The following is a 48,523-nucleotide window of genomic DNA, read 5'->3' as shown; positions in this document are numbered from 1 at the left end:
ACGGCGCACGCCGACGTGAATGCGGCGATCAACATCTTGAGGGCAGGGCTTGCCCTTCGCGACGTCGCGCAAGCGGCCTAGCGAGAAGCCGCTCCCTTCAGGGAGCGGAGGAGTCACGTCAGCTCACCGCCCCGGGACCGAGCCGGAACAGCTCGCGCAGCTGGTCGGTGGACAGGTCGGTGATCCAGTCCTCGCCGGTGCCGACCACGCTCTGGGCGAGGGCCTTCTTGCGTTCGATCATCTCGTCGATCCGCTCCTCCAGCGTGTCAAGGCAGATGAACTTTCTGACCTGGACGTTTCTGGTCTGGCCGATCCGGAAGGCCCGGTCGGTCGCCTGGTCTTCGACGGCGGGGTTCCACCAGCGGTCCACGTGGACGACGTGGGTGGCGGCGGTCAGGTTCAGGCCGGTGCCGGCCGCCTTGAGCGACAGCAGGAACAGCATCGGCTCGTCGTCGTTCTGGAAGCGCTCCACCAGCGCGTCGCGTTTGCCCTTGGGCAGCCCGCCGTGCAGCCACAGCACCGGCCGGTCCAGGTGGGCGGCCAGATAGGGCTGCAGCAGGGCGCCGAACGCGGCGTACTGGGTGAAGACCAGGGCCTTGTCGCCCTCCTCGACGATCTCCTCGGCCAGCTCCTCCAGCCGGGCCAGCTTGCCCGACCGGCCCGCCAGCCGTGAGCCGTCCTTCAGCAGCTGGGCCGGGTGGTTGCAGACCTGTTTGAGCTTCGTCATGGTCGCCAGCACGTTGCCACGCCGCTCGATGCCGGTGGAGGCGTCGATCTTTCCCAGCATCTCCCCGGTCACGGCCCTGTACAGCTCCGCCTGCTCCGGGGTGAGCGTGCACCAGACCTTCATCTCCTGCTTGTCCGGCAGGTCGGAGATGATCGAGCGGTCGGTCTTGAGCCGCCGCAGCACGAACGGGCCGGTGGCCCGCTTCAGCGCCGCGGTGGCGTCGGGGTCGCGCCGGGTCTCGATCGGCTCCTGGTAGCGGGTCCTGAACCGTCTGGCCGGGCCGAGCAGTCCGGGGTTGCAGAACTCCATGATCGACCAGAGCTCCGCCAGGTGGTTCTCCACCGGCGTGCCCGTCAGCGCCAGCCGGGTGCGGGCGGGAATGGACCGCACCGCCCTGGACTGCTGCGCCGAGCTGTTCTTGATCGCCTGCGCCTCGTCGCAGACCACCCGCTCCCACCCGAGTCCCGCGAGCGCCCCCAGGTCCCGCAGCGCGGTGCCGTACGTGGTGACGACCAGGTCGGCCTCCCGCACGGCGGCGGCCAGCTCCTCGTCGCGCCTGCGCGTGCCGCCGTGGTGGACGTGGACGCGGAGCGACGGGGCGAACCTGGACGCCTCCTTCTGCCAGTTGCCGATCAGCGACATCGGGCAGACCAGCAGCGTCGGGGCGGGCGTACCGGTCTCGCGCTCGGCCAGCAGGAGCGAGAGGGTCGAGATGGTCTTCCCGAGGCCCATGTCGTCGGCCAGGATGCCCCCCAGGCCGAGCCCGGACAGGAAGCTCAGCCAGGACAGGCCGCGCTCCTGGTAGGGGCGGAGGGATCCGCGCAGCGCCCGGGGCGTGGCGACCGGGGTGAGACGGCGGTCGGCCTCGCCGGAGAGAAGGTCGCCCAGCAGGCCGTCCGCGTCGACCGCGATCAGCCGCAGCCTCTCGTCGCCGCCCTCCACGACCTCGCGGATCACCTCGCTGACGGTCCTCTCTCCGCCGCCGCGCTGCTCGATCACCTTCAGGGCGGCCTTGACCTGCTGGTCGTCCAGCTCGACCCACCGGTCCTTGACCCGCACCAGGGGGATGCGGAGCCCGGCCAGCCCGGCCAGCTCCTCCGCGCCGATCGTGTGGTCGCCGACGGCGACGTCCAGCCGGAAGCTCACCCTCCCGCCGAGGCCGGACCCCCCGCCCCCGCCCCCGCCGTCGCCGGTGAGCGTTCGGGTGGTCAGCTTCAGGCCCAGCCCCTGCCGTCCGGCCCAGGCCGGCAGCCGTACGCCGTATCCCGCCGCTCTGAGCATGGGCGCGCCGTTGCGGAGGAACGAGAACGCCCACGCCGTCTCGACCGTCAGGGCGACCGGGTCGGGGGCGCGCAACGCGACGTAGAGGTCGGGATGAAGGCGTACGGCCCGGCCGAGGTCGGCGCGGATCAGCTCCTCGGGCCGCTCGGGCAGCCACGGCGCCCGCTCGCCGGCCCGGATCCGCTCGGCCGACAGATACCGGGCGGGCCCGCGGTCCGCACGCCCCCGGCCGGTCCCGCCCTCCTCGCCGCTCCCGCCGCCTTCGCGTTCCCGGTCTCCCGGGTGCTTCCCGCCGCTTTCGCCTTCCCGGTCTCCCGGGTGCTCCTCGCCGTTTTCGCATCCCCCGCCGGGGGCGGTGTCCAGGTCATCCGCCGGGGCGAGGCCGAACTCGACCCTCCAGGAGTCGCCGTCGTCGGCGGGTTCGATGAGCCGGAAGCAGACCCTGACCGGCCCGTCCAGCTCGTGTGCCGACGTGAGCCAGCCGGTCAGGGCCTCGCCGAGCTCCGTGACCTCGTCCTGTCGCGCACCGGGAAGCGAGGCGTCCTCGCCGGTCAGCGCGTACAGCCAGCGGTCGGGCAGGGCGGTCTTGAGGCCGGGACGGTTGCCGAGGATCAGGCGGTCGGGCAGCGACAGCCGCGCCGCGCCGTCGACCAGGCCGTCCAGCACCTCGCCCAGCACCTCCCTGGCCGGTCTCTCGCGCACCGCCGCCCTGCACACCGGCGGCATCGCGCCGGCGAGACCGGGCAGCGCGGCCAGGTCGGCGCCGGTCAGCACCGGGCGCCAGCGGGCCGCGTGGACGTCGCCCTCGAAGGCGAGCTGGGGCAGGATCCGGCCGCGCCGGACCAGGCCGCGAGCGTGCTCGGCGACCACCGCGAGGTAGCGCAGCGAGAGGGCGGGCTCCCAGGCGAGATCCTCGGCGCCGCCCGCGCTCCCGGCGGTGAGACCGGCGGGGACGCTGCCGAGGTCCGACAGCGAGCCGAGCAGGCCGAGCGCGCCGGTCGGCCGGAACAGCAGGGCGGGGACCCGCCAGGCGGAGATCCTCGGACTCCGGGCCCGGCTCGCCAGGCCGGACTCGGGAGAGGGCAGCGGGCCCGAGGCCGAACCGGGAAGCAGGACGACCAGCTCCCCCTCGACGGCCGTGGTGTTCATCAGGGTCACAGCGCTCCCGGCGCTCCCGGCGCTCGTGACGCCCGGGATACGCGCGACGGCGGGGACGGCCGTGGCTCCAGAGGTGCCCGTGACGGCCCCCTGGAGGCCCGTCCCGCCCCCGCGGCCCCCGCCCGCGCCCCGGGGGAGGGCCCCACCTGAAACTTCGCTTAGGGGCTCATTCGCGGCTTCTTTTGATAAATCCCCCGAAACGCCACCAAGGGCGGCGGCCAGCGCGGTCGTGGACGCCGCGAAGGGGTGCGGGCGCAGGGCGGCACGGGAGACGGAGGTGGGGGTCTGGGCGGTGTCCTCCGCCCAGACCCCCACGAACCCGTTCACCCACACGCCATGGACCACGAGCACGTGACCACCCCTGGTTCTTCGTCAGCGGGCGTCACCCCCGAGCCCGGCCTGCCGACAGACTAGACGTGGCTGCGGAATGCGCGGATCGCCAGCGGGGCGAAGACCACGGCGAAACCCGCGGCCCAGAGCAGCGAGAAGAAGGTGGCCTGGCCGACGTCGCCGCCGATGAGCAGGCCGCGGATGGCGTCCGCCAGATGCGTGACGGGGTTGATGTCCGACCAGGTCTTCAGCCAGGACGGGAAGGTGGCGGAGGGCACCAGCGCGCTGCTGGTGAAGGTGAGCGGCATCATCGTGGAGAAGGAGATCATCTGCACCTTCTCCGGGCTGGAGGCCTTCAGGCCGATCAGCACCGACATCCAGGACATCGCCAGGGCGACCACGACCAGCAGTGCCAGCGCACCCAGCAGGCCGAAGACGCTGGTGGTCACCCGGAAGCCCAGCACCATGCCGAAACCGATCAGCAGGGCGAACGCCCACACCTGCTTGACGGTGTCGGCGATGATGCGCCCCGACAGGGGCGCGGTGCGGGCGATGGGCAGGCTGCGCAGCCGGTCGAAGACGCCCTTGGTGATGTCGGTGTTGAGGCCGATCGCGGTGGACAGCGTGTAGAACAGGGCGTTCTGCACGAGCAGGCCGGGCAGGGCGAACTGCAGGTAGTCGCCGGTGGATCCGGAGATGGCGCCACCGAAGACGTAGGTGAACAGCAGCAGGAACATGATGGGCTGGATGCTCAGATCCAGCAGCTCCCACGGGTTGTGCTTGATCTGGACGAGGCTGCGCCAGGCCAGTGTCATGGTCTGCTGCAGCGTGGCCAGGGGAGTGACGCGCTTGGCGGCCACCTGCGGGATGGTCGTCGTCAGCGTGGTCATGCGAAGATCTCTTCTTTCTGAGGGGTGCCCTCGTCCTTGGGGTCGCTCTCGTCGTCCGGCAGGCGGCCGGTGAGGGACAGGAAGACCTCGTCCAGGCTGGACTTGCGCAGCGCGAGCTCCGAGGCGATGACGCCCTGGTCGTCGAGGAGGCGCACGATCGCGGGGACGACGGCGGGGTCGTGGACGGGGGCGGTGGCCCTGCCCCCGTCGAGGTCGGGCGCCTCGCCCAGCACGTCGGCCATGATCTTGCCCACCAGGTCGAGGTGCTCGGCCTGCAGGGGGCGCACCTCCAGGACCTGGGCGCCGGTGGTCGCCTTGAGCTGGTCGGAGGTGCCGGAGGCGATGACCTTGCCGTGGTCGAAGACGACGATGTCGTCGGCGAGCTGGTCGGCCTCCTCCAGATACTGGGTGGTGAGCAGCACCGTGACGCCGTCGGCCATCAGTCCGCGCACCACGCTCCACAGGTCGGTGCGGCTGCGCGGGTCGAGCCCGGTGGTGGGCTCGTCAAGGAAGAGCACCTGGGGGCGGCCGACCAGGCTGGCGGCCAGGTCGAGGCGGCGGCGCATGCCGCCGGAGTAGGTCTTGGTGGCACGCCCGCCGGCGTCGGACAGGTCGAAGCGCTTCAGCAGCTCGCTCGCGCGTGCCCGGGAGTCGGCACGGGTCATGCCCAGCAGGCGGCCGATCATCATCAGGTTCTCGACGCCGGTGAGCATCTCGTCGACGGCGGCGTACTGGCCCGTCAGGCCGATCAGCGAGCGCACCTGGTGTGCCTGGCGCGTCACGTCGTAGCCGCCGACGCTGGCGGTTCCGGCGTCGGGACGCAGCAAGGTCGCCAGGATGCGCACCGCGGTGGTCTTGCCCGCCCCGTTGGGGCCCAGCACGCCCAGCAGCCGCCCCTGTGGCACGACAAGATCCACCCCGTCCAGCGCGCGGGTCTCCCCGTAGCGCTTCACCAGGCCCTCGGCCTGGATCGCATAGGTCATCGCTCGCACCTCTCAGTAATCATCGGACCTCCAGCATGCACTGCGGCACCGACACTTTTTGAGCCTCAGCTGGGGCGGAGACGGGGAAACCTTGGTTGATCGCCGAAATGCGGCCGGCGGGGGGCGTCCTGCCGAGGCGCCCGTTTCCGGCCCGCCGCGCCGCTCTCCCCGAGGCCCGGAGGAGTTCCTTCCGTGACGCCGCCGGAACGCCCCGCCGGGACAAGAGCGTTTAGGCTGACAGCGTGAGCGACCGAGCCGATGAGCACAGTGCCGCCTCCGAGGAGGCCCAGGCGGCCGGTCTGCCGGGTGAGCGCCGCGCCGGCGCTCCCGGGCGCACCGGCGTCTCCCTGCGCGCCCCCGCCAACCCGGTCTCCCGCAAGGCCATCCTGCTGTGGCTGCTGGAGGGGCTGTTCTGGTCCGTTCTCCTGGCCGGGGGCTCCTTCTTCCTGGCCGGATGGATCGACGAGGACCCGTGGTCCTGGCTGCCCGGGTGGGTGCTCGACAACATCCGGTGGCTGCCGTGGCTGGTGGTGGTGCTCCTGGTCCCCGGCACGCTCATCGAGCCGTTCTGGCGGTACGCCGTGCACCGGTGGGAGCTCAGCGGAGACGTCGTCTACGCCCGTTCCGGGTGGCTCAGCAGGGAATGGGTGTTCGTCCCCGTCAGCAGGATCCAGACGGTCGACAAGGCGCAGGGCTGGTTCGAGCGCCTGCTGGGCCTGGCCACGGTCGAGATCCGCACCGCCTCCCACGCGGGCTCGTCCACCATCAAGGGTCTTGAGTACGAGGTCGCCGCCGGACTGGCCGAGAGCCTCGCCCGCCGCGCGGAAGAGCTCAGGGACGACGCGACATGACCGAATCCTCCGACTCCGGCCGCCCGCCGGCCGGATCCGACCCGCAGGCCGGGCCGGACGCTCCCGCGGCGGCCGCGTGGGCCGCCCCCGACGGCGGCGCCCCGGGTTCCCCCGGTGGCGGGCCGGGCCACCCGCCCGTCCAGGGTGGCGACGGGCCGGGCCTCCCCCATGTGCCCGGCGGTGACGACGGGCCGGGCCTCCCGCGCGTGCCCGGCGGTGACGTGGCCGGTGCGGGAGCCGTGCCGGAAGGGGTCCCGGTCCCGCCGGGCGCGGAGGGTACGGGAGGCGTGCCGGCGGAGAGGACGCCGACGGAGAGGCCCCTGCGGCTCAGCCCGAAGGTGCTGCTGACCGATCCGATCAGGATGCTGCCCTCGCTCCTCCTGCCGCTGGCCGGTGTCCTGTTCCTCGGCGGTTTCTCCCTCGGGTCGTTCGGGTGGGCGGCGATGGCCGTCGTCGGCTCCGTCGTGTTCGCGGCCGTGCGCTGGGCCACCTTCACCTACCAGATCGTCGGCGACAGGCTGGAGCTCACCCGGTCACTGATCAGCAGATCGGTGCGGACGATCCCGCTGGAGCGGATCCGCGGCGTCGACGTCAGCGCCCCGCCGCTGCACCGCCTGCTCGGCATCGCCGTCCTGCGGATCGACACCGGCGCGGGCGGAGACGAGAAGCAGGAGGGCGAGCTCGACGGGGTCACCGTCGAGGAGGGGGAGCGGCTCAAGGCCGTGCTGCTCTGGCACGCGCGCGCCCGGACGGCGAGACGTGTCCAGGCGCGCGGGGCGGCTTCGGCGGCCGGGGCCGCCTACGGTCCCACCGAGCTCACCGCCGGCGTGCCCGGGACGTCCGACGTGCCCGCCGGGTCGCGGAAGGGAGCCGCCGGATCCTCCGCTCGCCACGAGGTGGGCGACACGACCCCCGACCGGGTGTTCTTCGTGATGCCGCGGAAGTGGCTCGCGTACGGCCCCCTCTCCGGCGCCTACCTGCTGACCCCGTTCGCGCTGGTGGCCGGTGCCGTGGGCCTGGCGTTCCAGTGGGGCAGCGAGTTCAGGATCGACAGGCGGGTCGTGGTGAGTCTGGGGGAGTGGATCTGGCAGCACCCGCCCCTGCTCGTCGTGGCCGCGGTGCTGCTGGTCCTGGCCATGCCGGTGATCGCTGTGATCATGTACGCGGTGTTCAACTGGGACTTCACCCTCCGCGCGAGCGAGGGATACCTGATCGCCGGGCGCGGTCTGGTCACGCGCAGGAGCGTGTCGCTGGAGCGGCGCAGGGTGCGGGGGTTCGAGTTCGTCGAGGGACCGGCCGAGCGCCGGGCGGGGCTCGGCCGCGCGTGGGCGATCGTGACCGGTCTCGGCGACTCGGAGACCCGGGGCCAGCTGATGCCCGTGGCCCCGAGGGACGTCGTGCTCGACGTGGTGGGCGAGGCGGTCGGCCCGATCGCCACCGGGCTGCGGCCGCACCCGCCGGCGGCGCGCAGGCGCAGGCTGTTCCGGGCGATCTTCCCGTGGGCGGTGATCGCCGCCTGCACGGTGCCGGCCGCCCTGCTGTGGTCGGGGCTCTGGTGGGCGCTCGCGGCGCCCGCCCTGCTCCTCGCGCTGCTGGGCGTACCGCTCGGCCTCGACCGGTACCGGTCCCTCGGTCACACGTACGACGGGAGCCGCCTGTCGGTCCGGTCGGGGTCGCTGCGGCGCTCCCAGGCGGTGGTGGAGGAGCGGGCCGTGGTCGGCTGGACCCTGAGCCAGACCTGGTTCCAGCGCCGCGCCGGCCTGCTGACCGTGACCGCGGGCGTGGGGGCGGGCACCGGCGGCTACGCGGCCCTCGACGTCGGCGAGGCCGAGGGGCCCGCCTTCGCCGCCGAGGTGACTCCCGCCTGGCTCACCCCGTTCCTCATCCCGGACGCAGCCGCTCCGGACGCCGCCGCGGGCGGCTGACATACGACGAGGCGGGGACGACCGGTGGCCCGGTCACCCCCGCCTCGCGCGGTGCGGTCAGTCCTGGCGGCGAGCGCCGAACATGATCTCGTCCCAGGTGGGCACGGACGCGCGCCGTCCCCGGGACTTCTTGGCAGGCCGCGCCGGAGCCGGTGCCGGCTTCGGCGGCTCCGCGGGCTTCTCCGCCGCGGGCTTGTCGACCTTGGTCTCCTGCATTGCCCCCGTGTCCCCCTGTGTCTCTTGCCTGCCCGGCTCGGCCTTGGCCCGCTCGTCCACGCTGACGCGCGCCGCCGGTACAGCTATCGAACCCTCCTGGGCCGATCCGGTCTCCGGCGCGGGTTCGGAGGCGGGGGTCTCCTTCGCCGCGACGGTCTTCTCCGCTTTCGCGGAAGCCTGCTCGACGGTCTTTCCGGCAGCGGGGGATCGCTGGTCGGCGGGGCCGGACGGGACGGCGGCCGGAGCGGGTTCGGCCGGCTCGGGCGTGGCCGCCGCGGGGGGCGGCGAGGGCTTCGCGACCTCGGCGACCTCGGGAGTCTTCACGACCTCCGGGGTCTTCGCCACCTCCGGTGCCCGCACGACCTCCGGCGCCTTCGCCGCCGCGGGCTCGGCCACGGTCTCCGGCCCGGCGACCGCTTCCCCGGGAGGAGCGGCCGGTCCGTGCTCGGGAGACGGCTCCCGCGGGATGACCTGCTCCCCCGCGACTTCCCCCGCGGCGGCGGATCCGTGCGCGGCGGGCGCCGGTTCCGGCGCGGTCACCGCGGGAGGTTCGGCCGCCGTCGCGGCGGGCTGCGGCGCTGGGACGGGCCGCGGCGCGACGGGCGCCGGAGGCTCCGGCTCCGGGGCGGTGAGCGGCTCGTACGCGGCCGGTGTGACCGGCTCGTACGCGGCCGGCTCGTACGTGACGGGCTCGTGGGCCGCCGGTGTGACCGGCTCGTACGGGGGCGGGTACGGGGCGAGGGGCTCGGGCAGCACCGGCTCGGGGGGCCTGACCCGCGTGACGGGATCGGCACCCTGGGCCGCGGGGGAGGCGGGCTCGGGGGCCCTTTCCTGCTGGTGTCCGGCCGGGTCGGGAGCGCGCAGCGGCGGCACCGACACCCTCGGCGCCTCGTATCCGGCGGGAAGCGGGGGCATGGGCGGCTGCTGGTAGGCGGCCGGGGACGCCGAGGGCGCCGAGGGCGTCGAGGGCGTCGAGGGCGTCGAGGGCACGGCCGGCGCGGAAGGCGTCGAGGACGCGGGGGGCACCGAGGGCGCCGAGGGCTCGACCTGGGCGTAGGCGGGCCGGGGCTGGACCGGGGCCTCGTGCCGCAGGACCGAGGGGAAGGCCACCGGTGGCTGGTTCAGCGGCTCGGGTGCCAGCGGCGGCACCGGCGCGAGCTTGGCCACGCGCGGAACGAACGGCGTGACCGTGGTGTCCTCGAACGGCTCGACGTCCTCGCCGCTGGACAGCCGCAGCGCCTCGTCGTCGTGGGGCGTGATGTGGCGCCGGCGCGGGTCGAAGAGCCACTCGGCGTTGCGCGTGTGACCGTTCCACACGAAACCGAGCTTGATGCGCCACATGTTGTCGTCCCGCTTGGCGGAGTCCCACTCGATCTCGTCGGCGGGGACGCCACGGCGGGTCAGCCGCTCGGCGACCAGGTCGCCGAGGGTGGGACCGGGAGCGGAGTCGCCGGGCAGGCGTACGGCGCAGCGCTGCGCCTGCTGTGCCATGTACTCACGTTCCTGGAGCACGGGGCCCTCGAACCACCGCACGCGCTCGACCGGGATTCCCGCCGTGTTGGCGATCTCCTCCGCGGTCTCGCCGGCACGGATCCGGGCCTGGATCTCCTTGGGGCGCAACGGACTCTCCACTTCGATCTCGTACTGGCCGAGACGGGAGAAGTTGCCGCGGACGGCAGCACGGAGCCGGTCGTCGACGGGCAGCGTGAACCGGGTTCCCCGGCCGGCTGTCGCCAGCACGAGATAGGTCCCGTCCTCACTCACCGCGACGAGTCGGAGCTCCTGCATGCGAGTCCCTTCGTCGTCGTGCTCAATCTTCCCCCGGACCCTTGAGTCTCTCGCGTGTGCCGGTTGCCTGCCAGCACCGTACCCGGCATGTCCGAACATCGCCTTCCTGGATGGGGCTCGCAGCGATGTGACGCCGGTCACATTTGCTCCATTCATCTAATTACAGGGCACCGGTCTGGAGCAGCAACTTCGGGGTCCTGAAGGGATTCTCACGGATAACACCGGGAACCGCTGCGGACTTCCACCAAGAGCCGGGAGATGGCGGTGAGGCCGGTCCGCCGGTCCAGGGCGGGTATGCCGCGATTGCGGCGATGTGCGGGGGCCGGTCGTCGCGGTCCGTGACGACGGGACGCGGCGGCGGCTGACATGGACGGCGGGAGAAGGTCATCTCCAGTGGACTCCCTCGGGGTCGAGTGGCACGGGCGTCTGCGAATCTGCCCCTCGTGCGCGCCAGGGAACGACGGGACACGCGGACGCGTCGCTCTTCGAGCGAGCCTTTGCGTCACCCTTTACCGAAAGCTGGCGAGAAGCGGCCGATTCGGGGGAACGGGGCGCGGCCCGGGGATCGTGGGACGGGGAGGCGGAGGACGCCGTCCCTCAGCCCAGGACGGTGTCGAGGTGGTCGTTGGCGAAGGCGCGGCCCGGGTCAAGAACATCCCGTACCGCTAGGAAGTCAGCGAAACGGGGATAGACCTGTGCCAGGTAGGCCGCGTCGCGGGTGTGCAGCTTGCCCCAGTGCGGCCGGCCGCCGAGCCTCGTCATGATCTCCTCGACGCCCTCGAAGTAGGCCGGGTTCGGTGTCGGCCGGTAGACGTGGCAGGCGAGATAGGCCGAGTCCCTGCCGTAGGCGGTGGACAGCCAGGCGTCCGAGGCCGGGGTGACCCGCACCTCGATCGGGAAGCTGATCTTCCAGTCCCGCCGTCCCAGCAGGTCGCGGACCTCACGGAGGGCCTGGGAGAGGTGCTCGCGCGGGATGGCGTACTCCATCTCCAAAAAGCGCACCTCCCGCACGCTCGTGAAGACCCGGTGCGAGGCGTCGGTGTGGGCCGAGGCCGACAGCGTCGTGGCCGAGAGCGCGTTGAGCCGGGGGATGGCGCCCGGATAGCGTCCGCCGACCCCGCACAGCGCGCCGAACAGGGTGTTCTCCATGAAGTGGTTGTCGAGCCAGTACCTCAGCGCGGCCGGGGGCCGGGCCGGGCCGGGGCTGCGGTTGTTGCGCTTGGTCAGGCAGGTGTCGGTGTGCGGCAACCAGAAGAAGTCGAGGTGCTCGTTGCCGGCGACGAGCGCGTCGAGGGAGCCGAGGATCGCGGTCAGCGTCATCGGCTCCCGGACGCTGCGCAGCAGGAAGGCGGGTTCCACCCGGAAGGTCACCGCGGTCACCACGCCGAGCGCGCCCAGGCTCACCCTGGCGGCGTCGAACAGGTCCCGCTCGGCCACCCCGCGGATCTTCCCGTCGCCGTCGTCGCGGACCGTGACGATCTCCCCGTCGGCGAGCACCATCTCCAGCGCCAGCACCTGGTCGGCCATCCCGCCGACGTCCCTGCCGGTGCCGTGGGTGCCGGTCTGGATGGCCCCGGCCACGGTCTGGGCGTCGATGTCGCCCATGTTGGCCAGGGCCAGGCCCATCCGGTGCAGCTCCCGGTTGAGCGCGCCGACCGTCGTCCCGGCCTCGGCCGTCACCCAGCCGTCGCCGCTCTCGCGGATCCCGGTCAGCGCGCCGGGACGCAGCAGGAGGCCGTCGGTGAGCGCCACCGGGGTGAACGAGTGGCCGGTGCCGGTCATGCGTACCCGGCGGCCCGCCGCGGCGGCGTCCCGCACGGCCCGCGCGACCTCCTCGGCGGAGGCGGGCGCGCGGACCTCCGCGGGGGTGGCGGACTGGTTCCGGGCCCAGTTGCGGAAGGTCTCGCCCATGGTCACTCCTGCCCCTCGGGCGACACCCGGCCGTCCGGGGACGCCGACGCCCCGCTCGGGGGTCCCGCCCGGGATCAGGTGGGTCGCCGCCGGTTCACGTTCGTGTGGTTCGCCAGCGAATATGAACGATACTCACGATCACTGCTGGGCGACAGGGGTTCGCAGCCAGGCGGAGCCGCCGACGCCGATCGTCACGGCCAGCAGGGCGCAGGCGAAGGAGAACCCGTAGGCGTTGGAGGCGCCGAACGCGTCGGTGAGCCTGCCCCCCACCCCCGCGCCGATCGCCACGCCGAACCCGACCGAGGTCGAGATCCACGCCATGCCCTCGGTGAGCAGGCGGGCCGGGACCAGCCGCTCGGTCAGGCTGTAGCCGGTGATGACGGTCGGGGAGATGGCCAGCCCCGCCAGGAACAGCGCGCCCGCCATGACCCTGATGTCGCCGATGAGCATGATCGGGGTCAGGCCCACCGCGAACATCGCGAGAGAGCGGACGAACCTGCTGCTCAGCGGGATGTTCCACTGCCGCGCGCCGTACCAGAGGCCGGAGACCAGGCTCCCGCCGGCGAACGAGGCGAGCAGCAGCCCGGCCGCGGCCTTGGAGCCCTGCTCCTCGGCGAACGCGACCGTGATCAGGTCGACCGATCCGAACACCGCTCCCATCGCCAGGAAGACGCACGACATCAGGGCGACGCCGGGAATGGTGATCGGGGTGCCCGAGCCGGTCTCCCTGGGGCGGACGGGCGGCTCCGTACCGCGCTGCAGGGCGAAGGCGATGGTGCCCACGATCGTGCAGGTCAGAGCCACGATCAGGCCCGCGTACGGGTTGATCACGGTGGCCAGGGCGGTGACCAGCGCCGGGCCCGCGACGAAGATGACCTCGTCGGCCACCGACTCGAAGGAGAACGCCGTGTGCAGCCTCGCCGACCCGGCCAGCAGGTGCGACCAGCGGGCCCTCACGAGCGAGCCGAGCGAGAGCGCGGTCGCGCCGACCACGACGCCGGTGGCGAAGAGCGTCCAGCGGGGGGCGCCGTACTCGGCGCAGAGCATCAGGCCGGTCAGCGTGGCGCCGTGCGCCAGCGTGAGCGGGATGACTATTCTGGCCTGGCCGAACCTGTCCACCAGGCGTCCCGACAGCGGGGCCGCGACGGCGAAGGAGACGCTGACGGTGGCCGCGACCGCCCCGGCCGTCGCGTAGGAGCCGGTGAGTTCTTTGACGAGCACCATGATGCCGATGCCGAGCATCGACATCGGCATCCGCCCGAAGAACCCCGCGACGACGAAACCCTTGACGCCGGGCGTGCTGAAGAGCCCCCGATACGGCCCGACCACGGATGATCCCCTTGCTGTTCTGCGCGCGTGGAAACAGGCCGACGATTTCGCACAGAGCCACCGATCGACAAGTGATTTTCCGGGCAACGGCTCACGACACGGTCCGTTGGAGCTAACGTGAGCGCGGTGTCACGTCTTCCCGGGTTGCGGTTGTTCGTCCCACTAGTAGTGGTCCTGACCGCCCTCCTCGCCCTCGGCGGCGTCGCGCTCGCGGTGATCAACGCCGGTCGCCCCTCCGCTCCCGCGGCCTCCGCGGCCTCCGGCGGGAGCGCCGTCGTGGAGTCCCGCATCCGGGACCTGTCGGCGATCGCGCCGGTGGCCGGCCCTCCCACGGTCCCGGCGGGCTCGGCGAACCCGAATCCGAACCCCGACCTGAATCCGGACGCTCCGGCCGGAGAGGACCCGGACCCGCGGAACCCGGACCCGGAGAACCCGGACCCGCGGGATTCGGGCTCGCGAGACCCCGCCTCCCCGGGACCGACCCCCGGGCCGGAAGCCGGGCAGACCCCCGTCCCCGAACCGGGGACGACGGGAGCCCCCGGACTCGCCTCCACCCCGCCCAGGCTGCTGGTCATCTCCCCCTCGACGCTGACCGAGCAGACCAAGGAGGACATCTCCCGGCTCAAGTACGTCCAGAAGATCGACTCCTTCGACGGCGGGGCGGTCAAGGTCTCCGGGGTCGGCCTCAACCTCATCGCGGTCGATCCGGCCCGCTTCCGCGCGTGGGCCCCCAGGGCCGTCGCCGAACAGCAGGGGATCTGGAACGCCCTCACCAGGGGGGAGTTCGTCGCCGACAGCGCGGCGGCACGCCGCCTCGGACTGGTCCTCGGCTCGGAGTACCAGGTGGACGGCGGCCCCCGGCTGCGGGCCGCGGCCTCCGCCGGGTTCGGCCTGCCCGGCGTGGACGGCGTCGTGGGGGAGGAGACCGGCCGCAGGCTGGGCCTGCTGCCGGGCGTGGCGCTGCTCGTGCACAGCTCGGAGAAGGCCGCGGGCGTCCTCAGGACACGGGTGGGCAGGCTGCTGGGCCCGGGTTCCCAGGTGGTCGCCGTCGGCGGCGCCCGTACGGTGAAACCCACCCTGAAGCCCACCACCGGCGCGACGACCGGGAGGGCGGGCGCCGGCCGGGTGCGGCGGGTCGCGGTCGGCAGGCCGGGCAGCTACCTGGAGCTCTACCGCAAGGCGGCCGGAGTCTGCCCGGGGCTCTCCTGGACGGTCCTGGCCGCGATCGGCCAGGTGGAGAGCTCACACGGGCGCAACAACGGCCCCTCCTCGGCGGGCGCGCAGGGACCGATGCAGTTCATGCCCGCCACCTGGAAGGCCTACGGGGTGGACGGCGACGGCGACGGCATCGCCGACATCTGGAACCCCTACGACGCGGTCCCCGGCGCGGCCAACTACCTGTGCGCCAACGGGGCGGGCCGGGGTGGCAAGAAGCTGGAGAAGGCCATCTGGTTCTACAACCACTCCTGGTCGTACGTCGCCAAGGTCATGGGCATCTCCCGCGGCTACGCCGCCGCCTACCCCTGAGGCGCCCGCGCCCGTCTCCGGGGCACCCGCGACCGGCCGGCCGCGCCCATGACCGCTCGCGGCCCCGTGACCGCCCAGAACCCCGCCACCGGGTTGAAAGCGCGTGACCACCTGTGGTCGCGCGGTCACCCTCGGCGGCGCGGCGGGGCCGGGCAGCAGGTGGCCGCGCACGCGACGGGCTCGGGCTCGGCGAGCAACTCCCCGACCATGGAGACGAACCGCGGGTGGGTGCCGGCCGTGGACGCCCTGACCAGCGGCAGGCCGATCTTCCTCGCCGTCTCCGCGGCCTCCACGTCGAGGTCGTAGACGACCTCCATGTGGTCGGAGACGAAGCCGATCGGCACCAGCACCACCGCCGGGGCGTCGACCTCCAGCAGGTGGTCGCAGACGTCGGGTTCCAGCCACGGGATGTGCGGGGCGCCGCTCCGGCTCTGCCAGACCAGGTCCCACGCCCTGCCGTCGCCGCCGTCGCCGCCGCTCACCTCGGCGGTGACCAGCGTCGCCGCCCGGCGCAGCTGCGCCTCGTACGCCCCGCCGCCGGGTCCGGCCGTCGCGGCCATCGAGGTCGGGATGCTGTGCGCGGTGAAGACCAGCCGCGCGGAGTCCCGGAGCCCGGCGGGCAGCCGGTCCAGGGCCTCGCGGGTGCGGTCGGCCATCGCCGCGACGAACCCGGGGTGGTCGAAGTAGTGCCGGAGCTTGACGACCTCCGGGGCACCCTCGACCGCGGCCCTGGCGAGCGCGATGTCGTCGATGTACTGGCGGCAGGCCGAGTACGAGCTGTAGGCGGCGGTGACGAAGGCCGCGGCCCTGCGCACGCCGTCGGACGCCATCCGGCGGAGCGTGTCCTCCAGGTAGGGATGCCAGTTGCGGTTGCCCCAGTAGACCGGAAGGCCGATGGTCGGCTCCACGGCCGCGATCAGGTCGCGGCACTGCTGGTTGATCGGGCTGGCCCCGCCGAAGCGCTGGTAGTGCGCCTCGACCTCCAGCAGCCGCTCACGCGGGATCCCCCTGCCCCGGACCACGTTCTCCAGGAACGGCATCACGTCGTCCGGCTTCTCCGGTCCCCCGAACGAGACGACGAGAAGCGCGTCGTAATTCCCCATGGCATTCATCAAACCGCATGCCGGGGTGTCCTCTTGCCTGGTCACCTCGAGTAGTTCGTTATCAACAAGGTTTGTGGATGCATGTTCGGATGCATGTTCGGAGACGATCGCCGAGGTAGGTTCGAAACCGTGACCCCATTTAACGACATCCGCGATTATGTCGGCGTGCCGCGGGTGGCATCCCTGCGGCTATCCCTCGATGGAACGCGCTTGGTCAGCGTGGTGCAGGCGCTCAATCCCGACGGAAAATCCTACGGGACCTCCCTGTGGGAGATCCCTCTCGACGGCCGCCGGCCGTACCGGCTGACCAGATCCGTCAAGGGCGAGGCGGGGGCCGCGTTCACGCAGGACGGCGACCTGCTCTTCGGCTCGCGCCGGCCCGACCCGACCGTCAAGGAGGCCGACGAGGAGGTCCCCGCGCTCTGGCTGCTGCCCGCGGCGGGAGGCGAGGCCCGGCAGGTCGCCTCCAGGCCGGGGGGAGTCACCGGATTCGTGACCGGCGGGAGGACCGTGGTCTTCGGCTCCGACGTGCTCCCCGGCGACGAGGCGGGCGAGGCCGAGCGGCGCAAGACCCGCAAGGACGCGGGGATCAGCGCGATCCTGCACGAGAGCTACCCGGTGCGCTACTGGGATCACGACCTCGGCCCCGGAGAGCCCCGGCTGTTCGCGGGCACCCTGGGCGACGGCGAGCGGCTGACCGAGGTCAGGGACCTCACCCCGCAGCCGGGCAAGGCGCTGTCCGGCCACAGCGCGTGCGACGTGACACCGGACGGCTCCACGGTCGTGACGACCTGGGGCGTGTCGATGCCGCGGGGCGAGCTCCGCTTCGAACTGGTCGCCATCGACACGAACGACGGCGGCGCCCGGCGGATCCTGGCCGCCGCGGACGAGCACGACTTCGACGGGCCGGTCAAGATCTCCCCCGACGGGCGCCTGGTCGCGTGCGTCAGGAACAACCACGCCGACATCGACCGGATCCCCGAGAGCACCCTGTGGATCGTCGACCTGGCCACCGGAGAGGGCCACCCGGCGGGCGGCGCGCTCTGGCCGTCCGACATCGCCTGGGCGCCCGACTCCCGCTCGCTGTTCGTGGCCGCCGACGACCACGGCCGCCGCCCGATCTTCCGGGTCCCGGCCGACGGGTCCGCGCCGGAACGGCTCACCTCCGACGACGCCGCCTACTCCTCGCTCAACGTCGCGCCCGACGGTGCCGTCTACGCGCTGCGCAGCGCCGTGGACGCTCCCGCGGCCCCGGTCAGAGTGGCCCCGGACGGCGTGGTCGGGAAGCTCGCCTCCCCCGCCCCCGAGCCGGAACTGCCCGGCACGCTCACCGAGGTCACCGTGACCGCCGACGACGGCGCGGAGATCAGGGCCTGGCTGGTGCTGCCGGAGGGCGCCTCGGCGGAGAACCCCGCCCCGCTCCTGCTGTGGATCCACGGCGGCCCGCTGTCCAGCTGGAACGACTGGTCCTGGCGCTGGAACCCGTGGATCATGGCCCAGCACGGTTACGCCGTGCTGCTGCCGGATCCGTGCCTGTCCACCGGTTACGGGCCGGACATGATCCGGCGCGGCTGGGCCGACTGGGGCCCGCGCACCCACGCCGACCTGATGGCGATCACCGACGCCGCCCTGGAGCTGCCCCAGGTCGATCCCGCCAGGACCGCCGCCATGGGCGGCTCGTTCGGCGGATACATGGCCAACTGGGTCGCCGGGCACACCGGCAGGTTCAAGGCGATCGTCACCCACGCCTCGCTCTGGAACCTCGACCAGTTCGCCGGCACCACCGACGCGTCCATGTACTGGCAGCGCGAGTTCGGCTCCCCGGGAACCAGCCTGTACGCGAAGCTCTCCCCGCACCTGTCGCTGGAGAACATCTCCACCCCGATGCTGGTCGTCCACGGGGACAAGGACTACCGGGTGCCCATCGGGGAGGCGCTGCGCCTGTGGTGGGACCTGCAGCGCTCGGAGGTGGAGTCGAAGTTCCTGTACTTCCCCGACGAGAACCACTGGGTGCTCAAGCCGGGCAACGCGGTCGTCTGGTACGAGACCGTTCTGGCCTTCCTCGCCCAGCACGTCCTCGGGCGCGAGTGGAAGCGCCCGGAGTCGCTGTCGTGAGCCCGGCGCGGCGAGCGGGGGTCGCCGTGCGGCGGGAGCGGCCACCGAGGACCCGGGGACGGGCGGGACGGGCGGGGAATGCCGTACCCCCGGCTGGGCATATGGGGGCGGCGGGTGCCATCGTGGACCCGTTGGAACGAGTGAGGAGCGGATCGTGGACAGCGCCGTGACCTTCGGCCGGCTGGCGGAGGAGATCGCCAGGGAGGCCGGCGAGATGCTGCTGGCCAAGCGGCCGCCCCGTCCCGAGGTGCTGGCCACCAAGTCCAGCCCGACCGACGTGGTGACCGCCCTCGACCGGGCCTCGGAGGAGCTCATCCGAGACAGGATCAAGGCGGTCAGGCCCGACGACGCGATCCTCGGCGAGGAGGGCGGTCCCACCGGCGAGGGCAGGGTCCGCTGGGTCGTCGACCCGATCGACGGGACGGTCAACTTCCTGTACGGGGTACCGGAGTGGGCGGTCAGCATCGCGGTCGAGGTGGACGGCGAGGTGATCGCGGGAGTGGTCAACGTCGTGCCCCGCGGCGAGGTGTTCACCGCCGTCAGGGGCGGGGGCGCGTGGCTGGCGGGGGAGCGGCTGAGCTGCAACACCGGCGTACCGCTGGAGCGGGCACTGATCGCCACCGGGTTCGGCTACGAGAGCGGGCGGCGCGAGGTGCAGGCGGAGGTGCTCCGCCACGTGCTGCCCAGGGTGCGCGACATCCGCAGGGGCGGCTCGGCCGCCTCCGACCTGTGCGCGGTGGCGGCGGGGCGGGTGGACGGCTACTACGAGCGCGGCCCCCAGTACTGGGACTACGGGGCCGGCGGTCTCATCGCCGCCGAGGCGGGGGCCAGGGTCGGCGGGCTGGAGGGCAGGCCGGCCGGCCCCGGTTTCACCCTGTGCGCGGCACCCGGCCTGTTCGAGGAACTGCACGACCTGTTGCTCCCGCTCGACCCGGAACGCGACGCCTGACCCCTGGGAGGGGGCGCCGGCGGTCCCCGGCTCCGGCCCGTGAGGGCTCCCGGCTCCCGGTCGACGGGGCTCCCGGTCGATGGGGGCGAGGGGAGAAGGGCACGAAAAAGCCCCCCGGCCGGTGGGCCGGGGGGCTCCTTCCCATCAGCGCTGGATGGGGACGCCGTTGTCTGTGGCCAGACGGTGGAGATCCTCGATCTCGGCGGTGAAGGTGTCGGCGAGGTAGTCGTCGCCGGAGGTCCTGGCCTCCTGCAGATTCCTGCGTGCCTGGTCGAGGCGGTGTTCGATTGTGGTGGTGAACTCGCCCATCTCACCTTCTTTCTCACGGGCTCATGGGGACGGAAGGTACCGCGATAGAGACTGGAACCGGCTGTACCCAGGGTGAACCACGAGCTAAACCTGTGTGTTTCCGACATCACACGGAGTGCCCGCTCCTGTGAGGGCCTTACCGTGTGCTTACAGGTGGTGAGGGGAGAATGGGGAGCCGGGCCGGCGGTTGCTCAGGGAATGTGACGGGAGGTGCCATAAGCCGTGCGAGTGCTTGTGGTGGAGGATGAGCGGGTGCTCGCCGACGCGATCGCGACCGGGCTCCGGCGCGAGGCGATGGCCGTGGACGTGGCCTACGACGGCGCCGGGGCGCTGGAGCGGACGGGGTACATCGACTACGACGTCATCGTCCTGGACAGGGACCTGCCCAAGGTTCACGGCGATGAGGTCTGCCGCCGCCTCGTGGCCTCCCGCACCGCGTCCAGGATCCTCATGCTGACCGCCTCCGGCGACGTCGACGACAAGGTCGAGGGGCTGGGGCTGGGTGCCGACGACTACCTGGCCAAGCCCTTCGTGTTCATCGAGCTGGTCGCGCGGGTGCGGGCGCTGGGCCGCCGTTCCGCCCCGGCGCTGCCGCCGGTGCTGGAGCGGTCGGGGGTCCGCCTGGACCCGGGCAAGCGGCTGGTGACCAGGGACGACACGGAGATCGCGCTCACCAAGAAGGAGTTCGCGGTCCTGGAGGAGCTGATGCGCGCCGAGGGCGCGGTCGTCAGCCAGGAGGACCTGCTGGACAAGGCGTGGGACGAGAACATCGACCCGTTCACCAACGTGGTGCGCGTCACCATGATGACGCTGAGGAAGAAACTGGGCGAGCCTCAGGTGATCGAGACGGTGCCCGGGGTCGGGTACAAGTTGTGAGCACTCCGGCAGACGGGGGAGACGAACGCCCGACGTTCGTCCCGGTGGGCGAGAACCGCGAGACGGTGCCGACCCACCCGATGATCAGCCCCCACTCCGAGCGGGGCGCCTGGAAGAGCGAGCGGCTGGAGTCCGGGCCCGCCGAGAGGGAGGGGAGAGCGGCCGAGCGGCCCCCGCCGCCGACAGGCGCGCCCATGTGGGACGGGCCGCCCCCGGTGGACGCCGCCCCGGCCGCGCGGACCCCGCTGGACCGGCTGCGGGCGATCGTGGACCGGCTCAGCATCAGGTGGCGGCTGACCCTCACCTACGCCGTGCTGTTCTTCACGGCCGGTGCCCTGCTGATGGCCGTGATCTACCTGATGGTGGGCTGGGCGCTCTACGGGGCGTGGCCGCCCTTCCCGTACGACGAGCTGAGGCAGGTCGTGGGGCCGGACATAGCGGCCAACTTCAAGCAGGAGTGGTACTGGCAGCAGCACGTCGCGATCACCGGGGCGCAGCGGGAGATGCTGGCCCGCTCGCTGCTCGCCCTGCTGGGAGTCGGCATCCTGGCCGTCATCATCGGCTACATCGTCGCCGACCGGGCGCTCAAGCCCATCCAGCAGATGACCGCCACGGCCCGCAAGCTGTCGGGCTCCACGCTCGCCCACGAGCGGATCGACCTCAAGGGGCCCGACGACGAGCTGAAGGAACTGGCCGACACCTTCGACGCGATGCTGACCAGGCTCAATGTGGCTTTCGACACACAACGAAGATTCGTGGCCAACGCCTCGCACGAGCTCCGCACCCCCCTGACGATCAACCGGACGGTCCTGGAGATCGCCCTGGGTGATCCGGAGGCGTCGGGTGACCTGAAGGCGCTGGGCCGCACGCTCCTGGAGGTCAACGCCCGCAACGAGCGCCTGATCGAGGGCCTGTTGCTGCTGGCCCGCAGCGAGCGCGAGCTGAGCGTGCGCAAGCCGGTGGACATGAAGGACGTGGCCGAGACCGTCGTCGACCAGCTCGCCACGCGGGCCGAGGAGGCCGGGGTCACCGTGGTTCCCGAGCTCCGCAACGCCGAGACCGTCGGCGATCCGGTGCTGCTCGAGCGGTGTGTGGCCAACCTGGTGGAGAACGCGATAAAGCACAATCTTTCCGATTCCGGACGTCTGTGGGTCAGGACGGGAATGGTGGAGGGTGCCTTGGTTGTTCAGGTGGCCAACACGGGGCCGCATGTGCCCGCGTACGAGGTGAACAGCCTTTTCGAGCCGTTCCGGCGGCTCAACGCCGACCGGGTCGACTCGGACAAGGGGGCGGGGCTCGGGCTGTCCATCGTCCGCGCGGTCGTGCGCGCCCACGGGGGCAACGTGACCGCCATACCCAGGGACGGAGGAGGTCTGGTGGTCACCGTGCGACTTCAGTCACGTTGATCCGGCGGGGGGCGTCTCGTTCACGCCGTACATGTGGTTGGATGTGCCGTCGAACACGGTGGTGCATGCCGCCGATGCTGTGGTTTACGCCATATTTGGCTAACCGTGGCCATTGGCAGTACGTCCCTCACGTGTAGGGAGGTTCAGTGACCATTCCGGCGGGGTACCGAAGCAGGAATCTCTCTGGCGGATCGGGCACAAGTCGTGCCTCTCGAACGTTACACACGCGCGAGTGAGCGCAGACAGATAGATGAGGGGGATGGAGCAGACCGATGGCTACCGATTACGACAGCCCACGCAAGACCGACGACGACCTCAGCGAGGACAGTCTTCAGGAACTGCAGGCCCGCCGTACCGACAAGTCCTCGGGCAGCATCGACATCGACGAGACGGATCTCGCCGAGTCGCTCGAACTGCCGGGCGCGGACCTGTCAAATGAGGAGCTCTCGCTCCGGGTGATTCCTCGTCAGGCCGACGAGTTCACCTGCGCGCGCTGCTTCCTGGTGCACCACCGCAGTCAACTCGCCGTTGAAAAGAACGGCCAGCAGATCTGCCGGGAATGCGCGGCTTGAGATGATTCCGATGGCCTGTCCGAGGTGTGCTCTTCCAGGTATGGGTAGGGCCTCAGGACAGCCTTGAGGAGGTTCCGAGACATGACGTCAGAGAACAGGCGGACCGGTGCCGCGCCGGACGACTCCACGGCCGGGGAGTCGGACGGCGCGCCTGATCACAAAGTGGCCGCGGACGGTGGTTCCGATCACGAGGGGGCCGCGGCCGGCGGGTCCGTCCGGAAAGTGCCCGTGGACGACGGTCCCGATCACAGGGGGGCCGCGGACGGCGAATCCGAGCGGGAGGCGGCCGCGGGCGGCCGGTCCGACCAGGAGGTGGCCGAGCTCGTCGGCAGGCTCGCCGAGCCGGGCGACATGGACGGGGCCGAGCGGCGGCGGCTGCTCGGCCGTCTCACGAAATCACTGGCGCGAGGGGCGAAGAGGGCCAAGGAGTCGGGAGAGGGCCGGGGCCGCTGGCTGACCGACGTGTTCATGGCCGTGGCGCCCCGCATCCCCATCCGCGACCTGCACACCCTTTCCGAGCATCATCACGGTCTCACCTCCGAGGCGCTCGCCGACGACCTGGTACGCACCGCGACCAAGGCGACCATGGCGGTCGGGGCCATCGGCGGGGCCGTCGCCGCCGCCGAGTTCGCCGCTCCTCCCCTCCTGCTCTCCGCCCCCGCCCAGCTCGTGGCCGAGACCCTCGTCGTGGCCGCGATCGAGGTGAAGCTCATCGCCGAACTCCACGAGGTGTACGGGATCCAGGTGCCGGGCACCGGCTCCCAGCGGGCCATGGCCTTCGCGATGGCCTGGTCCAAGCAGCGCGGTGTCGACCCCATGGCACCCGGGACGATGACCGTCGCCCTGGGCACCGCGGCCAAGACCGCCCTGCGCAACAGGCTGATGCGCACCCTCGGGCGGCACCTCACCACCTTCGGCCCGTTCCTCACGGGCGCCGTGGCCGGAGGGTTCCTCAACCGCGCCGCCACGAAGAAGCTCGGTGAGGTCGTACGGGCCGATCTGAGGGTCCATCGTGCCCTCCCGCCTGGGAAGTCATAGAAACCTCTCAAACGGGTAGTTAATTCAGTAAGCCCCCGACTACCTGGAGGAATCTGTGCTGGGCCGCAGCGCATTTGTGATCGTCGCCAACCGTCTCCCCGTCGACCGAGTCGGTGAGGACATGTGGCGGCGCAGTCCCGGCGGCCTCGTCACCGCGATCGCCCCCGTCCTGCAGCGCAGGGAGGGGGCCTGGGTCGGCTGGCACGGCGCCCCCGACGAGAACCTCGAACCCTTCGAACACGACGGCATGCAGCTCGTCCCCGTCCCGCTGTCCGAATCCGAGGTCGAGCTCTACTACGAGGGCTTCTCCAACGCCACCCTCTGGCCGCTGTACCACGACGTGGTCGCCGCCCCCGTCTACTCGCGGGTCACCTGGGAGGCCTACCGCACCGTCAACGAGCGCTTCGCCGAGGCCGCGGCCGCGGAGGCCGCGGAGAACGCCGTCGTGTGGATCCAGGACTACCAGCTCCAGCTGGTCCCGGCCATGCTGCGCAAGCTCCGCCCCGATCTGCGCATCGGCTTCTTCCTGCACATTCCCTTCCCGCCGGTCGAACTGTTCTCCCAGCTGCCGTGGCGGCGCGAGATCGTCGAGGGCCTGCTCGGCGCGGACATGGTGGGGTTCCAGCGCCCCGGTGGCGCTTCCAACTTCATCCGGCTCTGCCGCCGCCTGCTCGGTCTCCAGCACCACAAGCACGAGATCTACGTGGAGGACCGGGTGGTGCGTGCCGGGGCGTTCCCCATCTCCGTGGACTTCGGCGAGCTCGACTCCCTGGTCAGGGAGCCGCACATCATCGCCAGGGCCAGGGAGATCCGCGCGGAGCTGGGCGACCCCGAGTGCCTGCTGCTCGGCGTCGACAGGCTCGACTACACCAAGGGCATCGGCCAGCGCCTGAAGGCGTTCGGCGAGCTGCTCTCCGAGGGGGCGATCAAGCCGGGTGAGGCGGCGTTCGTACAGATCGCCACCCCGAGCAGGGAACGCGTCGAGGAGTACATGCGGCTGCGCGACTCGATCGAGCTCCAGGTCGGCCGGATCAACGGCGAGCAGGGGGAGCTCGGGCAGCAGCCCGTGCAGTACATGCACCAGTCGTACGGCCGGGACGAGCTCGCCGCGCTCTACCTCGCGGCGGACGTGATGGTGGTGACGCCGCTGCGCGACGGGATGAACCTGGTCGCCAAGGAGTACATCGCCTGCCGCAACGACCTGCGCGGCGCCTTGGTGCTCAGCGAGTTCGCCGGGGCGGCCGACGAGCTGCGCCAGGCGTTCATGGTCAACCCCTACGACGTCGACGGCCTCAAGCGGGCGATGCTGACCGCGATGCGGGCCACCCCGCACGACCTGTCACGCCGGATGCGGTCACTGCGCCGGAGGGTCTCCACCTACGACGTGGATCGCTGGGCGCAGGAGTTCCTCACCTCGCTGGAGTCCTCGGGGTCCACGGCGTCCACGGGTTCCCAGCTGTCCCCGGAGGCCCTGGAGTCATCGGAGACCCCGGAACCCTCCTGACCTCTCGCCGGGAACACCGGGAACACCGGGAGACACCGGGAGACACCGGGAGACACCGGGTGACACCGGGTGACGCGGCGTCGCCGCGGGGGGCACGGCCCCCGCGGTGTGGTCGCCGTCAGGTGGTGACGTCCCTGGCCGCGTCCTTCACGGCCTTCCACGCGTCGTAGCGCTTCCTGGCGGTGCGGGCGACCACGATCTGCGTCACCTGCATGCCGACCCCCATCACCACGGCGTAGCCGATCGCCTCGCCGAGGCTGATCTCCAGGGACTCGTTGTCGACGGGCGGCTTCCTGCCGGTGGCCTTCTCCCAGGCGAACCCGATGGCCTTCTTCGCCCCCCACGCGGTGGCGAGGCCCAGGAGGCCGCCGATGGCCCTCCACGCCATGTCCTGCTTCTCGGTCTTGTCGGCCATGTGGTCCTCCCGTTTGCGGTTCGCCCCAAGAACACTAGTCTCCCCGAGCGCCGCATCGCGTGAAGCCATACCATAGGGAGGCATGACACAACAGCGACCGCGCTCTGCGCCCATGCCCGAGAAACCGACTCTCGATGGCCTGGAAACCGTATGGGCGGGCCGCTGGGAGACCGAGGGAACCTACCGTTTCGACAGGTCGCGCACGCGCGGGGAGATCTACTCGATCGACACCCCGCCGCCGACCGTCTCCGGCTCCCTCCACGTCGGCCACGTCTTCTCCTACACCCACACCGACACCATCGCCCGCTTCCAGCGCATGCGCGGGCGCGAGGTCTTCTACCCCATGGGCTGGGACGACAACGGCCTGCCCACCGAGCGCCGGGTGCAGAACCACTTCGGCGTGCGCTGCGACCCCTCCATCGCCTACGACCCCTCGTTCGAGCCCCCGGCCAGACCCGACCCCAAGCGGCAGATCCCGATCTCGCGCGGAAACTTCATCGAGCTGTGCGAGCGGCTCACCGTCGAGGACGAGAAGGTGTTCGAGGAGCTCTGGCGCCGCCTGGGCCTGTCGGTCGACTGGTCGCTGACGTACGCCACCATCGGCGACGCCGCCCGCACCGCCTCCCAGCGCGCCTTCCTGCGCAACCTGGCCAGGGGGGAGGCGTACGTGGCCCAGGCGCCCACGCTGTGGGACGTCACCTTCCGCACCGCCGTCGCCCAGGCCGAGCTGGAGGACCGCGAGTGGCCCGGAGCCTTCCACCGGCTGGGCTTCGGCCTGTCGGAGGAGCAGCGGGCCAGGGGGTTCGGCGACCGGGTCTGGATCGAGACGACCCGCCCCGAGCTGCTGCCCGCCTGCGTCGCGCTCGTCGCCCACCCGGACGACGAACGCTACCGGCCCCTGTTCGGCACCACGGTCAGGACGCCGCTGTTCGGCGTCGAGGTGCCGGTCCTCGCCCACCACCTGGCCGAGCCGGACAAGGGCACGGGCATCGCGATGATCTGCACCTTCGGCGACGTCACCGACGTCGTCTGGTGGCGCGAGCTCGACCTGCCCACCCGCGCCGTCATCGGCTGGGACGGCAGGCTGCTGCCGGACGCGCCCGAGGGTGTGCCGCGGGAGCCGTACGCGGAGCTGGCGGGCAGGACCGTGCACGGCGCCCGCGAGCGGATCGTGGAGCTGCTGCGCGCGTCGGGCGACATGGAGGGCGAGCCGCGCGCCGTGAGGCGCGCGGTGAAGTTCTACGAGAAGGGCGACCGGCCCCTGGAGATCGTCACCACCCGCCAGTGGTACATCCGCAACGGCGGGCGCGACCTCGCCCTGCGCGACGCGCTCCTGACGCGCGGCGCGGAGCTGTCCTGGCACCCGCCGCACATGCGGGTCCGCTACGACAGCTGGGTGCAGGGGCTGGCGGGCGACTGGCTGATCTCCCGGCAGCGGTTCTTCGGGGTGCCCATCCCGGTGTGGTACCCCCTGGACGACGAGGGCGAGCCCGACCGTTCCGCGCCGATCGCGCCGCCCGAGTCCGCGCTGCCGATCGACCCGTCCACCGACGTCCCGCCCGGCTACACCGAGGACCAGCGTGGCAAGGCGGGCGGTTTCATCGCGGACCCGGACGTCATGGACACCTGGGCCACCTCCTCGCTGACGCCGCAGATCGCCGGAGGCTGGGAGCGCGACCGGGACCTGTTCGAGCGGGTCTTCCCGATGGACCTGCGCCCGCAGGCCCACGAGATCATCCGGACCTGGCTGTTCTCCACCGTGGTCCGCGCCCACCTGGAGCAGGGCACCCTGCCCTGGAGCCACGTCGCGATCTCCGGGTGGATCCTCGACCCCGACCGCAAGAAGATGTCCAAGTCCCGGGGCAACGTGGTCACCCCGCTCGGCCTGCTGGAGCAGTACGGCTCCGACGCGGTCCGCTACTGGGCGGCCGGCGGCCGTCCGGGCACCGACACGGCGTTCGACACCGGTCAGATCAAGGTCGGCCGCCGGCTGGCCATCAAGATCCTGAACGCCTCCAGGTTCGTCCTGGGCCTGGGCGAGGGAGGCGGGGAGGTCACCGAGCCGATCGACCTGTCGATGCTGGCCCGGCTGTCGGAGGTGGTCCACGAGGCCACCGAGGCCTTCGAGGGCTACGACTACACCCGCGCGCTGGAGCGCACCGAGCGGTTCTTCTGGGAGTTCTGCGACGACTACCTGGAGCTGGTCAAGGCCAGGGCCTACGACGACGCCCCCGGCGAGGGCGGCGCGAGGGACGCGAGCGCGGCGGCGCGTTCGGCGCACGCGGCGTTGCGCGAGGCGCTCGACGTCATGCTCCGGCTGTTCGCCCCGTTCCTGCCCTTCGTCACCGAGGAGGTGTGGTCCTGGTGGCGTGAGGGCTCGGTGCACCGGGCCGCCTGGCCCCAGGCGCGCGGGAGGGCAGGCGATCCCGAGCTGCTGCCCGCGGTGGCCGCCGTCCTCGGCCGGGTCCGCAAGGCCAAGTCCGACGCCCGCCTCTCCATGCGCGCGGAGGTCGCCCGGCTGACCGTCACCGGCGCGCGGGTCGACCTCGTGCGCCGGGCGCAGGACGACCTGTGCGGCGCGGGCGTCATCGACGAGTTCGTGCTCCAGGAGGGCGAGGGGGACCTGCTGGTGGAGGTCACCCTCACCTGACCGGCGGGCGCGCACGTGAATCTGTCCTCCCCGTCGGGGAATCCTGCCGTACGGTCGAGGCAGGACAGGTGAGAGGAGGACAGGCATGCCGCCAGGATGTGGCAACTGCAGCTGCTACCTCGAAGACAGGGTGATCTCCCGCCCGCCGGATGAGCGCTGACCTCGGCCGGGTGAGCGCCCGCCCTTGACCGGGCGGGCGCTCACCCCGGTCGTCCGGGCGGCCGCCTTCGCCGGTGGGCGCGTTCCCGACGGGCGTCGCGCGGCCGGCCGCCGGGCAACAGCGGCGCAGGCCCGCGTATAGCCGCAGGTCCGGGCCGGCTGGAATCCCCCGGGCCCATCCGTGGGCGCGCTTCGAAACCCTCGCGCATTTCCCTTCCCGGCGTGACAGTCTGGAATACGTGATCTCCGATCGGGAACGCCTGACCAGCCTGGTGCCTCGCACGTTGCTGCGCATCGCGATGTGGAGCCTCTGCCTGATCATCATCGGCTGGGCGGTCTTCTACTTCGCGCAGTTCATCGCGACGTTGCGCATCGTGGTGCTGCCGGTGGCCATCGCGCTCCTGCTGACCGCGCTGCTGTTCCCGCTCACCAGGCGGTTCGGCGCGATGGGCATGCGGCCCATCTACGCGACCTGGCTCACGATGATCATCGCGCTCACCGTGCTCGGCGGCACCGGCTGGATCATCGGGGTGCGCGCCAACGACGAGTTCCCCGGCCTCGTCGACCAGGTGCGCCAGACGGCCAAGACCGTGGAGAACTGGCTCTACACCGGGCCACTGCACCTGCAGCCGACCCAGATCACCAGCTGGGTCGACGAGATCGGCAAGCAGATCACCACCCAGCGCAACCAGATCACCCAGACGGTCCTCACCGGCGCCACGGTGGCGCTGGAGGTGCTGGCCTCCATCGTGCTGCTGCTGTTCGTGACGTTCTTCCTGCTCAAGGACGGCGACCGGATCTGGTCGTGGTTCCTGAAGGGCTTCGGTGACGTCGCGCCCCGCGTCGACATGGCCGGCCGGGCCGCCTGGGTGACGCTCTCGCACTACGTGCAGGGCACGGTCGCGGTGGCCGCCGTGCACGGCGTGATCATGGGTATCGTGCTCGCGGGGATGGGCGTGCCGCTCTGGGCGCCGCTCGCGGTGATGATCTTTCTGGCCAGTTTCATCCCCATCGTCGGCATCTTCTTCGCCGGTGCCGTGGCCACCCTGGTCACCCTCGGCGCCAAGGGCCCGATCTACGCCCTGATCTTCCTCGGCATCCTGCTCGTGGAGCAGCAGCTGGAGAACCACGTGCTCCAGCCGCTGATCGTCGGCAGGGTGCTCCACTTCCACCCGTTGGCGATCATCCTGGTGCTGGCGGTGGGCGGCATCCTGGCGGGCATCGCCGGGGCCGCCGTGGCGGTGCCGGTGGCCGCCGTGATCTACCGGGCGCTGCCCGAGCTCATGGGCGGTTCCCATCTGGCGCTGCCACCGGCCCCGCCACATCCCGATCCCGGTGGCCCCGATCCCGGTGGCCCCGATCCCGGTGGCCCCGATTCCGGTGGCCCCGATTCCGGTGATCCGGGTGATCCCGGCGGCCCGGCACCGTCGGGTGCGGCGGGAAAACCGGTGAATGAGGAATCACCGCAGCCCAGGGGGTAACGTTCTGCCCCGTGACCCGTTCCGCCCTGACCACCCCCCCGCCGGACGCGACCCGCCCGAGGCCGCTTCCCGGCGCGCCCGCTCCCGGCACCCCGCTCGGCCCCCACTACAGCCGCTGCTTCGGCTGCGGCGCCGGGCACCCGAACGGCCTGCACCTGACCGCCCTCACCCCTGACGGGGTCACGGTGGTCGCCGAGTTCACCGTGGAGGAGACCCACCAGGGCGCGCCCGGCCTGGCGCACGGCGGCGTGCTCGCCGCGGCGATGGACGAGGTCATCGGCATGTCCGTGTGGCTCTTCCAGCGCCCCTACGTCACCGGCCGGCTGGAGACCGACTATCTCGCGCCGGTTCCGGTCGGCACCGTCCTGCATCTTCGCGCCTGGTGCAACGGCATGTCCGGCCGGAAGGCGTACCTTGAGGCTGAGGGCCGGATCGGTTCCCCGGACGGCCCGGTCGCCGTGCGGGCCGCGGCGCTCTTCATCGAGGTGGCCATGGAACATTTCGCCAAGCACGGCGACATCCAGACGATCGCCGACGAGCACCACGAGTACGAGGTGAACCCGTGACCCACACCGTCGAGGTGTTGATCCACCGGCTCGACGCCGACCTGCCGCCGCCCTCGTACGCCCACCCGGGCGACGCGGGCGCCGATCTTCACGCCGCCGAGGACGTCGAGCTCCTCCCCGGAGAGCGGGCCGTGGTCGGCACCGGGCTGGCGATCGCCCTGCCCGACGGGTACGCCGCGTTCGTCCACCCGCGCTCGGGCCTGGCCTCCAGGCACGGCGTGACGCTCGTCAACGCGCCCGGCACCGTCGACGCGGGATACCGGGGCGAGATCAGGGTGACGCTGATCAACACCGACGCCAAGAACGCCGTACGGCTGCGCAGGGGAGACCGCGTCGCGCAACTGGTGATCCAGAAGGTGGAGAAGGCGGTGTTCCACGAGGTGGACCGGTTGCCGGGATCGGCGCGAGGCGCCGGCGGGTTCGGGTCCACCGGCCGCTGACAGGAGCGAACCCGGTGAGGTGGGCGGAGTGGCCGGTGGTGATCGGGGACCGGAGCGCGCCTCCGGCCCGCGGGGCCGCCCGCCGCCGTGCCCGGCGGGGGACGAGTGACCAGTGAATCTTCAAGGAGCGTGAGGAAAGTGTTCGGACGTAACCGCCGTGAGAAGTCCCCGGCCGCCAAGGCCGCCAAGGCCGTGGTGGAGGAGGTCGAGCAGGTCCCTTCGCGGGAGTCGGGGCCGTGGGACGCCGACGAGCCCCATCCCGAGCGGGAGCGGGTCGACCTCGGAGGCATGCGCCTGCCGGTCGACGCCGGTTTCGAGGTGCAGCTCAACCTGGCCGGTGACCAGATCGTCGGCGCGGTGGTCCTGTTCGAGGGGAGCGCCCTGCAGGTGCACGCCTTCGCGGCGCCCAAGCGGAGCGGGATCTGGGACGAGGTCAGGGCCGAGCTGGCCGAGGGGGTCAAGAGCGCCGGGGGCACCGCCGAGGAGCGGGAGGGGGCGTTCGGCGTCGAGCTGGCCGCCAGGATCCCGGCGGAGGGGGGCGAGCAGCCGGTCCGCTACATCGGGGTCGACGGGCCACGCTGGTTCCTGCGCGCGGTGATCAGCGGGAAGGCCGCGGAGGACGCCGGGGTCGCCGCGACGCTGGAGGGTGTCGTCCGGGACATAGTCGTGGTACGTGGCGACGAGCCGATGGCCCCCAAGGAGGCGATCGAGCTCCGGCTGCCGCCCGAGGCCAGGCAGGCCGCGGAGCAGCAGGCCGCCGGGGGCGACGTGTCCGACCTCAACCCGTTCGACCGCGGGCCGGAGATCGCCGAGATCCGCTGACGGGCCCGATCGCGTACGCTGGTTCGACTCGTGTGTGAAGGAGAGGTCCGTGGGTTCTCAGGAGCCGCATAAACAGAGCGGTTTGCGGGGATTCTTCCGCCGGTTGACCGCCGGTCAGGCCGAATTGGAGGCTGACGAGCTCCAGCAGGACCTCGACCGCCACGGCGCCACGCCCATCGTCTCGTGCGGCATGCGCCGCCGCTTCTGCGTGACCGGCACGCTGCGGACGGTGACACTGCGCCCCCGCGGGGGCGCTCCGGCGCTGGAGGCCGAGCTTTACGATGGTTCCGATGTGATCGACCTGATATGGCTGGGCCGAAGGAAGATCGCGGGCATCGAGCCGGGACGCCTGGTGCTGGCGGAAGGACTCGTCAGCGTGCAGGATGGCCGCAAAGTCATGTTCAATCCGAGATACGAGCTACGCCCCGCGGGCGGTGCGTGAGTGATTGACGATCACGAGACGGTGAGCGAGAAGATGACCACCACCGGCGAGACCGCCGCGCACGACACGGTCGAGGCCGCGATCCGCAGCCAGCTTGCCAAGGCCTTCGGCGGAGTGCGGGGCGTCATCGAGGCCGCCGTGCCCACCATCGCCTTCACCGGCATGTGGGTCGCCACCTCCAACCTGAAGCAGTCCCTGATCGTCAGCATCTCGGCCGCGGTGCTGCTGCTCGTCGTGCGGCTGCTGCAACGCTCGACGCCGCAGTTCGTGGTCAACAGCCTGATCGGCATCGGCATCGGCGCGTTCTTCGCCTCCCGCACCGGCGAGGCGAAGGACGTCTTCCTGCCGGGCATCCTCTACAACGCCGGCTACTCCGTGGTGATGCTGCTGTCGATCGTCACCCGATGGCCGGTGGTGGGCTTCCTCATCGGCTCCGTCACCGGCGACCCGACCGCGTGGCGCGCGGATCCGGCCGTGGTGAAGCTCTGCACCAGGCTCACCTGGCTGCTGATGATCCCGTGCGTGGTCCGGGTGGCGGCGCAGCTCCCCGTCTTCCTGATCGGCGGGAACGACGCGGTCGCCGAGCTGGGCATCCTCAAGATCGCGATGGGCTGGCCGCTCCAGGTCGCGGCATTCGCCGCCATGGTGTGGCTCCTGGCCCGGGGCAGGACCCCGGCGCGGCCCGCGGTCTCCTGACCGCGGGGCCCGGTCCCGGGTCCGCCGCCCTCCGCGCCGTCGCGGAGGGCTTCCCCGTTCACCGCCGGTCCGGCTCTTTCCGCCTGCTCCAGGTCCAGGCCGGGAGCGGCGTGCGGTGCGGGGGATCCCGGCTCAGCGGGGCGTGCGGTGCGGGGACAGGAGCTCGGCCAGCTCCTCCTCGACCTCCTGGCTGGCCACGAACATCAGCTCGTCACCGGCCTCCAGCGGGTCGTCGGCGGTGGGCACCAGCACCCGGCCCTCGCGCAGGATCGCGACCAGGGCGGTGTCGTTGGGCCACGGCACCGAGCCGGCGCGCTGGCCGACGACCGGCGCGTCCTCGGGCAGGGTGAGCTCGACCAGGTTGGCCTGCCCCTGGCGGAAGGTCATCAGCCGCACCAGGTCGCCGACGCTGACCGCCTCCTCGACCAGCGCGCTCAGCAGGCGTGGGGTCGAGACGGCCACGTCGACGCCCCACGACTCGTTGAACAGCCACTCGTTCTTGGGGTGGTTGATCCTGGCGACCACGCGCGGCACGCCGTACTCCGTCTTGGCGAGCAGCGACACCACGAGGTTGACCTTGTCGTCGCCGCTGGCGGCGACGACCACGTGGCACTCGGCCAGGCCCGCCTCGTCCAGCGAGGAGATCTCGCAGGCGTCGGCGAGCAGCCACTCGGCCCGCGGCACGGTATCGATCTTGATGGCCTTGGGGTCGATGTCGACGAGCAGGACCTCGTGGCCGTTCTCCAGGAGTTCGGCGGCGATCGACCGGCCGACCGCTCCCGCGCCGGCGATGGTGACGCGCATCAGTGCTCCTCCTCCGGCGCCCCGGACAGCACCTTGTTGATGCGGTCCATGTCGGTCTCGACCGCCATGACGTGCAGCACGTCGCCCTCCTGCACCACCGAGTCGTTCTTGGGCAGCAGGGTGTCGCCGATCCGGTTGATGAACGCCAGGCGGGTGCCCGCCGCCGCCTCCAGATCCCTCGTCGGGGTGCCGATCCAGCTGGGGTGGTAGGCCACCTCCGCCAGCACCACGCACCCGCTGGGGTCGCGCCAGAGCGGCTCGGCGCCCTCGGGCAGGACGCGGCGCAGGATCTGGTCGGCGGTCCAGCGGACCGTGGCCACGGTGGGGATGCCCAGCCGCTGGTAGACCTCGGCGCGCCGGGAGTCGTAGATCCTCGCCACGACGTTGTCCACGCCGAACGTCTCGCGGGCGACCCTGGCGGAGATGATGTTCGAGTTGTCGCCGCTGCTCACCGCCACGTAGGCGCCCGCGGCCTCGATGCCGGCCTCCTCCAGGACGTCCCGGTCGAACCCGATCCCGGTCACCCTGCGACCCCTGAACCCCGCCCGCAGGCGACGGAACGCCTGCGGGTCACGGTCGATGATCGCGACCGAGTGGCCGCTGTCCTCGAGGATGTGCGCCAGGGTCGAACCGACCCGGCCACACCCCATGATCACGATATGCATGCTCCCCCGCCGGTCGCTGTGAGGCGGATCTTGATCCCGATGTATTCAGCCAGTATGGACCGCCCCAGGAGTGCCGCGTGAGTGGGGCCGAGTAATAACGGCTAGCATCTGCAGACGTGTCGAAGGTGACGGACCTTGTCAAACGCCTTTTCATCGGGCGGGCGCTGCGCAGCACGCAGCTGCACGAGCAGCTGCTCCCCAAGCGCATCGCGCTGCCCGTTTTCGCGAGTGACGCCCTCTCCTCCGTGGCCTACGCCCCGCAGGAGATCCTGGTCATCCTCTCTCTCGCCGGAATCTCCTTCTACCACTTCAGCCCCTGGGTCGCCGTCGCCGTCGTGGTGGTGATGCTCACCGTCGTGGCGTCGTACCGGCAGAACGTGCACGCCTACCCCAGCGGGGGCGGCGACTACGAGGTCGCCACCGTCAATCTCGGCCCGAACGCGGGCCTGACCGTCGCCAGCGCCCTGATGGTCGACTACGTGCTGACCGTCGCGGTCTCGGTCGCCAACGGCGTCGACTACGTGGGCGCCACCATCCCGTACGTCGCCCAGCACAAGCCGCTGGTCGCGATCGTCATCGTCGTGCTGCTGACGATCGTCAACCTGCGAGGCATCCGGGAGTCTGGCGCGGCCTTCGCGATCCCCACCTACGCCTTCATGTTCGCCGTCCTCGGCCTGGTCGCGTGGGGCGGTTTCCGGGTGCTCGTCCTCGGCGACGAGCTGCACGCGCCCACCTCCGGGTACGAGATCATCGCCGAGCAGTCGAACCTGACCTCCTTCGCGGCGGCCTTCCTGATCCTGCGCGCGTTCTCCTCCGGCTGCGCCGCCCTCACCGGTGTCGAGGCGATCAGCAACGGCGTGCCCGCCTTCCGCAAGCCCAAGAGCAAGAACGCCGCGAGCACCCTGCTGATGATGGGCCTGGTCTCGGTGACCATGTTCGTCGGCATCATCACCCTGGGGCTGGCCTCGGGCGTCAAGGTCGCCGAGCCCTCCGTCGCCTATCGTGACGTCCTCATCGACGGCAGGCCCGCCGGGCCCGGCTACTACCAGCAGCCGATCATCGCCCAGGTGGCGGACGCGGTCTTCGGCAACGGCTCGCTGCCCTTCTTCGTCATCGCCGCCGTCACCGCGCTGATCCTGTTCCTGGCCGCCAACACCGCCTTCAACGGCTTCCCGGTGCTCGGCTCGATCCTGGCCCAGGACCGCTACCTGCCCCGCCAGCTGCACACCCGGGGAGACCGGCTCGCCTTCTCCAACGGCATCGTGATCCTCGCCGCCGGGGCCTGCCTGCTGCTGTGGGGCTTCGACGCCGACGTCAGCCGCCTGCTCAACCTCTACATCGTGGGCGTCTTCGTGTCGTTCACGCTGAGCCAGATCGGCATGGTCAGGCACTGGACGCGGCACCTGAGGACCGAGGGCGACCTGAGGGTCCGCCACCAGATGCACCGCTCGCGGACCATCAACTTCTTCGGCGGCGTCATGACCGGCGTGGTGCTGGTGGTGGTGCTGGTCACCAAGTTCACCCACGGGGCGTGGATCGTCTGCGTGGCCATGCCGGTGCTGTTCCTGATGATGAAGGGCATCCACCGCCACTACGAGAACGTGGCCGCCGAGCTCGCCGTCGCCGAGGAGTCCCAGGTGGACGAGTCGATGCTGCCCGCGCGCAACCACGCCATCGTCCTGGTCTCCAAGATTCACAAGCCGACCCTGCGCGCCCTCGCCTACGCCCGCGCCACCCGCCCCTCCAAGCTGGAGGCGATCACCGTGGGGGTGGAGGGCCCCGAGGCCAGGGCGCTGCAGGAGGAGTGGGAACGGCGCGGCATCCCGGTACCGCTGAAGATGCTCGACTCGCCCTACCGCGAGATCACCCGGCCGATCCTGGAGTACGTCAAGTCGCTGCGCCGCCGCTCGCCCCGCGACGTGGTGAGCGTCTACATTCCCGAGTACGTCGTCGGCCACTGGTGGGAGCACATCCTGCACAACCAGAGCGCGCTGCGGCTGAAGGGCCGCCTGCTGTTCCAGCCGGGTGTGATGGTCATCAGCGTGCCCTGGCAGCTGCACTCCTCCGACCGGCTCAAGGGCCGCCCCGAGCCCTTCGCGCCGGGCGCCGTACGCCGTCCGCGCCAGGAGGCGGCACGGGACGAGGACGTCAAGGCATAACCTTTCTATGCGCTCCTGACGCGAGGAGGCTAGACCGACGACGGATTTTCCCTTGGGGGCAACGACCATGGCCATCGAACTGACCGTAGGACCGGTTGCGCACGGTGGCTGGTGCGTCGCCCGCCACGACGGCCGGGTCGTCTTCGTACGGCACGCGCTGCCCGGCGAGCGGGTCACCGCCGAGATCACCGAGGAGACCTCCCGGTTCCTGCGGGCCGACGCGGTCGAGATCCTGGAACCCTCCGCCGACCGGGTGACCCCGCCGTGCCCGTTCGCGGGCCCCGGCCGCTGCGGCGGCTGCGACTGGCAGCACGCCTCCCTCGACGCCCAGCGCCGTCTGAAGGCCGACGTGGTGGCCGAGCAGCTCAAGCGCCTGGCCTCGATCGACTGGAAGGGCACCGTCGAGGAGGTCCCCGGAGCCCCGGACGGGCTCGGCTGGCGCACCCGCGTCCAGTTCGCCGTCGACCGCGAGGGCGGCCTGGGCCTGCGCCGCCACCGCTCCCACGACGTCGAGCCGGTGGACGCCTGCCTGATCGCCCACCCCGAGGTGGAGAACGTCGGCGCCGAGGTCATGAACTGGCGCAACGCCTCCTCGGTCGAGGTCATCGCCTCCACCACCGGCGACCAGGCGGTCGTGGTCGCGCCCAAGCCCCGGCGCACGGTGGCCGTGCCCGACCTCGACACGAGCGTGGCCGTCTTCGTCGACGAGGGCAAGGGCCGCAGCCGCGTCGTCCACGGCCGCAACCATCTCGTCGAGCGCGTCGCCGAGCGCGACTTCCAGGTCACCGGCAGCGGTTTCTGGCAGGTGCACCCCGGCGCCGCCGCCACCCTGCTCGACGCCGTCATGGAGTTCGCCGCCCCGCAGCCGGGGGAGTGGGCCCTCGACCTCTACTGCGGCGTCGGCCTGTTCGCCGCCGGGCTGGCCGAGGCGGTCGGTCCCGAGGGGGCCGTGTTCGGCGTCGAGTCCGAGTCCGTGGCGGTCCGCGACGCCGAGCGCAACCTCCGCGACCTGCCCCAGGCCCGCTTCGCCAGGGGACGGGTGGAGAACGCCCTCGACCGCTTCGGCATCGAGCGCGCGGACCTGGTCGTCGTCGACCCGCCCAGGGCCGGGCTGGGCCGCGACGTCGTCGACCGCGTGACCACCCTTCAGGCGACCCGGATCGTGTACGTCTCCTGCGACCCGGCCACCCTCGCCCGCGACCTGGCCTGGTTCGCCGAGCGGGGCTACCGCCTCGCCGATCTGCGGGCTTTCGACGCCTTCCCGATGACGCACCACGTGGAGTGCGTGGCCCACCTGGTCAGCGAGACGGTCTAGGTGTTGACCTGGGGAAACGCAACGCATGGTGTTTCATCAAACTCCAGGGTTCCCCCCGTTAAACCAAGATCATGACGCATGAGTGACGCATGATCATGGAAGCGCCCCGTGACCGATCCGGTCGCGGGGCATGGTCATGTCGAGTGCTACTCGGGAGGGGTGGGCCACCTCTCGGGCGGCGACACGAACGTGCCGCGCGCCTGGACGGTGAAGACCCAGCCCTCCTCCTGCAGGAGCCTGACGGCCGCCTTGACGGTCTCCCGAGCCACTCCATGCGTAGACCCGGCGAAGGTCTGGAGTTCGATTACGTCGACCCCGTGCTGGCGAACCGTGAGGAGCGCACCTTGAGGTCGGAGGCAGCGTACGACCTCATGTCCGCTGTGTATGAGCTCGCTGCGGTGCTTGGCGCGGTGGGGCTGTCAGAGAGGCCGTGCGTGGGTCCGTCGGAGGTTGTGGGTGGATCGGATGGACAGCGCCTTAGTACGACAACGACAGGTTGTTATGGGCGTCTTCGCTTATGGTGACTGGCCCAAGCCCGTGCTTGACTGAGCCGACGCCAGGCCACCCAGGCAAGGACATGACCGATCGGGTGCGCGAGGGGCGCGGCAACGCGGTTGAACAGCCGACGGACCTCCTGGACCGTCCCGGCATCAAAGCACCCTCAAAGCCGCCGGCAGACCCCCCTTTTGTAGACCGTCACGCACGATCACTAAAAACGCCGCCGCGGTCATCGCCAACGTGATGTGCCGATACCAGGCCTGATACGAGCGCACCTGGCAGTGATCGAGGCCGACCTCGTTCTTGGCCATAGACCTCATCAGCGGTCACCCAGCCGAACGGCACACCCGCCGTCACGGCCCTTTCGATCATCATGCGGGCCGGTGCCGGTTTGGTGGCGAAAGCCACCTCGTCGCCGATACCGGCGGCCCGGCACCGGAGCCGGTCCTCGGTCCACTCCTTGGGCGGGTACAACTCCCGGTCGATCAATGCCCGTCCCCGGTCGCAGGCGTAGGCGAGGAACACGCCGATCTGGCGGTTGTCGAACCGGCCGAGGAACGCCGTGAATCCCGCTGACCATCCGGCTACCGTCTCCGACGGCATGACGGGATCATCCATTACAGGACCTGAGATCTCAACCTGTCGTTGTCGTATTTTGCGTCCCACCGAGGTTCTGCGAGGACATCACTTGCACGCGAGGGACAAGCCGATAGCGGCGAGCCTCTGCTTAACCTCCTCGACGTACATGGGGCTGTTGCGCTCAATCGCCAGCAGGTCCTGCTCGCTGTGAGCGACCAGTTCGCCGTAAGTGTCGATGCCCGCACGCTTGATGCAGGCGTAAGCACGCACCGTGAGGCCGAGCTCCTCGATGGGCAACGCCAGGTCTCTGCCCAGGAACGAGTCGTCCTGCGGTGACACCATGCTTCCTCCTTGCGCTCCAGGCGGCGGCCCGGGGCTGATCGAAGACGAATGCCCGCCCAGGCTTCAGTCTGGGGCGCGGCATTCTGCGTCTCGGCTCGACTACGGCAGCAGCTTCTGAGCGGTGAGCCACTTCTCCCACTCGGCGACGACCTCATTGGCCAGGTCGACAGCGTCATATGTCTGACCGTTGGAGGTGACGAACCACCGGTGCTCGCCGGTGGATCCGGAGCGCGCTGGCTTCGGTTCTGATCTGGTTGGAGCACCGCCGGCGTACACCTTGATCTCAATCGTCTCAAGGGTGACGTAGGCATCCTGACGGGTGAAAGCAGTCGTCTCATCGCCGGTTTTGGCGGTCGTCAGCGTCAGGTGCTCGACCCCATTGCAGAGGTCGGCAGCTAGCTGCAGCAGAGGGGTGCCAGCGAGCTTGCCGAAGATCGATTCGACTGTGCTGCGGATGCTGGTGGTGAGCACCGTCGGGTCAGAGCCGTCGTTCTTGATCCAATCCTTCAGGTGGTAGGCGTCCTGGAAGAAGTGGTAGAGCCGGTCGCGTGCCTCGGCGGAGCCCATGAAGCCGGGGCCGACGGCTTCGAGCAGTCGCTGGTGGCTGCGGAGCATGCGTTGGTACTGGTCGCGCCAGCCTTCGGAAAACGTCATCGGTTTCCTCTCGGGGAGTCGGGTTTCACGGTCCGGCCCCACCCTCGCGGGGGCCGGACCTCAGGTACCACCGTGCGTATCGGATGTATCACGCATAGCTCTGGTTGTTACGTATAACGGACCGGCATAACGAACGCTGACGACCGAGCCGATTACCCCCGCCCCCGGGAGCCCTCCCCGTACGCTGGCCCTGCCCCTCCCCTGGGGATGCTGCAGCTGATCCACATGAAGAAGCCCCGTCGCTCTCCTCCGGAGCGGCGGGGCTTCTCGCGTTGCGGCCCGGCATGTATGGCGTGCGAACGGGGACGTTGCAGGTAGAAGGGCCGGTCACGCATCGAGGGAGATCCAGCATGACGGATCAAGGCGACTCGGATTTGTCCGCTGATCAGGCGGCCGTCTTCCAGGCCGTGTCGCAATTGGAAAGCAACTCCAACGGGCCTGGTCACGTTCAGGAGATCGCAACGGAGGCGAAGCTGGCAGAGGACCGTACGCGGCAGGTGCTTGACGAGCTGGCCACCATCGGGCTCGTCGCCGCGACCGCTGACCCCTGGCAGCCAGAGGCCGGCGCGCGCTATCAGGTGCAGTCCATGGACTGAGCCCCCTTCGGGACTCTCATCGCGGTTCGCCTCCATCGCATCGGGCAAGGCGCTAGATGACGGATGCAATGGCTGAACAGGAGAAACACCAATGACGATCGAGAACCCATGGACCTATCGCGCGGACATTCACGGGGACCAGTCGCTGGACATCATCGGTTTTGACGTGGAAACCTTCGACGGCAAGATCGGCAAGGTGGACGAGGCCAACAACGCGGTCGGGGACAGCTACGTCGTTGTCGACACCGGGCCGTGGATCTTCGGCAAGAAGGTCATCCTTCCAGCCGGCACGGTGAACGAAATCGACTCGGAGAAACGTAAAATCTACGTGGGACGCACCAAGGAAGAGATCAAAAACGCGCCGCCGTTCGATGAGAGCAAGTACAAGGACACCAGCTACCGGGATGAGGTAGGGGGTTACTACGCCCATTTCCCCGGAACCATGTAGATCCGAATGGCGAGGTTCAGGCTCCAGCCGTCGGAGCCGAACCCCAATGATCAAAGATCACCTCAAGAAGCCCTCACCCGGAAAGGTGGGGGCTTCTCGCGTTGTGCGTCTATTGGCCGGGATCCAAGGCGGCCCCCGCAGCGCGGAGCAGCGGCTCCAGCGCCTCGCGGTGCGGGTCCAGCAGCTCCCGGCCGCGCCGGAGCACCCAGTCGGGCACGGGGTCGTCGTCGGGCGGGGCAGGTCGGGTGAGGGCGAGGTCATGGGGTCATGCTCGCCCGGCCCGCTGATCGATCGCAGGTGAACACGACGACGCCTCCCCCTGAAGGACAGGCTCCGCGCCGAACCTGAGCCTCGTTCGGCCGATCCCTCCAAATGCCAGAGTCGGCTCCGTCCCGAGTATCCGATCATTGCGAAGGAGCATAGGGAGCCAGGTCAGGCAAAGTGGGATGACGCAGACTTTTAACGTTTAGGGCTGGAGAACTTTCTATCCTCATGTCATGGAGTGAAAAGAGCACGACGGGGCCGGTTAAGCTAAATGACCTTCCGGAATTATTGTTAGTGCGTCTCACCACATATCCGAGATCAGGCCGGATGGAAGCTCTTTAGCAAGATGGCAACCTACCGTCCTGGCCCCTGCTTGTTCAAAACACGCACCTCGACTCACCCAAAGGTGGTCGCGTCTTCGTGCGAGTCCGGATGAAGGAGGAGACGAACATGCGTCACACTCGGCACCCCATCATCCTCGGAACGGCGTTCTTCGCCACCGTGACGCTTTGGCCGGCCGGTACTCAAGCTTCGACCAGTCCAAGCCCCGTCACCCAAGCGATCATATCGGCAGATCCAACTCCATATCAGAAGGGCTACGAAAAAGGGCGCACGGAAGGGTACGCACGCGGAGAGTCGCGGGCTATAAACCATTGCGTTCGTGATTATTCAGCAGCTTGGCCAGAGGTCGGCGAGGCGGCTTACGCGGTCGGCTACAACGAGGGCTTTCAGTTGGCGTACGGCAGAGGATTCGACGACGGCTTCGCGAAACACTGCAAGCCCGCATAATAAGAGGACAACGATTTAACCTCGCCATCCCGAAGGTCAAGCTGGCGTGGATCACAGGGGCCTCCTCGATGGCCGCCACATTCCTCACAGCGAACCCGAGTCACTCGTCGATGGGCAGGTCCTCGATGGCGGCGCGACGCTCGTCCTCCGACGGCAACGTGTACCGGCGGGCGGTCTCGTCACTCCTCTTCAGGAAAGTCACTCAGCACAGGGAGGCGCGTGACGGCGGCCTCCATCTGGGCGTGAAGCCGCTCTCGGTTGTGCTCGATGCCGTCGGGGCCTGCGTGCCAGAGGATCCGGTGAACGTCGGGCGCGGGGTCCCAGATCCGGGGCGAGGTGTACCGCTGACGTACACCAGCGACAGCGGCCGGCGGCCACTGGGTGTAGAGCACCAGGGCCTGTTTTCGCATTCGGTCTTCAGATGCTCCGGGACCTTCATGATCATTGGATGCGTGGAGATCTCAATGACGAGCAATGGGCGGTGCTGGAGCCGCTGGAGCCGCTGCTGCCGACTACGGCCGGGCGGGGACGCCCGGCCGTAGTGCCGCGCCGGATGCTGATCGATGGCATCCGATGGCGGATCCGGACCGGGGCGCCGTGGCGGGATCTGCCCGAGCAACATGGGTCATGGCAGACGGTCTACGGCTTCTTCCGCCGCCGGCAACGCGCCGGAGTACGGGCCGCCCTCAACCCGGCCGACGACAGCGATGCCTGGTACGGGTCGGTATCCCTGCTCCCGACGGCGATTACGAGGTCGACCTCGCCAACCCGGACCGACGCGAGCATGAGGTCACCGTTCACACCCATCAGGGCAAGATCGCTCAGCATGTCGGTGGCCGGCCGGCCTTCAACGCACTCGCCGACCAGCCGGCTCACCCACACACTCTTTGAGAACACGCCCTGACCGGCTGCGGATATGTGTCCGCTCAGGGATGTGTGACGTTGCAGGCTGCCTTGGCTCTGGGCGGTGGGGCAGCGGGTCACCACGTCAACTCGGTTCAAGCCGGCGACCGGGACGGATGAGACTGGGGCGAGCCCTCACTTCAGCGGGCTCTGATCGCCTGTCCTCTTCACATCCGATCAGCTCACCGCCACGACGAGAAACGAGAGCTTTCTCACCGCCAACGGCCGTTCCGCTGTTTCTCGATCCCGTCACCGCCGCCCGCAGTTGCGCTTCCACGCCGACGAGCTCTACGGCGGGCTGCTCTCGCTGGTCACCCGCGTTCCTCTCTTCGGGAAAACGGGGAGGAGTCTGCGCCCAGGGGGTCGGCGATGTCCCCGTCCTCCCGGTCGGAGGGTTCGGGAGCGGTCAGCTCAGCCTGAACGAGCTCGCCCGTTTGTAGCAGCCGTAGTGGCCGAGGTGCCCGTACTTGTCGATCCACCGCTTGCCGGCGCAGTCCCGTACGAGGTCTATGTCGGTGTGGAAGAACACGTCGCAGTGCGTGCCGTTGCCCAGCCTGGTGTTCACCGAGCTGACCCGGTCGCCCCAGCCCATGTGGTCCAGCCTCTTGAACTCGTAGTCCGCCTTGCCGGACGTACTCCTGCTGCAGTCGCGGGGGACGGAGATGGTCACGGTGTCGCCGCGGGAGTTGTAGTTGATCCAGTCGTAGAGCACGGCCACGGCGTAGCCGGCCGCGTTGGCGACCCGGATCGCCCGCGACAGGCTGCTGTAGCAACCCAGCCCTTTTCCGTACCTGTCGGCCACGCAGTGGCTGGCCGCCGCGGTGCCGGAGGATACCGAAGCCGGCGTGGCCGCCAGCGCCGTGCCGGATGCGGGCATGATGCCGGCGCCCACGGCGAGCAGGCAGGTGAGCCGAACGGCGAGCTTCCTCATGCGGATCCCTTCGTGGAACATCCAGCGCCGTCTCTGTTGTGAAGGCGATTTCATCGTTTCCCTGTTTCGGATACCGGGAGTTGTTCCTGTGGCGGGGTCCACAGTTTCGGATCGCTCACACCGTCCACAAGGAGATCCTGTTGTCAGCCTGTTCGACGGGCGCCCCCGTACAGGCGTACACGCCGCCTGACAGGTGATCCGGCGGCGAGCGGGACGCGACCTGGCGGCCGCCGGCGAAGGTGCGTCGTAGGTCGTGGGGAGTCAGCGGGGGTAGGGCGGCGGCCGGTCGGCGGACGTTGAGGGCGTCGGCGACCGCGTCCGGGGTGAGGTGCCGCGGTTGTGCGGTGCCCCGGCGGTTCACCGGGACGAACAGCGGTCCGCGGATCTGTTCGGTGGCCGAGATCCAGCGCCCCTTCTTGAGCGCATCCGCGTGCTGCATCACGCGGGTGTCGTCGAGCTCTGTCGGTGCAGCACCTGGTGCCCCGACGCCGGCCAGGTGGAGCGACTGTTCGTCCTGTCCCGGTTGGAGCGTGCCTGGTCCGATCACCTCGCCGGGACCGCAGCGGCCGCGGCGAAGCTCGCGGCCGCACGTCAGGTCCTCGCCCAAGGGCGACCTGATCGAGTCGTACCGTCTGGTGACCGACAGCGCTCGGGAAGGTGAGCCTGAGCCTGTGAGTGCTCCCCGGTGCTACTCGTATTGCTCGTCGGGGGCGTCGATCCTGGTGAGGCTCTTGCCGGTCATCTGGGGGTAGATGACGCCGTTGGGCATTGTGCCGAAGGTCTGCGGGATCCAGGTGCCGGTGACCTCGACCCAGGTGTCGGCGGGCGGTGCCTGCAGGCCCCTCACGGCGACCTTCAGGGGGAAGGCGTCGGCGGCGCAGCAGGCGATCTGCATGCGGGTGACGTACCACTGCCCCTTCTTCTTGGAGGGGGTGACGAAGCCGGTCAGTTTGACCTCGCGGCCGGTGAGGGATTTCTTGTCGTCGTCCCAGGCGCGGCCGATGAAGTCGCCGACGGTCATCTCCACGGGACCGGTGGCGGCCAGCGGGGTGAAGGAGCTCAGGGTCTGGTCGCGGGGCGGTGGGGTGTCGTCGCGGGAGGCGGCGAACGAACCCAGCGCGGGCGGTGCGATCAGGAAGATCGCGAACACCGGCAGGCACAGCAGCCACGCGACCCGGGGGCCGCCGTGCGCGTGGTCGTGGCCGCCTTCGCCGGGCCGGTCGTGATCATGTGAGCGGTGGTCGGCGGGTGAGTGGTCGTGGCCGCCCGAGTGGTCACCTGGGTCGTCGTGGGCCGGGTTCTCCTTCGTCCGGGACGCCTGGAGCAGCCCGATGACCCCCAAAATCACCAGCACCACCCCGGCGCCGATCAGGAACGGCCGGAAGCCGGGTTTGACGTAGTTGAGGTAGGTCGTGGAGAACGCCGAGATCCGCAGCACGGCGCCGCCCAGCAGGGTCAGGAGGAGGTTCTGGGTAACACGGTTCATCGGGGGGCGCGAATTCCTTCCATCGTGCCGGGGCCCGAGGCCGAGCCGTCGGCGTGCCCGGGGGCGCGGAGCGAGGGGGGCGGTGGAGAGGGCGGCGTCATAGCAGCAGCCAGCCGAACGCGACGCTCACCACGACGGCGAGGGTGAAGGTCACCGGGACGAACCTGAGGGCGAAGGACTTGCCGAACGTGCCGGCCTGCAGCGCGATCAGCTTCAGGTCGACCATCGGCCCGACCACCAGGAAGGCGAGCTTGGCGGTGGGGGAGAAGGCGGTCATCGAGGCGGCCACGAACGCGTCGGCCTCCGAGCAGATCGACAGCAGCACCGCCAGCAGCGCCATGACCAGGACGGCGAGCCAGGGCACCTCGGCGATCGCGGTCAGCCACTCGCGGGGGACCGCGACGTTCAGCGTGGCGGCGGCCAGTCCGCCGACGATGAGGAACCCGCCCGCGTGCAGCAGGTCGTGCCGCATCGCCTCGCCGAACTGCACCCATTTCGGGCCGTCGCCGTGTGGCCGGGAGGGGATCCGCAGCCAGTCGGTGCGGCCGAACCTCAGCCAGAGCCAGCCGACCAGCACCGCCACGGTCAGGGAGGCGCCGAAGCGGGCCAGTACCATCAGCGGCTGCCCGGGGAAGGCGACGGCGGTCGCGACCAGCACGATCGGGTTGATCGCGGGGGAGGCGAGCAGGAACGCCAGCGCGGCGGCCGGGGCCACCCCCCTGGCCATCAGACCCGACGCCACCGGGACGGACGCGCACTCACAGCCCGGCAGCACCGCTCCGGCCATCCCGGCGACCGGTACGGCGGCGGCCGGGTGCCTCGGCAGCGCCTTGGTCCAGAACGACGCCGGGACGAACGCCGTGATCGCCGCCGACAGCGCCACCCCGAAGACCAGGAACGGCAGCGCCTGCACGCAGATCGCCACGAAGATCGTGGCCCAGGTCTGCAACGCGGGCGCCGTCAGGTGCGGCGCGAGGGTGAGACGCCCCACCACCAGCAGGATGATGACGAGCGCGAACCCCCACGGCAAAGCATGACTCGCGGAACCTTCACGTCCCCACGAATCAGGGGGAACCGGGCTCTCGTCATCGATCCGCGTGTCCCGCGGGCCGGTTCGAGGCTCAGCCATGCGCTTCATCGTGCCAGATCACGGTGGTGTTCCTTTCGGTACCTTTATCGGTAATCAGGTCCTGTTTCATGAATTTCCTGATGGTGGAGTGATCATTGAGACGATCACCGGGACGTAAGGTCCGGCATGCCGTTTCCAAGTCCTGTGGCCGGCGGGCCGACACCGCGGACGCCGTCCGGCCGGGGTGGCTCGACCGGGTCCGATGCTGACTGTCCGCGAACGCACGCGAGATCCCTTCCTGGTGCTTGGTTCCGCTGCTCCGCTTCGTGAACGGACAGTGCGGCACGATTCGGCATGTTCGCCCCGCCTGCTCGGCTCGTGTCCGAGCGTCTTTGCCGGCGCTTTCGGTCGAACTGCTGTGGAAGGCGCCGAAAGGCCCGCACCACGTATGGCGTGCACGGCTTCGGCGCATGTTGCGCTCCGCGGGCGTGGACGACGGTCAGCGGCCGGTTTGCGCTGATCGCGCCACATCTTCGCCTCCCCCCTCGCCGGGGGCGAACGGCCGGATGCGGATGCCCGCGACCAGCCAGGCCCCACCGGCGACCGCCATGACCAGGCCGAGAACGACGAAGACCACGCTCACGCCCAGCCGGTCGATGAGCATGCCGGTGACGGCGGACGAGACGCCGAGGCTGAAGGTCGCGGTGGCACTCCACAAGGAGGTGACCCGCCCGCGGGTCTCGTTCGGCGTCGTGGTCAGCAAAGTGGTCATGGCCGCCGGGCCGTACACCACTTCGGCGGCCGAGACCAGTCCCCACAGCGCCAGCGCGGGCAGCACGCCCGACGGCAGGCCGAGCAGCATGGTCAGCACGCCCTCGACCAGGCACGACCATCCGATGACCCGGTGGCGCCCACGCGGCCCCATGGCGCGGATCCGGGATGCGGCCGCCACCAGGACCACACCACCCACGGCTCCCTGCACCGCGTAGAACCATCCGGTGCCGCCCTCGCCGAGGTCGTGCACACGCAGCGCCAGGTAGGTCATCGCGGTGATCGCACCGCCCAACCCGAGACAGAACAGCGCCTCCAGCCCCAGCAGCGCGGCGATGACGCGGTTGTGGGCGGCCACCGCGACCCCCTCACGCAGGGAGCGCCACCAGCCGTGCGCGGGAGCACCCGCCGACCGGTCGCCGGAGCGGACCGTCGCGGTGAGCGCGGCCGACAGCAAGAAGGACACCGCGTTGACGGCGAAAGCCCACCGCCAGCCCACCACCGTGACGACGAGGCCTCCGGTGACGCCGCCCAGCGCCTGGAAGACCAGGCCGTTGACCTGAACGGCCGCCGCGTACAGGGGATACTCCTGCGGCCGGGCCAGGCTGGGCATCCAGGCGCCGCGGGCGGCCTGGAAGACGAAGCCGGCGGCGGCGGAGGCGAAGGTCAGCGGGTAGACGAGCCAGAGCCGTCCCGGGTCGTCGGCGAGCAGGAACGCGGCGGCGAGCACCGCCATGAGCACGTCGGTCACCAGCATCACCGTGCGCCGGTCGGCCCGGTCGGCCAGTACGCCGCCCCAGACCCCCGCCAGCACGCCCGGCAGGTAGCGCACGGCCAGGGTGAGCCCGGCGGCCAGGCCGGCCCCGCTGTACTCGTAGACCATCGCGAACACCGCGACGGCGGAGAACCATCCGCCGCACACGCTGACGAGGTTGCCGAACCAGAGCATGCGCAGGTCGCGGTTGCGCACGAGCAGCTCGCGCAAAGTGCGCGCAGGTTCCACCGGTGACCCCCGACGATCGAGTGATGATGATTTTCATTGCTAAGTCACCAAAGATCAAGTATTGACTTTGGTTTTCGTTTTCATTACTCCTTGTAGGGACATCACGGACAACAGGGGTGAACAGCGGGCAGCTGAAACGCGGCCGGATCGTCGACACCGACCCCTGCGAAGAGCTCCTCGTCCGCTGCGAGGCCTACGAACGTCTCGTGCGCTCCCAGGCGGACACCGCGGTGCCGCCGAGCGGAGCGTCCGAGGCTCCTGTCCCCTCGATCCGATGAAAGGAGGTGATTCGGCATGACCGTCAAGAAGCTGAAGGTGAAGGCGCGCAACGCGTCCGTTCACTCGTCCAACCACGCCACGGTGGCGCTCGCCAAGGTGGCCTGGCGCTAGTCGCGAGATGAGACCCCGGGTGCGGGCATGAGCCAACCACGCCCGCACCCGGGTGCGAGGGATGTTACTTCGAAGAAAGGTGCGCTCGCGATGACTTCCGGGCTGGATCGGCCCGCGCGCTGGGCGGCTGGGACCACGTTCGTGCCCACCGGGGACGGGTGGCTGGTCCACGGCCCTGATGAGGACTTCATGGTCGTGCAGGTGCCGCCGCAGGACCAGGCCGCGGTGGCGGGGCTGATCAGCGGGCGGCTCGGGGTGCGGGCCGCGCTCGAGCGCCTCCCGGACGCCGCCGACCTGGTCGCCGAACTCACCGTGGCGCCGCAGGACACAGCCGACGCCGCCGACACAGCCGACACAGCCGCCGCGTCCCCATCCGCGGCCGAAGTCCTCCTGATGGG

Annotated in this window: 43 protein-coding genes and 2 pseudogenes (1 of these 45 only partly in view); 24 read left to right on the top strand and 21 right to left on the bottom strand. The window is 70.5% G+C overall.

Annotation, left to right across the window (positions count from 1 at the left end; all coding sequences use genetic code 11):
• Positions 1-118: 118 nt before the first annotated feature.
• The 3 genes from ACTOQ3_RS19910 to ACTOQ3_RS19900 form a co-directional block, all read right to left on the bottom strand.
• Positions 119-3,157, bottom strand: coding sequence for a DEAD/DEAH box helicase (locus ACTOQ3_RS19910; RefSeq protein WP_440084864.1), 3,039 nt, complete (start codon positions 3,155-3,157; stop codon positions 119-121).
• Positions 3,158-3,576: 419 nt separating this feature from the next.
• The gene (locus ACTOQ3_RS19905; RefSeq protein WP_440084859.1) at positions 3,577-4,386 is read right to left on the bottom strand and encodes an ABC transporter permease; all 810 of its coding nucleotides are present in this window, start codon (positions 4,384-4,386) and stop codon (positions 3,577-3,579) included.
• Positions 4,383-5,369 (bottom strand): ATP-binding cassette domain-containing protein, encoded by a 987-nt coding sequence (locus tag ACTOQ3_RS19900; RefSeq protein WP_440084858.1) that lies wholly within the window; start codon positions 5,367-5,369, stop codon positions 4,383-4,385. Before ACTOQ3_RS19900 ends, ACTOQ3_RS19905 begins: the two co-directional genes overlap by 4 nt.
• 242 nt (positions 5,370-5,611) lie before the next feature.
• On the opposite strand from ACTOQ3_RS19900, the gene ACTOQ3_RS19895 reads away from it, so the two are divergent.
• Positions 5,612-6,220 (top strand): PH domain-containing protein, encoded by a 609-nt coding sequence (locus ACTOQ3_RS19895; protein WP_440084857.1) that lies wholly within the window; start codon positions 5,612-5,614, stop codon positions 6,218-6,220.
• Positions 6,217-8,145, top strand: coding sequence for a PH domain-containing protein (locus ACTOQ3_RS19890; protein WP_440084856.1), 1,929 nt, complete (start codon positions 6,217-6,219; stop codon positions 8,143-8,145). Before ACTOQ3_RS19895 ends, ACTOQ3_RS19890 begins: the two co-directional genes overlap by 4 nt.
• Before the next feature lie 57 nt (positions 8,146-8,202).
• Here the strand turns inward: ACTOQ3_RS19890 and sepH are convergent, their stop codons facing one another.
• The 3 genes from sepH to ACTOQ3_RS19875 form a co-directional block, all read right to left on the bottom strand.
• Positions 8,203-10,149 carry a septation protein SepH gene (sepH, locus tag ACTOQ3_RS19885; protein ID WP_440084855.1) on the bottom strand — a complete coding sequence of 649 codons (1,947 nt, stop codon included), beginning with the start codon at positions 10,147-10,149 and terminating at the stop codon, positions 8,203-8,205.
• Positions 10,150-10,746: 597 nt separating this feature from the next.
• Positions 10,747-12,060 carry a D-arabinono-1,4-lactone oxidase gene (locus ACTOQ3_RS19880; protein WP_440084854.1) on the bottom strand — a complete coding sequence of 438 codons (1,314 nt, stop codon included), beginning with the start codon at positions 12,058-12,060 and terminating at the stop codon, positions 10,747-10,749.
• 138 nt (positions 12,061-12,198) lie between these two features.
• Positions 12,199-13,389, bottom strand: coding sequence for an MFS transporter (locus ACTOQ3_RS19875; protein WP_440084853.1), 1,191 nt, complete (start codon positions 13,387-13,389; stop codon positions 12,199-12,201).
• Positions 13,390-13,515: 126 nt separating this feature from the next.
• Here ACTOQ3_RS19875 and ACTOQ3_RS19870 point away from each other — a divergent pair, with 126 nt between their 5' ends.
• Positions 13,516-14,916, top strand: coding sequence for a lytic murein transglycosylase (locus tag ACTOQ3_RS19870; protein WP_440084852.1), 1,401 nt, complete (start codon positions 13,516-13,518; stop codon positions 14,914-14,916).
• Positions 14,917-15,041: 125 nt separating this feature from the next.
• Here ACTOQ3_RS19870 and ACTOQ3_RS19865 read toward each other — a convergent pair whose 3' ends face one another.
• The gene (locus ACTOQ3_RS19865; protein WP_440084851.1) at positions 15,042-16,019 is read right to left on the bottom strand and encodes a ferrochelatase; all 978 of its coding nucleotides are present in this window, start codon (positions 16,017-16,019) and stop codon (positions 15,042-15,044) included.
• A gap of 93 nt (positions 16,020-16,112) precedes the next feature.
• Between ACTOQ3_RS19865 and ACTOQ3_RS19860 the strand changes: the two genes are divergently transcribed.
• Positions 16,113-18,134 (top strand): prolyl oligopeptidase family serine peptidase, encoded by a 2,022-nt coding sequence (locus ACTOQ3_RS19860; protein WP_440084850.1) that lies wholly within the window; start codon positions 16,113-16,115, stop codon positions 18,132-18,134.
• Between the two features lie 214 nt (positions 18,135-18,348).
• A complete protein-coding gene (locus ACTOQ3_RS19855) occupies positions 18,349-19,083 on the top strand; it encodes an inositol monophosphatase family protein (RefSeq protein ID WP_440084863.1) in 735 nt (244 codons plus the stop codon).
• A gap of 144 nt (positions 19,084-19,227) precedes the next feature.
• Here the strand turns inward: ACTOQ3_RS19855 and ACTOQ3_RS19850 are convergent, their stop codons facing one another.
• A complete protein-coding gene (locus tag ACTOQ3_RS19850; RefSeq protein WP_362681299.1) occupies positions 19,228-19,392 on the bottom strand; it encodes a hypothetical protein in 165 nt (54 codons plus the stop codon).
• A 222-nt stretch (positions 19,393-19,614) separates the two neighbouring features.
• Here ACTOQ3_RS19850 and ACTOQ3_RS19845 point away from each other — a divergent pair, with 222 nt between their 5' ends.
• From ACTOQ3_RS19845 to ACTOQ3_RS19825, 5 genes are all read left to right on the top strand, one after another.
• On the top strand, positions 19,615-20,268 hold the full coding sequence (locus ACTOQ3_RS19845; protein ID WP_440084849.1) for a response regulator transcription factor: 654 nt from the start codon (positions 19,615-19,617) through the stop codon (positions 20,266-20,268).
• 80 nt (positions 20,269-20,348) lie between these two features.
• Positions 20,349-21,674 (top strand): sensor histidine kinase, encoded by a 1,326-nt coding sequence (locus ACTOQ3_RS19840; RefSeq protein ID WP_440084862.1) that lies wholly within the window; start codon positions 20,349-20,351, stop codon positions 21,672-21,674.
• A 272-nt stretch (positions 21,675-21,946) separates the two neighbouring features.
• The gene (locus ACTOQ3_RS19835) at positions 21,947-22,246 is read left to right on the top strand and encodes a DUF4193 domain-containing protein (protein WP_030914836.1); all 300 of its coding nucleotides are present in this window, start codon (positions 21,947-21,949) and stop codon (positions 22,244-22,246) included.
• Between the two features lie 81 nt (positions 22,247-22,327).
• Entirely contained in the window at positions 22,328-23,284 is a 957-nt protein-coding gene (locus ACTOQ3_RS19830; RefSeq protein ID WP_440084848.1) for a hypothetical protein, read from the top strand.
• A 55-nt stretch (positions 23,285-23,339) separates the two neighbouring features.
• Entirely contained in the window at positions 23,340-24,788 is a 1,449-nt protein-coding gene (locus tag ACTOQ3_RS19825; protein WP_440084847.1) for an alpha,alpha-trehalose-phosphate synthase (UDP-forming), read from the top strand.
• 118 nt (positions 24,789-24,906) lie between these two features.
• Here ACTOQ3_RS19825 and ACTOQ3_RS19820 read toward each other — a convergent pair whose 3' ends face one another.
• Positions 24,907-25,203 (bottom strand): DUF4235 domain-containing protein, encoded by a 297-nt coding sequence (locus ACTOQ3_RS19820; protein WP_362681287.1) that lies wholly within the window; start codon positions 25,201-25,203, stop codon positions 24,907-24,909.
• A gap of 82 nt (positions 25,204-25,285) precedes the next feature.
• Here ACTOQ3_RS19820 and valS point away from each other — a divergent pair, with 82 nt between their 5' ends.
• The 7 genes from valS to ACTOQ3_RS19785 all read left to right on the top strand — a co-directional run bounded on the left by valS (position 25,286) and on the right by ACTOQ3_RS19785 (position 32,459).
• Positions 25,286-27,853, top strand: a complete 2,568-nt coding sequence (gene valS, locus ACTOQ3_RS19815; protein ID WP_440084846.1) for a valine--tRNA ligase — start codon at positions 25,286-25,288, stop codon at positions 27,851-27,853.
• A gap of 398 nt (positions 27,854-28,251) precedes the next feature.
• The gene (locus ACTOQ3_RS19810; RefSeq protein ID WP_440084845.1) at positions 28,252-29,493 is read left to right on the top strand and encodes an AI-2E family transporter; all 1,242 of its coding nucleotides are present in this window, start codon (positions 28,252-28,254) and stop codon (positions 29,491-29,493) included.
• An 11-nt stretch (positions 29,494-29,504) separates the two neighbouring features.
• Complete coding sequence (locus ACTOQ3_RS19805) at positions 29,505-30,059, top strand: PaaI family thioesterase (protein ID WP_440064331.1); 555 nt, start codon at positions 29,505-29,507, stop codon at positions 30,057-30,059.
• Positions 30,056-30,499: a dUTP diphosphatase gene (gene dut, locus ACTOQ3_RS19800; RefSeq protein ID WP_440084844.1), complete on the top strand. Its 444-nt coding sequence runs from the start codon at positions 30,056-30,058 to the stop codon at positions 30,497-30,499. The genes ACTOQ3_RS19805 and dut overlap by 4 nt, the downstream gene beginning before the upstream one ends.
• Before the next feature lie 138 nt (positions 30,500-30,637).
• Complete coding sequence (locus tag ACTOQ3_RS19795; RefSeq protein ID WP_440084843.1) at positions 30,638-31,321, top strand: DUF3710 domain-containing protein; 684 nt, start codon at positions 30,638-30,640, stop codon at positions 31,319-31,321.
• Between the two features lie 49 nt (positions 31,322-31,370).
• Positions 31,371-31,763 carry an OB-fold nucleic acid binding domain-containing protein gene (locus tag ACTOQ3_RS19790; RefSeq protein ID WP_344744598.1) on the top strand — a complete coding sequence of 131 codons (393 nt, stop codon included), beginning with the start codon at positions 31,371-31,373 and terminating at the stop codon, positions 31,761-31,763.
• 33 nt (positions 31,764-31,796) lie between these two features.
• Positions 31,797-32,459 (top strand): DUF3159 domain-containing protein, encoded by a 663-nt coding sequence (locus ACTOQ3_RS19785; RefSeq protein ID WP_440084861.1) that lies wholly within the window; start codon positions 31,797-31,799, stop codon positions 32,457-32,459.
• Between the two features lie 132 nt (positions 32,460-32,591).
• On the opposite strand, the gene ACTOQ3_RS19780 is transcribed toward ACTOQ3_RS19785, so the two are convergent.
• Positions 32,592-33,263, bottom strand: a complete 672-nt coding sequence (locus ACTOQ3_RS19780; protein ID WP_329084000.1) for a potassium channel family protein — start codon at positions 33,261-33,263, stop codon at positions 32,592-32,594.
• On the bottom strand, positions 33,263-33,928 hold the full coding sequence (locus tag ACTOQ3_RS19775) for a potassium channel family protein (protein ID WP_440084842.1): 666 nt from the start codon (positions 33,926-33,928) through the stop codon (positions 33,263-33,265). The genes ACTOQ3_RS19780 and ACTOQ3_RS19775 overlap by 1 nt, the downstream gene beginning before the upstream one ends.
• A 116-nt stretch (positions 33,929-34,044) precedes the next feature.
• Here ACTOQ3_RS19775 and ACTOQ3_RS19770 point away from each other — a divergent pair, with 116 nt between their 5' ends.
• Positions 34,045-36,087 (top strand): APC family permease, encoded by a 2,043-nt coding sequence (locus ACTOQ3_RS19770; RefSeq protein ID WP_440084841.1) that lies wholly within the window; start codon positions 34,045-34,047, stop codon positions 36,085-36,087.
• A 67-nt stretch (positions 36,088-36,154) separates the two neighbouring features.
• Positions 36,155-37,402 carry a class I SAM-dependent RNA methyltransferase gene (locus ACTOQ3_RS19765; RefSeq protein WP_440084840.1) on the top strand — a complete coding sequence of 416 codons (1,248 nt, stop codon included), beginning with the start codon at positions 36,155-36,157 and terminating at the stop codon, positions 37,400-37,402.
• Positions 37,403-37,548: 146 nt separating this feature from the next.
• On the opposite strand, the gene ACTOQ3_RS19760 is transcribed toward ACTOQ3_RS19765, so the two are convergent.
• The 4 genes and pseudogenes from ACTOQ3_RS19760 to ACTOQ3_RS19745 form a co-directional block, all read right to left on the bottom strand.
• Entirely contained in the window at positions 37,549-37,671 is a 123-nt protein-coding gene (locus ACTOQ3_RS19760) for a hypothetical protein (RefSeq protein WP_440084839.1), read from the bottom strand.
• 532 nt (positions 37,672-38,203) lie between these two features.
• Positions 38,204-38,485: pseudogene (locus ACTOQ3_RS19755) on the bottom strand (transposase); the annotation flags it as partial.
• Positions 38,486-38,584: 99 nt separating this feature from the next.
• A complete protein-coding gene (locus tag ACTOQ3_RS19750; RefSeq protein WP_440084838.1) occupies positions 38,585-38,821 on the bottom strand; it encodes a DNA-directed RNA polymerase subunit alpha C-terminal domain-containing protein in 237 nt (78 codons plus the stop codon).
• Between the two features lie 99 nt (positions 38,822-38,920).
• A complete protein-coding gene (locus ACTOQ3_RS19745) occupies positions 38,921-39,475 on the bottom strand; it encodes a hypothetical protein (RefSeq protein WP_440084837.1) in 555 nt (184 codons plus the stop codon).
• Positions 39,476-39,825: 350 nt separating this feature from the next.
• On the opposite strand from ACTOQ3_RS19745, the gene ACTOQ3_RS19740 reads away from it, so the two are divergent.
• From ACTOQ3_RS19740 to ACTOQ3_RS19730, 3 genes and pseudogenes are all read left to right on the top strand, one after another.
• Positions 39,826-40,071 (top strand): hypothetical protein, encoded by a 246-nt coding sequence (locus ACTOQ3_RS19740; RefSeq protein WP_440084836.1) that lies wholly within the window; start codon positions 39,826-39,828, stop codon positions 40,069-40,071.
• Between the two features lie 91 nt (positions 40,072-40,162).
• The gene (locus ACTOQ3_RS19735; RefSeq protein WP_440084835.1) at positions 40,163-40,519 is read left to right on the top strand and encodes a PRC-barrel domain-containing protein; all 357 of its coding nucleotides are present in this window, start codon (positions 40,163-40,165) and stop codon (positions 40,517-40,519) included.
• A gap of 1,474 nt (positions 40,520-41,993) precedes the next feature.
• Positions 41,994-42,200, top strand: a pseudogene (locus tag ACTOQ3_RS19730) (transposase); the annotation flags it as partial.
• Positions 42,201-42,211: 11 nt separating this feature from the next.
• Here ACTOQ3_RS19730 and ACTOQ3_RS19725 read toward each other — a convergent pair.
• The 6 genes from ACTOQ3_RS19725 to ACTOQ3_RS19700 form a co-directional block, all read right to left on the bottom strand.
• On the bottom strand, positions 42,212-42,448 hold the full coding sequence (locus tag ACTOQ3_RS19725; protein ID WP_440084865.1) for a hypothetical protein: 237 nt from the start codon (positions 42,446-42,448) through the stop codon (positions 42,212-42,214).
• A gap of 433 nt (positions 42,449-42,881) precedes the next feature.
• A complete protein-coding gene (locus ACTOQ3_RS19720) occupies positions 42,882-43,406 on the bottom strand; it encodes a hypothetical protein (RefSeq protein ID WP_440084834.1) in 525 nt (174 codons plus the stop codon).
• A gap of 115 nt (positions 43,407-43,521) precedes the next feature.
• Positions 43,522-44,013, bottom strand: a complete 492-nt coding sequence (locus ACTOQ3_RS19715) for a hypothetical protein (protein ID WP_440084833.1) — start codon at positions 44,011-44,013, stop codon at positions 43,522-43,524.
• An 81-nt stretch (positions 44,014-44,094) separates the two neighbouring features.
• Positions 44,095-44,892: a TIGR03943 family putative permease subunit gene (locus tag ACTOQ3_RS19710; protein WP_440084832.1), complete on the bottom strand. Its 798-nt coding sequence runs from the start codon at positions 44,890-44,892 to the stop codon at positions 44,095-44,097.
• Positions 44,893-44,989: 97 nt separating this feature from the next.
• Entirely contained in the window at positions 44,990-46,021 is a 1,032-nt protein-coding gene (locus tag ACTOQ3_RS19705) for a permease (protein ID WP_440084831.1), read from the bottom strand.
• 439 nt (positions 46,022-46,460) lie between these two features.
• Positions 46,461-47,735 carry an MFS transporter gene (locus ACTOQ3_RS19700; RefSeq protein WP_440084830.1) on the bottom strand — a complete coding sequence of 425 codons (1,275 nt, stop codon included), beginning with the start codon at positions 47,733-47,735 and terminating at the stop codon, positions 46,461-46,463.
• A gap of 116 nt (positions 47,736-47,851) precedes the next feature.
• Between ACTOQ3_RS19700 and ACTOQ3_RS19695 the strand changes: the two genes are divergently transcribed.
• Positions 47,852-48,013: a hypothetical protein gene (locus ACTOQ3_RS19695; protein ID WP_440084829.1), complete on the top strand. Its 162-nt coding sequence runs from the start codon at positions 47,852-47,854 to the stop codon at positions 48,011-48,013.
• A 202-nt stretch (positions 48,014-48,215) separates the two neighbouring features.
• On the top strand, positions 48,216-48,523 hold the start of the coding sequence (locus ACTOQ3_RS19690) for a hypothetical protein (RefSeq protein ID WP_440084828.1). The gene runs 538 nt beyond the window's last position; the window shows 308 of its 846 coding nt (coding positions 1-308); its start codon is at positions 48,216-48,218; its stop codon lies beyond the right edge, outside the window.

It is taken from the genome of Streptosporangium sp. LJ11 (genome assembly GCF_051918945.1).
In the GTDB taxonomy this organism is placed as follows: Bacteria; Actinomycetota; Actinomycetes; order Streptosporangiales; family Streptosporangiaceae; genus Streptosporangium.
The sequence above is the reverse complement of the archived record's forward strand: the minus strand, read 5'-3'. Positions and strand labels throughout refer to the sequence as shown.

Excerpts from the sequence above, each read along its gene's own strand:
- ACTOQ3_RS19910 (WP_440084864.1), bottom strand. The coding sequence starts at position 3,157 with ATGAACACCACGGCCGTCGAGGGGGAGCTGGTCGTCCTGCTTCCCGGT.
- ACTOQ3_RS19905 (WP_440084859.1), bottom strand. The coding sequence starts at position 4,386 with ATGACCACGCTGACGACGACCATCCCGCAGGTGGCCGCCAAGCGCGTC.
- ACTOQ3_RS19900 (WP_440084858.1), bottom strand. The coding sequence starts at position 5,369 with ATGACCTATGCGATCCAGGCCGAGGGCCTGGTGAAGCGCTACGGGGAG.
- ACTOQ3_RS19890 (WP_440084856.1), top strand. The coding sequence starts at position 6,217 with ATGACCGAATCCTCCGACTCCGGCCGCCCGCCGGCCGGATCCGACCCG.
- sepH (WP_440084855.1), bottom strand. The coding sequence starts at position 10,149 with ATGCAGGAGCTCCGACTCGTCGCGGTGAGTGAGGACGGGACCTATCTC.
- ACTOQ3_RS19880 (WP_440084854.1), bottom strand. The coding sequence starts at position 12,060 with ATGGGCGAGACCTTCCGCAACTGGGCCCGGAACCAGTCCGCCACCCCC.
- ACTOQ3_RS19865 (WP_440084851.1), bottom strand. The coding sequence starts at position 16,019 with ATGGGGAATTACGACGCGCTTCTCGTCGTCTCGTTCGGGGGACCGGAG.
- ACTOQ3_RS19860 (WP_440084850.1), top strand. The coding sequence starts at position 16,113 with ATGTTCGGAGACGATCGCCGAGGTAGGTTCGAAACCGTGACCCCATTT.
- ACTOQ3_RS19855 (WP_440084863.1), top strand. The coding sequence starts at position 18,349 with ATGCTGCTGGCCAAGCGGCCGCCCCGTCCCGAGGTGCTGGCCACCAAG.
- ACTOQ3_RS19850 (WP_362681299.1), bottom strand. The coding sequence starts at position 19,392 with ATGGGCGAGTTCACCACCACAATCGAACACCGCCTCGACCAGGCACGC.
- ACTOQ3_RS19840 (WP_440084862.1), top strand. The coding sequence starts at position 20,349 with ATGATCAGCCCCCACTCCGAGCGGGGCGCCTGGAAGAGCGAGCGGCTG.
- ACTOQ3_RS19835 (WP_030914836.1), top strand. The coding sequence starts at position 21,947 with ATGGCTACCGATTACGACAGCCCACGCAAGACCGACGACGACCTCAGC.
- ACTOQ3_RS19830 (WP_440084848.1), top strand. The coding sequence starts at position 22,328 with ATGACGTCAGAGAACAGGCGGACCGGTGCCGCGCCGGACGACTCCACG.
- ACTOQ3_RS19820 (WP_362681287.1), bottom strand. The coding sequence starts at position 25,203 with ATGGCCGACAAGACCGAGAAGCAGGACATGGCGTGGAGGGCCATCGGC.
- valS (WP_440084846.1), top strand. The coding sequence starts at position 25,286 with ATGACACAACAGCGACCGCGCTCTGCGCCCATGCCCGAGAAACCGACT.
- ACTOQ3_RS19785 (WP_440084861.1), top strand. The coding sequence starts at position 31,797 with ATGACCACCACCGGCGAGACCGCCGCGCACGACACGGTCGAGGCCGCG.
- ACTOQ3_RS19780 (WP_329084000.1), bottom strand. The coding sequence starts at position 33,263 with ATGCGCGTCACCATCGCCGGCGCGGGAGCGGTCGGCCGGTCGATCGCC.
- ACTOQ3_RS19775 (WP_440084842.1), bottom strand. The coding sequence starts at position 33,928 with ATGCATATCGTGATCATGGGGTGTGGCCGGGTCGGTTCGACCCTGGCG.
- ACTOQ3_RS19765 (WP_440084840.1), top strand. The coding sequence starts at position 36,155 with ATGGCCATCGAACTGACCGTAGGACCGGTTGCGCACGGTGGCTGGTGC.
- ACTOQ3_RS19750 (WP_440084838.1), bottom strand. The coding sequence starts at position 38,821 with ATGGTGTCACCGCAGGACGACTCGTTCCTGGGCAGAGACCTGGCGTTG.
- ACTOQ3_RS19745 (WP_440084837.1), bottom strand. The coding sequence starts at position 39,475 with ATGACGTTTTCCGAAGGCTGGCGCGACCAGTACCAACGCATGCTCCGC.
- ACTOQ3_RS19740 (WP_440084836.1), top strand. The coding sequence starts at position 39,826 with ATGACGGATCAAGGCGACTCGGATTTGTCCGCTGATCAGGCGGCCGTC.
- ACTOQ3_RS19735 (WP_440084835.1), top strand. The coding sequence starts at position 40,163 with ATGACGATCGAGAACCCATGGACCTATCGCGCGGACATTCACGGGGAC.
- ACTOQ3_RS19720 (WP_440084834.1), bottom strand. The coding sequence starts at position 43,406 with ATGAGGAAGCTCGCCGTTCGGCTCACCTGCCTGCTCGCCGTGGGCGCC.
- ACTOQ3_RS19710 (WP_440084832.1), bottom strand. The coding sequence starts at position 44,892 with ATGAACCGTGTTACCCAGAACCTCCTCCTGACCCTGCTGGGCGGCGCC.
- ACTOQ3_RS19705 (WP_440084831.1), bottom strand. The coding sequence starts at position 46,021 with ATGGCTGAGCCTCGAACCGGCCCGCGGGACACGCGGATCGATGACGAG.